The organism is Shewanella sp. ZOR0012 (assembly GCF_000798835.1).
Taxonomy (GTDB): Bacteria; Pseudomonadota; Gammaproteobacteria; order Enterobacterales; family Shewanellaceae; genus Shewanella; species Shewanella xiamenensis.
The window spans coordinates 1786632-1844302 of the sequence record NZ_JTLE01000094.1 but is presented as its reverse complement, the minus strand read 5'-3'; the positions used below and the strand labels follow the sequence as shown (position 1 = coordinate 1844302).

At 48.0% G+C, this 57671-nt stretch carries 45 protein-coding genes and 1 pseudogene (1 of these 46 only partly in view); 16 read left to right on the top strand and 30 right to left on the bottom strand.

Annotation, left to right across the window (positions count from 1 at the left end; genetic code table 11):
* Together L976_RS09685 and L976_RS23750 are read left to right on the top strand one after the other, a co-directional pair.
* On the top strand, positions 1-2328 hold the 3' portion of the coding sequence (locus L976_RS09685; RefSeq protein WP_047536369.1) for a tetrathionate reductase subunit A. The gene continues 780 nt to the left of window position 1, outside the view; only the last 2328 of its 3108 coding nucleotides appear in the window; its start codon lies off the left edge, out of view; it ends in the stop codon at positions 2326-2328.
* A gap of 235 nt (positions 2329-2563) precedes the next feature.
* On the top strand, positions 2564-3874 hold the full coding sequence (locus L976_RS23750) for a methyl-accepting chemotaxis protein (protein ID WP_037421917.1): 1311 nt from the start codon (positions 2564-2566) through the stop codon (positions 3872-3874).
* Between the two features lie 109 nt (positions 3875-3983).
* Here the strand turns inward: L976_RS23750 and L976_RS09675 are convergent, their stop codons facing one another.
* The 5 genes from L976_RS09675 to L976_RS09655 form a co-directional block, all read right to left on the bottom strand.
* Positions 3984-4685 (bottom strand): DUF3581 domain-containing protein, encoded by a 702-nt coding sequence (locus L976_RS09675; protein ID WP_047536367.1) that lies wholly within the window; start codon positions 4683-4685, stop codon positions 3984-3986.
* Positions 4686-4839: 154 nt separating this feature from the next.
* On the bottom strand, positions 4840-5070 hold the full coding sequence (locus L976_RS09670) for a hypothetical protein (protein ID WP_037421910.1): 231 nt from the start codon (positions 5068-5070) through the stop codon (positions 4840-4842).
* Positions 5071-5162: 92 nt separating this feature from the next.
* Positions 5163-5573 (bottom strand): DUF2391 family protein, encoded by a 411-nt coding sequence (locus L976_RS09665; RefSeq protein ID WP_037431171.1) that lies wholly within the window; start codon positions 5571-5573, stop codon positions 5163-5165.
* Positions 5574-5640: 67 nt separating this feature from the next.
* Positions 5641-7419 carry a tetratricopeptide repeat protein gene (locus tag L976_RS09660; protein WP_037431170.1) on the bottom strand — a complete coding sequence of 593 codons (1779 nt, stop codon included), beginning with the start codon at positions 7417-7419 and terminating at the stop codon, positions 5641-5643.
* Positions 7420-7528: 109 nt separating this feature from the next.
* Entirely contained in the window at positions 7529-8857 is a 1329-nt protein-coding gene (locus L976_RS09655) for a leucine-rich repeat-containing protein kinase family protein (protein ID WP_047536364.1), read from the bottom strand.
* Positions 8858-9204: 347 nt separating this feature from the next.
* Between L976_RS09655 and L976_RS09650 the strand changes: the two genes are divergently transcribed.
* A complete protein-coding gene (locus tag L976_RS09650; RefSeq protein WP_047536362.1) occupies positions 9205-10638 on the top strand; it encodes a LysM peptidoglycan-binding domain-containing protein in 1434 nt (477 codons plus the stop codon).
* Positions 10639-10903: 265 nt separating this feature from the next.
* On the opposite strand, the gene L976_RS09645 is transcribed toward L976_RS09650, so the two are convergent.
* On the bottom strand, positions 10904-12274 hold the full coding sequence (locus tag L976_RS09645) for a DUF4397 domain-containing protein (protein ID WP_047536360.1): 1371 nt from the start codon (positions 12272-12274) through the stop codon (positions 10904-10906).
* Between the two features lie 369 nt (positions 12275-12643).
* Between L976_RS09645 and L976_RS09640 the strand changes: the two genes are divergently transcribed.
* The gene (locus L976_RS09640) at positions 12644-15367 is read left to right on the top strand and encodes a DEAD/DEAH box helicase (protein WP_047536359.1); all 2724 of its coding nucleotides are present in this window, start codon (positions 12644-12646) and stop codon (positions 15365-15367) included.
* Between the two features lie 17 nt (positions 15368-15384).
* Here L976_RS09640 and yidZ read toward each other — a convergent pair whose 3' ends face one another.
* From yidZ to L976_RS09610, 6 genes and pseudogenes are all read right to left on the bottom strand, one after another.
* Positions 15385-16350, bottom strand: a complete 966-nt coding sequence (gene yidZ, locus L976_RS09635; RefSeq protein ID WP_047536357.1) for an HTH-type transcriptional regulator YidZ — start codon at positions 16348-16350, stop codon at positions 15385-15387.
* Entirely contained in the window at positions 16325-17515 is a 1191-nt protein-coding gene (locus L976_RS09630; RefSeq protein ID WP_047540344.1) for an MFS transporter, read from the bottom strand. The genes yidZ and L976_RS09630 overlap by 26 nt, the downstream gene beginning before the upstream one ends.
* A 200-nt stretch (positions 17516-17715) precedes the next feature.
* A pseudogene (locus L976_RS09625) lies at positions 17716-20547 on the bottom strand (M16 family metallopeptidase).
* Between the two features lie 284 nt (positions 20548-20831).
* Positions 20832-21425 carry a hypothetical protein gene (locus L976_RS09620; protein WP_047536355.1) on the bottom strand — a complete coding sequence of 198 codons (594 nt, stop codon included), beginning with the start codon at positions 21423-21425 and terminating at the stop codon, positions 20832-20834.
* Positions 21426-21645: 220 nt separating this feature from the next.
* Entirely contained in the window at positions 21646-22365 is a 720-nt protein-coding gene (gene ssb, locus L976_RS09615) for a single-stranded DNA-binding protein (protein WP_047536353.1), read from the bottom strand.
* Positions 22366-22473: 108 nt separating this feature from the next.
* Positions 22474-23841, bottom strand: coding sequence for an MFS transporter (locus L976_RS09610; protein WP_037422579.1), 1368 nt, complete (start codon positions 23839-23841; stop codon positions 22474-22476).
* 408 nt (positions 23842-24249) lie between these two features.
* On the opposite strand from L976_RS09610, the gene uvrA reads away from it, so the two are divergent.
* The 6 genes from uvrA (at position 24250) to L976_RS09585 (ending at position 31449) form a co-directional block, all read left to right on the top strand.
* Positions 24250-27102, top strand: a complete 2853-nt coding sequence (uvrA, locus tag L976_RS09605; RefSeq protein ID WP_047536350.1) for an excinuclease ABC subunit UvrA — start codon at positions 24250-24252, stop codon at positions 27100-27102.
* Positions 27103-27174: 72 nt separating this feature from the next.
* The gene (locus tag L976_RS09600; RefSeq protein ID WP_224021592.1) at positions 27175-27513 is read left to right on the top strand and encodes a hypothetical protein; all 339 of its coding nucleotides are present in this window, start codon (positions 27175-27177) and stop codon (positions 27511-27513) included.
* An 84-nt stretch (positions 27514-27597) separates the two neighbouring features.
* On the top strand, positions 27598-28623 hold the full coding sequence (locus L976_RS09595; protein WP_047536347.1) for a M28 family peptidase: 1026 nt from the start codon (positions 27598-27600) through the stop codon (positions 28621-28623).
* A gap of 191 nt (positions 28624-28814) precedes the next feature.
* Positions 28815-30686 carry a DEAD/DEAH box helicase gene (locus L976_RS09590; protein ID WP_037422567.1) on the top strand — a complete coding sequence of 624 codons (1872 nt, stop codon included), beginning with the start codon at positions 28815-28817 and terminating at the stop codon, positions 30684-30686.
* A 165-nt stretch (positions 30687-30851) separates the two neighbouring features.
* Positions 30852-31007, top strand: coding sequence for a hypothetical protein (locus L976_RS23245; protein WP_156143179.1), 156 nt, complete (start codon positions 30852-30854; stop codon positions 31005-31007).
* Positions 31008-31074: 67 nt separating this feature from the next.
* Positions 31075-31449, top strand: coding sequence for a hypothetical protein (locus L976_RS09585; RefSeq protein ID WP_047536345.1), 375 nt, complete (start codon positions 31075-31077; stop codon positions 31447-31449).
* A 43-nt stretch (positions 31450-31492) separates the two neighbouring features.
* Here the strand turns inward: L976_RS09585 and L976_RS09580 are convergent, their stop codons facing one another.
* Complete coding sequence (locus tag L976_RS09580) at positions 31493-32116, bottom strand: HAD family hydrolase (RefSeq protein WP_047536343.1); 624 nt, start codon at positions 32114-32116, stop codon at positions 31493-31495.
* An 8-nt stretch (positions 32117-32124) separates the two neighbouring features.
* Positions 32125-33114 carry a DMT family transporter gene (locus L976_RS09575; RefSeq protein WP_047536342.1) on the bottom strand — a complete coding sequence of 330 codons (990 nt, stop codon included), beginning with the start codon at positions 33112-33114 and terminating at the stop codon, positions 32125-32127.
* Positions 33115-33433: 319 nt separating this feature from the next.
* On the opposite strand from L976_RS09575, the gene L976_RS09570 reads away from it, so the two are divergent.
* A complete protein-coding gene (locus L976_RS09570; protein ID WP_052183988.1) occupies positions 33434-34249 on the top strand; it encodes a hydratase in 816 nt (271 codons plus the stop codon).
* 159 nt (positions 34250-34408) lie between these two features.
* On the top strand, positions 34409-35524 hold the full coding sequence (locus L976_RS09565) for an energy transducer TonB (RefSeq protein ID WP_047536341.1): 1116 nt from the start codon (positions 34409-34411) through the stop codon (positions 35522-35524).
* Between the two features lie 4 nt (positions 35525-35528).
* Here the strand turns inward: L976_RS09565 and L976_RS09560 are convergent, their stop codons facing one another.
* From L976_RS09560 to slyA, 8 genes are all read right to left on the bottom strand, one after another.
* Positions 35529-35885 (bottom strand): cysteine-rich CWC family protein, encoded by a 357-nt coding sequence (locus tag L976_RS09560; RefSeq protein WP_052183987.1) that lies wholly within the window; start codon positions 35883-35885, stop codon positions 35529-35531.
* Between the two features lie 282 nt (positions 35886-36167).
* Positions 36168-37028, bottom strand: a complete 861-nt coding sequence (locus L976_RS09555; RefSeq protein ID WP_047536338.1) for a hypothetical protein — start codon at positions 37026-37028, stop codon at positions 36168-36170.
* A 292-nt stretch (positions 37029-37320) separates the two neighbouring features.
* Positions 37321-37614, bottom strand: coding sequence for a hypothetical protein (locus L976_RS23515; protein ID WP_197062271.1), 294 nt, complete (start codon positions 37612-37614; stop codon positions 37321-37323).
* 34 nt (positions 37615-37648) lie between these two features.
* Entirely contained in the window at positions 37649-38704 is a 1056-nt protein-coding gene (locus L976_RS09550; RefSeq protein ID WP_047536336.1) for a c-type cytochrome, read from the bottom strand.
* A 10-nt stretch (positions 38705-38714) separates the two neighbouring features.
* Positions 38715-39341: a c-type cytochrome gene (locus tag L976_RS09545; RefSeq protein WP_047536334.1), complete on the bottom strand. Its 627-nt coding sequence runs from the start codon at positions 39339-39341 to the stop codon at positions 38715-38717.
* Positions 39342-39531: 190 nt separating this feature from the next.
* Positions 39532-40560 (bottom strand): DUF2955 domain-containing protein, encoded by a 1029-nt coding sequence (locus L976_RS09540; protein WP_047536332.1) that lies wholly within the window; start codon positions 40558-40560, stop codon positions 39532-39534.
* A gap of 16 nt (positions 40561-40576) precedes the next feature.
* Positions 40577-41650: an HlyD family secretion protein gene (locus L976_RS09535; RefSeq protein ID WP_047536330.1), complete on the bottom strand. Its 1074-nt coding sequence runs from the start codon at positions 41648-41650 to the stop codon at positions 40577-40579.
* Between the two features lie 8 nt (positions 41651-41658).
* Positions 41659-42132 carry a transcriptional regulator SlyA gene (gene slyA / locus L976_RS09530; RefSeq protein ID WP_037422531.1) on the bottom strand — a complete coding sequence of 158 codons (474 nt, stop codon included), beginning with the start codon at positions 42130-42132 and terminating at the stop codon, positions 41659-41661.
* A gap of 218 nt (positions 42133-42350) precedes the next feature.
* On the opposite strand from slyA, the gene L976_RS09525 reads away from it, so the two are divergent.
* Positions 42351-44255 (top strand): methyl-accepting chemotaxis protein, encoded by a 1905-nt coding sequence (locus tag L976_RS09525; RefSeq protein ID WP_047536328.1) that lies wholly within the window; start codon positions 42351-42353, stop codon positions 44253-44255.
* Positions 44256-44331: 76 nt separating this feature from the next.
* Here the strand turns inward: L976_RS09525 and metF are convergent, their stop codons facing one another.
* The 3 genes from metF to metB all read right to left on the bottom strand — a co-directional run bounded on the left by metF (position 44332) and on the right by metB (position 49042).
* On the bottom strand, positions 44332-45225 hold the full coding sequence (gene metF, locus L976_RS09520; protein ID WP_047536327.1) for a methylenetetrahydrofolate reductase: 894 nt from the start codon (positions 45223-45225) through the stop codon (positions 44332-44334).
* 248 nt (positions 45226-45473) lie between these two features.
* The gene (locus L976_RS09515) at positions 45474-47867 is read right to left on the bottom strand and encodes a bifunctional aspartate kinase/homoserine dehydrogenase II (protein WP_047536326.1); all 2394 of its coding nucleotides are present in this window, start codon (positions 47865-47867) and stop codon (positions 45474-45476) included.
* Between the two features lie 11 nt (positions 47868-47878).
* Positions 47879-49042: a cystathionine gamma-synthase gene (metB, locus tag L976_RS09510; protein ID WP_047540340.1), complete on the bottom strand. Its 1164-nt coding sequence runs from the start codon at positions 49040-49042 to the stop codon at positions 47879-47881.
* A 222-nt stretch (positions 49043-49264) separates the two neighbouring features.
* Between metB and metJ the strand changes: the two genes are divergently transcribed.
* Complete coding sequence (gene metJ / locus L976_RS09505; protein WP_011073770.1) at positions 49265-49579, top strand: met regulon transcriptional regulator MetJ; 315 nt, start codon at positions 49265-49267, stop codon at positions 49577-49579.
* A 107-nt stretch (positions 49580-49686) separates the two neighbouring features.
* Positions 49687-50430, top strand: coding sequence for a sulfite exporter TauE/SafE family protein (locus L976_RS09500; protein ID WP_047536325.1), 744 nt, complete (start codon positions 49687-49689; stop codon positions 50428-50430).
* Positions 50431-50604: 174 nt separating this feature from the next.
* Here the strand turns inward: L976_RS09500 and nrfD are convergent, their stop codons facing one another.
* The 5 genes from nrfD to L976_RS23510 form a co-directional block, all read right to left on the bottom strand.
* Positions 50605-51549 carry an NrfD/PsrC family molybdoenzyme membrane anchor subunit gene (nrfD, locus tag L976_RS09495; RefSeq protein ID WP_037430671.1) on the bottom strand — a complete coding sequence of 315 codons (945 nt, stop codon included), beginning with the start codon at positions 51547-51549 and terminating at the stop codon, positions 50605-50607.
* Positions 51550-51551: 2 nt separating this feature from the next.
* Positions 51552-52118, bottom strand: a complete 567-nt coding sequence (locus L976_RS09490) for a 4Fe-4S dicluster domain-containing protein (RefSeq protein ID WP_047536322.1) — start codon at positions 52116-52118, stop codon at positions 51552-51554.
* Positions 52119-52130: 12 nt separating this feature from the next.
* Positions 52131-54413 (bottom strand): thiosulfate reductase PhsA, encoded by a 2283-nt coding sequence (gene phsA / locus L976_RS09485; protein WP_047536320.1) that lies wholly within the window; start codon positions 54411-54413, stop codon positions 52131-52133.
* 499 nt (positions 54414-54912) lie between these two features.
* On the bottom strand, positions 54913-55542 hold the full coding sequence (locus L976_RS09480; RefSeq protein WP_047536318.1) for a pentapeptide repeat-containing protein: 630 nt from the start codon (positions 55540-55542) through the stop codon (positions 54913-54915).
* A 491-nt stretch (positions 55543-56033) separates the two neighbouring features.
* Complete coding sequence (locus L976_RS23510) at positions 56034-56174, bottom strand: hypothetical protein (protein ID WP_173944663.1); 141 nt, start codon at positions 56172-56174, stop codon at positions 56034-56036.
* A gap of 65 nt (positions 56175-56239) precedes the next feature.
* On the opposite strand from L976_RS23510, the gene L976_RS09475 reads away from it, so the two are divergent.
* Positions 56240-57343 (top strand): phosphoribosylaminoimidazolesuccinocarboxamide synthase, encoded by a 1104-nt coding sequence (locus L976_RS09475; protein ID WP_047536316.1) that lies wholly within the window; start codon positions 56240-56242, stop codon positions 57341-57343.
* Positions 57344-57671 lie beyond the last annotated feature (328 nt).

Below are 57671 nucleotides of genomic sequence, written 5' to 3'. Positions count from 1 at the left end.
TGCGGCTTTACCTATCGCGCAGGTGCGGGTGCCCTGCTCGACGATTTAAAGAAATACGCTCATCTTAAGCCCGATTGGGACAATAGCGAGTTTCTGCTGTTTATCGGCACCTCGCCGCAGCAATCCGGCAATCCTTTTAAACGCCAAGCACGGCAGTTGGCCAACGCTCGGGTCGACGGGCGAGAATTCAGTTATGTGGTGGTGTCGCCCATGTTGCCCAACACCTCGAACCAGCCCTGCGCGGGCAACAATACTTGGCTGCCGATCCGCCCCGCAACCGACTCTGCCCTCGCCATGGGCATGCTGCGCTGGATTATCGATAACCAGCGCTACGCCAGTGCCTTTTTGACCGCACCCAATGCAGAGGCGGCGAAAGCTGCGGGTTATCGCGGCTTTAGTAATGCCAGCTTCTTAATCATCAGCACACCAAATCACCCCAGATACGGCCAATATTTGTATGCCAGTGATCTCGGCCTGCCCTTCGAAGGTAAAGCCTACGGCGAGCAAGACTCACCACTGGTTGTCGATGCCGCTACTGGGCAGATCCTACCCGCCGGACAATGCGCCAAGGCGCAACTTGAGGTGGAGCAAAGCGTGAATACGCCAAAGGGTGAACTGAGCGTGAAATCCAGTTTTCAGCTACTCAGTGAAGCCGCGCGCAGTGTCGAGATGGCCGACTACGCCAAGGAGTGCGATATCAGCGAGGCGCAAATTGCCGCACTCGCCCACAAGTTTACTAGCCATGGCACTAAGGCAGCGGTGATCTCCCACGGCGGCACTATGAGTGCAAACGGTTTTTACAGTGCATGGGCGATCATGATGCTTAACGCCATGATTGGTAACCTAAATCTTAAGGGCGGTGCGATAGCTAAGGGCGGCACCTTCCCCGCCTTTGGTGCTGGCCCAAGGTACAATTTGCAGGACTTTGACGGCATGGTCGAACCTAAGGGCGTATTCCTTTCCCGCTCTAAGTTCCCCTACGAAAAAACCTCTGAATATCGCCGTAAAATCGAAGCGGGTGAGTCGCCCTATCCGTCGAAGGAACCTTGGTTTCCCATCTCATCGCCCCTGCTGGGCGAACATTTAACCGCGGCGGTGCACGGTTATCCCTATCGACTCAAGGCGTGGATCAACCATATGGGCAACCCCATTTATGGTCAGGCGGGTCTCGGCAAAGCCATTGGTGAACAATTAAAAGATCCCAAAGTATTACCGCTATTTATCAGTATCGACAGCTTTATCAATGAGACCTCTGCGCTGTCGGACTACATAGTGCCCGACACCTTAACCTATGAATCTTGGGGCTGGAGCGCCGCGTGGCACGGCACACTCACCAAAGAAGCCACCGGCCGCTGGCCGATTGTCGAGCCGAGGGTCGCCAAAACCGCCGACGGCGATGTGATTTGTATGGAGTCTTTCCTGAGCCAAGTGGCGATAAAACTTAATCTGCCCGGTTTTGGAGCCAATGCGGTCAAGGCCGCCGATGGCAGTCTACACCCGCTGACTCGCACGGCTGACTTCTCGCTTTACGGCGCGGCAAACGTGGCCTACCTTGGTAAACCCGTTGCCGATATCAATGCCGAAGATATGTACTTCAGTGGGATTGGGCGCATTCAAGCAGAACTGAATGCCCGACTCAAACCAGAAGAGGTCAAAAAAGTCAGTTACTTATTTGCCCGTGGCGGCCGCTTTGAGAATATCAGCGCGGGGCGCGACGAGGCGGGCAACCCCAGCAAGGTTTGGCCAAAACCTTTAATGCTGTGGAACCCAGAGGTCGGCAGTCGGCGCAATAGCTTGAGCGGCGAATATATGAGCGGCTGTCCACGGCGTTATCACCCTGCGCTCGCCAACGGCACGCCCTTGGAGCAAGCGTTCGATAAGTCACAGTGGCCGCTGCTGATCAGCAGTTATAAGTCGCATACTATGAGTTCGATGAGTATAAGTTCGGACCGTTTACGCCAAGTGCACCCCAATAATCCGGTGCGCATCAATGAGCAAACCGCCAAGCGCTTTGGTATCAAGACCGGGGATACGGTCAAGATCAGTACGCCTAATGGCAGTGTGGTGGCCTTGGTGGAATGTGTGGCGGGCGTACATCCCGACTGCATTGCCATCGAGCACGGTTATGGCCATAAGGAGTTAGGCGCGCGGGATATAGTCATCGATGATAAAAAGATTGCCGCCAATCCGCTGATCCGCGTCGGGGTCAATATGAACGACTTGAATCTGTTCGACCCAAGCCGCCATGGGCGCTATCCGCTGGTGGACTGGGCCAGCGGCGCCTCGGCGCGGCAAGGACTCCCAGCCAAAATAGAAAAAATCGCTTAACCCCTAAGCCAAGGTAACAAGGAGGTTACCTTGGCTATCAATTTATCCTGCCCAGTTTTATAAAAAATGATCTAACCCAACTCTTTGGGAGTATTCTACTTGTTAATAAATGACTCAGAAATCAAGCAACGACTAAAATCCTAGCTATATTTAACACTATCCATGTGGTTCAGATTTTTGGGCATTATGTCGCATAGCCGTTTTTGAGTTTGCCAAACTCATTAGGAGTACTTCAGTGTTTAATTCTTCATTACGTAAAAGCCTTGAAATCAGTGAAACTAAACGCAAGGAAGCTGAAGCCACTATTGACTCAATAAAGGATTGTATTGCCACTATCGAATTCTCGCCAGAAGGCGTTGTTATTGATGCTAACCATATATTTTTGAATGAAATAGGTTATAGCCTGCATGAGATCGTCGGCAAACACCATAGATTATTCTGCTCCTCAGAATTAGCCAATTCACCTAGCTACCAGCAGTTTTGGACAAGCCTAAAATCAGGCCAACCTAAAGAAGGCAATTTTCAACGGTTCCGTAAAGATGGCGAAGAGGTCTGGTTAAGGGCTACTTATTTTCCGATCAAGATGGACGGTAAAGTCATCAAAATTATGAAAATTGCCTCTGACATCACCCAAGATAAACACAAACTCGATGATCAAATGGCCATTTTTACTGCGCTTAATCGTGCCCAAGCCATTATTGAATTTAAACCCGATGGCACCATTTTGCAGGCTAATGAAAAATTCTTAAAAACCATGGGTTATCAAGCTGCGCAAATCGTAGGAAAACACCATCGAATATTATGTTTCGATGCCTTTTATCAACAGAATCCGCGCTTTTGGGATGAACTCAAACACGGTAGATATCAACAAGGACTCTTCGAGCGTAAAAATGCCTATGGGAATTCTGTATGGCTAGAGGCCGTGTATAACCCTGTGGTGGATGAAAATGGCAAAGTGGTTAAGGTCATAAAATTTGCGAGTGATATCACTAAAAGAATTGAGCAAAGTCATGCTGTACGACAAGCGGCGGATATTGCACTTGAGACATCCCAACTCACAGTAGAGCAAGCTATTGAAGGTGTTAAATTACTGGATGCGACAGTTAATACTTCAAATGCTATCGCGGAACAAACGGTAAAAACCACTAAATCTATTACCCAACTCAATGAGCAATCCCAAAGTATTCAAGCGATTGTCGCTACCATAAGCTCCATTGCTGACCAGACGAACCTACTAGCACTTAATGCAGCAATAGAAGCGGCCCGTGCTGGCGAACAGGGACGAGGCTTTGCTGTGGTGGCCGATGAGGTACGTCAGCTTGCCGCAAGAACCAGTAAATCCACCAATGAAATTGCCGCAGTGGTTGAGAAAAATAGCCAGCTCACCGCCAGTGCCACCAGCATGATGAACGAGGTGGAGCGAATCGCTGAACAAGGTAAACAGCAGTTAGTAGAAGTGACAACTGTGATGAGCCACATTCGTACTGGCGCGGAAAATGTCGCCAATACCGTATCCCAACTGTCGATTGATGAGCAACATCGTTAGCATTAAAACGCCTTGGTTTGGGATACAGTCAATCCTTATCCCAAACCACTGTTTATCCCCAATTATCTCGCCCTAGTGACCTGACCGATAAAGCGGGCCTTAGATCAAATTAAAACTCGGTTTTTCGCCCTTCGTAGGCGGCACACATCTGCTGCATTTGCGCCTCTTCGTAGGGGCGAAGGCCACTCATCACTAAGGTTTTAATTCCGGTACCGACTAAGATATCGCCGCTGTGCAGTTCAAAGTGCAGCGTCACATCGCCACGCTTGCCATCAATCTTAAGCTCTTGTTGTACAAGCGATAGGTTTACTTCAACAAAGTCGAGTGTCGTCAAGTCGAATGACATGCTTTCGTAGATCACTAAGGGACGCTCAGGATTGATCATCACTTGATGTTGTTTCATTAAGGGCATCAGAATGTCGATAAAATTGTGTCCCGAGAAGGCCACATAATTACGAATAAAAGATTCGGTTTGTGCATCACAACGGCTAGCATCACCTTGGCGAGTGACATGTAAATAGGTTTTATCGCGGTTATCGCAAATCGAAAAGCTATCGTTCACTTGTTCAGGAAATTGCAGCTCAACCCCATCACCGACCATGCCAGCAAAGGTAAACTTCATGCTTTGGCTTAGCCCATACTGGGTTAAGACTAAGGCAAATAACAAATCGCCAGGCACACAAAAACGTTTTGCGCCCACATCGTGGATAGGGTTAAAGTCTTGAGCGATTTTTTTAGCGAAGTCACTGGCTTGTTGTGCAGAAACAGAAATTGATTGATTTTGCTTTGAAAAATAAGGCGATAGAAACATATTCACTCGTTCTTTAATGGCTCAACATTGGGCTAACAACATAATGGTCACGAGTCTACCTCAGTTTTGGCATTTTACTCACCCGATGACTTAAGCAACCAGATACAAGCTAGAGTCATGGCACTCGGCTGCACCATGACCATATTTGTTAGGACTAGACTCGCTTAAATTCACGCTTTAATTGAAAACTCTCATCGGTAACTAGCTGCTCTAATACTTCAACCCGTTCGCGAAGTTTATCAAGTTCAATATGTAACAACTGGTTATCTGCCTGAAGCTTATTATTGGCAGAACTACCGCGCTCGCGGATTTTCATAATCGCGACCGCATATCCTCCCACAATGGCAAAAATCGGGATAAGTAATGCAAGGGTTGCTGGGTTCATAATGCGTCCTTTTACAATCGATCTATTGGGTTCCAGTATGAGCAACATAACCTAAATGCACCAGTGACAAAAGTCATGACATCAGCCCAAACTTATTCCTTATCAAAGCTATCTACTACAATCGCTCCCATAGAAGCGGGCATACTAATCACAATAATCCGTTTAAAGGAAGTCATGGTGTCGTCAATTAAGGGCAATTTATCGAGACACAAGAGCACTAAACTGACGACACAAGCACTTATCAAATAGGCAATAATAATCCGGAAAATAAATACCGGCAGGCGGTGACGAATATTCTGTTGGAACACACTCTGGTAAGTAAACGCTCCGAGAAACAGCAACGACAAACCAAATAACATCAGCAAATTCAGTAGTGGTAAGGTTTCTCCGAGTTGCCATGCCTCTTCAGAAAAACCGATGGGCACAGCGAGCGCAAAGGCACCTACACACACTTGAATCGCATCTTCGGTATTAAAACGATAGGTATCAAATTGAAAAGCCATAGCTTAATCTCCCTGTCTTGCCTATGACTTGAATAAGCCTGTTATCGAGTTATCCCTGTTAACTTAGCTACAGGCGCTCTTCAAGGGATTTGAGTCTTTCTTTCGCTTGAGCGGCATAATCATTTGAAAAACGTTCAGCCAATACGAGACTTTGCTGGTACAGGATTTGTGCACGCTTGGGATCGGCATCGCCGCCCTCTCCAGCATCGAGTAAACTGGCCAATTGAAAATAAGCCTTACCAAGCACATCTTGTTGAATACCTTGCTTTTCACCTTGAGAGGCAACCTTATCAAGCCAATAACGAGCTCTTTGAGGGTTGCGCTGCGCTGGTTTCAATAAGATATCGGCATATTCTGCGGCAGCATACAAATCCCGCTCGGCGGCAATCTCCCAAAACTCTTGGCTTTGTTCAAAATCCTCTAGCCAATAATAGTAATCACTGGCAGCGCTAAGGGCCAAAGCGGGGTCAGCCTGTGCACTCAAACGATAATTGGCTAATGCCGCCGTTGCATCATGGTAGGGCGACCAAGGCAATACTTGGTAGAGAGCCATCATACTCATAGCCTCTGGCACACCTTGACTAACCAACTGTTTTAACTGCTCCCAAGCCTTAACTTCTGCGCTTTTTGCCTCGGCGGTATTTGACTTGCCTTGCAGTATGGTCTCAAAGGGCTTACGAATAAGTGCCATTTTGGCATCCATATCCCCAAGCCTAGCAGCACGTTGTAACCAATATTGGCTCTGATCAACCTCCCCCGCATAGGCGGCCTGTGATCGCATCCACTGAATAGCAATTAAGTCATCACCCTCGGCCGCCTCTCGGTAGAATTTACGCGCTTTTTCTTCATCCTTCGCCAGTGCATAACCTGCCCAATAGATGTGCGCTAGCAATCGCTTATCTTCGGCCTTGGTGCTTGCGCTTAAGGTATTGAGCATAGATTCAGGCTTACCATAGGCATAGAGATGCACATCTCCACGCGGATAACGATATTCGGTACCATCGGGGTAATGCACCGAAATATCGTCAGCTTGGCGCCACACATTCACTTGATAATCAGGCAAAACCTCTGGATTAAACTGCACCCGCAGCACAGCCTCTTTATCGAAACGCACCATTTGCGTTGCACTGCTCGACCATAAACTGCTGGTCGACTGCAAATTACTCTTAAGCTTTACCTCAAAGGGGCTATCTGTTTTGGGGCTATAGATAACCACTGGGTAATACACAGGATTAAGGGTAAGCGGTAACGCGGCAACCAGATTAGTATCTTCTTCACTGCCAGCAAGTATGGGTTCGATAGTTAGCTCTTGGCTTAAATAAAATCCATCATGGGGCGAGGCTTTGGCCGGTGGCTCGCTCGATGTTAATAATGGTGACGTATGTAAATAGTTATCTTTTAATGACTTAACCCTTTGCCATATGGGATGACTTGGCATCAAGTTAAGGTCAAGGACTAAGTCCTCCAACTGCCAATCGCAATCTCCGCCCCCTTGTAAGGCTAACGTAAGGGTGAATGGTTTAGCGGCAGCGCCACTTTCAAGCGATTGACGCAATACCGAGCTTTTATTCAGTGTGGCGCGATAGGGATTGGCAATATCACCATTCGGGAAACGGATTTCTTTGCGGGTACAAATAGAGGAAGTGTAATAACCCACAAGTTCTAGTTGGGTATGAGCAGGTAAACTCCCCATAAACTCAAAACGCTGTGCATTCTTGGGTGGTGTAGTTTGGTCAACAGGCAACTCTCGCTGCCACAGGCTATCCCAAAATCCCGCCCAAACGGGCGCTGAGAGAAACGAGCTTAAGCATAAGCTTAGCCAAACCAGTTTTGAAATCGAACTCATAATGCCAGCTCTCCATTGCTGATGAGATTTAGTCGCTCTTGATTAAATGTCTCTGCGTTGGTTTTCACCCCATGATCCCTTGCATTTGCTGCATGCCACATACGTAAACTTAGCGCAGTGCAGCTAATGTCTTCACGATATCACTAAAGCGTGGGCGACAAGATAACGCCGGCTGCATACAGTGTGCTTTTAACTGCCGCAGTTGAACTCGCAGCGCGTCGTTTCCATCGTTATCGGCAAAGGGCAATAAGTCATCAAGTAAACACCCTAGGGCACGCACCTCAATAGCCTGCATGGCATCACGTTCCGATGTAGGCAATTTTGCTAAGTTTGAGGCGGCACCAAAGTCACCGAACAACAGCGCCATTTGCTGATTAACCATCATATTATGGGCATAGACATCACCATGGCTCACTTGTTTCCCGTGCATATGCGCTAGGGTGTCAGCTAATTGCAAAGCGATTTCAGTTATGCCCTTCAGGCTAAATTCGGTCCCCGCTTTAAAGGTGTCTCGGGTACAAGTCGCTAGAGATGGCGGTAAACCTAAGTTACTAAATCCTTGAGGAATCAGTTCCATCACTAAACCAAGTTGATCCTGTTGACTAATATGGGCTAAGACTTTGATGAGATTTGGATGTGCGCCCGTAGTTAAACAACAATCTAGCTCATCGGCAGGATAGCCATCACTGGTCACCTCTCCCTTAAACAACTTAACCGCAATATGTTCGCACCCAGTAGCAGCCACCATAGCAGGATTTAACCAACGACCTTGGTAAATAATGCCAGAAGCCCCCTCACCTAGTTTTTCACCGAGTTCAATGTCCGCTAATGTCACATTTGGCACACTGGCTACATCGGCGTGGGGATCAACCAAGGTATGGCTAAAGGGATTGCCCGCAAAAGCCAGCCAAGTGAGTTTAGGCAACTTAAGTAACCAACTTGGCAGTGTTTGCAGCTGATTGGCCGACAGACGCACTAATTCTAAGTTATGGCATTGGGCCATAGATGCGGGCAGCGAAGTTAAGCGATTACCTGCCAAGGCTAATTTTTGCAGACGATGCAACTGCCCCATACGCTCGGGTAAGGTGGTGATTTGGTTGTCCGTTAAAATCAACCAACGGGTTTGCGCGGGCAAGGATGCCGCAGGCACAGTGCGAATGTGATTGGCCTTAAACCCAATCATCTCCAGTTTAGGGCACTGACCTAGCACCTCTGGCAAGGTTTCAAAACGGTTATTAGACGCAAACAAAATCTTCAAACGGGTTAAGCGATGCAAATCTTCGGGCAACGAGCTTAACTGGTTATTGGATAAATCGAGGATCTCGAGCGTATCGGCTAAATCAAAGATCTCCCGAGGAAATTCGGTCAGGTTTTCAACCAATTGTAAACGGGTAATCCCTTGTAATTGTCCTGCTTTTAACTGCGCTAACGTCTGCACTCTCTAACCCACTGCAATGAAAAATCGCCGCTATGTTAGCCTATTTAGGGGTAAATCTAAATGTGACCTAGGCGGTCAAATTATCAGCAAAGCTATCCAGAAACCGCAAAACAGATTAGCATGTGCAACATTATCTCTACCCAAGTAACCTAAAAATGTAGGTTTCAGAGCACCTAGAGTGCTCTCGTTTAAGGCGCATCAATGAGAAATGTCGACTACATTTTGAATTGCTGCAACACGTAAATGTAGTACCCAAACACGCTGTTTAGGTGGATTTAACGCAGGATCCTGCATCTAGTTAGCTTGTTTGGGTAAAACGCCAAGTCATCAAAAATTACAGGACAATCATGCGGAAAACCTTTCGTCAACCCCATGCATTAGCTGCGATGGTTATTGCCATGCTGATGGCCCAGCTAAGTGGCTGCGCAACAACCTCAGCACAAACATCGCCAACGGAATTTGGTGCTGGTTTACCAGAAGCCGAAGATCATAGCGAATCAGCAGAACCTCAATCAGTTGAAGCAGAAGTTATCGACGAGCGTTATGCCGATGTGTGGGAGAAAATCCAACACGCCCGCACTATTGATGTGCATGACGATGCCGAAGTGCGCAAACAGCGTAACTTTTTCGATGATAAACAAAAATTTATGACTCAGGTGACACAGCGCGCTGAGCCATTTTTATATTATATTGTCAGCCAACTTGAGGCTCGCAATATGCCGCTTGAACTGGCACTGCTGCCAATTGTAGAGAGTGGTTACAATCCGCTCGCTCAGGCAAACGGTCCCGCAGGGCTTTGGCAAATGATCCCCGCGACTGGGCGTAACTTTGGCCTAACCATCAACTCAGCCTACGATGGTCGCAAAGATGCGCTGGCCTCAACCGATGCGGTACTCGACTATCTCCAACATTTATACAACACCCTAGGCAATGACTGGATTAACGCCGTAGCGGGTTACAACAGTGGCGAACTGGTCATCAAAGCTGCCATTGATAGAAATAAAGCCAAGGGCAAACCCACGGATTTTTGGTCGCTCAATATTCCGGCTCGCCAAGTGCAAACCGTACCTAAATGGCTGGCGTTTATCCAAATTATCCGCGCCCCAAGCCATTACAATCTCAAAGTGATGCCGATTGCAAACCGTCCCTTTTTAGAACGCTTACCCGCCCCCAATGGCGTTGAGATAAGCCAAATCGCCAATGCTGCGGGACTCACTAAAGCGGAGTTCAAAACCTATAACCCAGGATACCGCCAAAGCGTGATCCCCAGTAAAGGCAAATACCAAATTGCCCTGCCGATTGAAAACATTGGCCACTATCAAGAAAACCAGCACAAGCTATATGCTCAAAAACGTTACGACAGCCAAACCTATATAGTGAAATCCGGTGATAGCTTAGGCACTATCGCGGCTAAATTTGATTTATCAGTCAAAGAGTTAAAACAGGCGAATAATCTAACCTCTGATCGCCTTAAAATAGGCCAAGAACTTACGCTGTTAACCCCAATGGCGGCCAATGATAATGAGCCAGAACCTGTAAAGGCCAAGGCTAATACCGACAAATCATCGACCAAAGCGAATGCGAGCAGCACTAAAGCTGCCACCTCAAAATCGACCGATAAGCCAGTGGCAAAAGCCAAAACCTACAAAGTAAAATCAGGGGATTCACTGGATAAAATTGCGCGTAAAAACAAAGTGAAACTCGCCGATTTAATGAAGTGGAACCAGCTAAATGCCAAGAGCATCATCAAGCCGGGTCAAGAACTGAAAATCAGCGAATAACGCTTGCCGTTTGAACAGCCAAAAGCCCAACACAGCGCAAAATTAAAACGCTATGTTGGGCTTTAATTTATCCCCACCTTGCTTGTGAAGTATTACCGATAGCGTGATGAAGTGTGGCTAACGGCGCTCAACACCACAACGAAGTAGCGAAGTAGCAATTACCGGCTCTATTTTTCCCAATTAGCCCACTTGAACCTCACAACGACAAGCAAAAAAAAGCGCTACCTAAGTAGCGCTGTGGTATTAGAGACACTCATCTTAACCGTCAGATCTTAACCAAGTTGTAGCCAAAACTGGTTGAATCGTCCTTGTTCAGCACCATAGTGACGTTATCTTGATTATTAAAATCTATCACATCAGATGCATAAACCACTGTTTTTGAGCCATTTTCTACCGAGATAACCTTGATGGAATACTCACCTTTGGGCACCACTAACGATTGCGGCACCGTTGGATTAACCGCACTGATTTTATAGGTTGCCGTATCAATAGTGTCGTTCGCCTTTAAGAAGTACAAGGTAAGGTTACTCTTATCGGCAAAACTCACGATATCGAACTTAAAGCTGTAGGGACTTGGCGTTTGAGTTTGTTTCATCTCCATCGCCTTCACTTGGCTGCCCTGAGCTGTGGTCTGCTCGTAGATAAAGATGGTTTTAATATCATCTTGATTAAGGGTGATCAGCACATTATCAAGCAATTTTGCTTGGCTAGTATGGTCAAATACGCTCACACCAAAATCATTAAACTCAGCACCTTTATAGGCCGTTACACCAAAGGGAGCCACATTGCTAAATAGCGCTTCTTGTTTACTACTCACCACTTTCACATCAACATTATGTGTAGCCAAGCCATTGAATACCCTGAAATCAACACTGCTCTCGAGGGCGACATGGTTACGCACATTGGTGGTTGAGTCGACGCTGTCTAAACTGATTTTGGCCGCTGATGCGCCAAAGCTTTCCCTCAAAATTAATTTATAGGGCACCTTGGTTTTAAAGTTAATGCTCGCCGTGGTGTAGCTGATATTGGTCGTACCCGCCGCGGTCAAATAAATTTTATAGTCGCCGGTATCCATAATTTGCGGCGCTGAAACCTCGCCATAGGAGACGCTGCCAAGCATCACCGCATCGGCAAAGCCTTTATCCGCTTTGGCAATATACGCATCGTACGCTGGCGCCTTGGTCGCTGTATGTGCAATCAACAACTGCATTTTGCTCTTGTCTGCTTCGGCGTTTTGTTTATCGAGCTCTGTGCGCGAGTAATTGATATTGAGCAGTGCTGGTGAGGCAAAATCCCCATGCAAGACAAAGAAATGGTCGGTTGCCGTTTTTAAATCGATATTCTCTTTGTAGAGCGAAATATCTTTATTTGTCGCATCCTTACCCATCACCTCCACCGCACTCACACCGGGAGTCGACGTAAAGCGTGGCATCGCATCGGCGAAGCTCACACTTTCATAGGTTTTATCGCCAATTTTGAGCGCGGTAGCAGTGCTGCCTGCGGTGGCATTGTAGAATTGCACATAAGTATCGGTTTTAGAGGTATCCTCATCTTTATTATCAGAACCACCACAAGCGGTAACGCCTAGACAGGCGAAAGTCATCACCGCGAATCCTTTGAGTTTATTGTTAAGCATTGTATCCCTCATTTGCAGGCAAAATTTCAGTTCAGTCTACGCAGTTATACAATGACAACAACGGCAATTTCCACCTAAAACAAAAACAAATATTTTACAAACTCAAACACTTAACAAACATTACAGCAACCAAGCCAATATTGATACAAATCACATTTTTCGAGCGCTGAATTGATACAAATACCTTTTGCGATACGTTTACTTACAACTCAAATAACTTCTTTTACGCTAAAAATTATTTGGCTTTAAGCACAGACGTTCGGACTTTAACCTGCTTTGGCTCCATCCCAAGATACGCGACAACCTTGTTCGTCTTATACGATTGGGTTACTCTCGCATCGCCAATTAAGCCTTAGGGATGGATAGGGTTTGCAAGGGATTCTTAACTACTACAAACAGTGTTTTCAACACGATAGTGCTGAAATTAACCTTTGGTCTAGCCACAAACTTGCTGAACAAGAAAAGCTATTGCTCCAAGGTGAAGATGAGTTAAGCAGTGGCTTTCTCCCCCGTTTACCCGTGCCATTTGCCCCCGCCTCGGCATTAATGGCACGTAGTGCCTTGTATCTGCGTGAAAAAGTATTATTGCACTGTTGCCTGTTTTTCTGCGGCAGTGTCGAGCTTAATGGCGAAAAACGTAAAGTCGTGACGCCACTCCTTTATCGCGAATGCCAATTGCAGGCCGACGGCGATAATCTCTACCTAGAGAGCAATAACACTCTAGCGGGCCAAGGGCCATTCACTATCAATGAAGCCCTGTTAGAAAAATTAGTCGTTGAAGGACACAGCTTAAGCCAAGAGTTACGCGATAATCCAACGGATATCAGTGGCTGGATAGCTTGGCTGCGTGCGGGCCAAGCCGATGTTGATACCAGTCATTTATTGCATTTTCCCAAACTGATTGATGAAGCTGAATTTGCTCAGCTATGCCGTAAACGTGGGCAGTTTATGGTTAGTCGCAGCCAAATCATTTTGGCAGAGCGTTCGATCGCAAGCCGCGGCATTTTGCACGAACTCGACAAACTCAGCACTGCCCCCGCCTTCTCTGCGCCGCTTCAAGCACTCTTTGCGGACACGCCCCCAACTGGCATCAATAACATTAGCGCCAGTATAGAGACACAAGAGGCTTATCTTCCTGGGCTATTAAGCCGTGCGCAAATTCAGGCCTTAACGATTGCGGCCAATCATACTTTGGGGCAAATCTCAGGCCCACCGGGAACAGGCAAGAGTTACACCATCGCCACCGTGGCGGCGGAGCAGGTATTAAGGGGCAAATCGGTACTTATCGTCGCCCATACCGATGTCGCTGTTGATGTGATTGCCGACAAGTTGCAGCAGCAATTCCAGCTTGGGAGCAGTCTTATTCGCGCCGGCTCGCCGCAGTTTATAAAAGTTCTGAAAAACCAGATAGATGAAATGCTCCATGGTCAGCACCCAGCATCTGATGAAGCCGTCTCGGATAGGTTGCTACTCAATGCAAAACAGCAACTTAATACTGTTACTCGTCAGCAAACCAAAATGGAAGCCGGTTTTATACATCATTGCCGCCATGCCATACGTCGCGGCCAAAAACTGGCGACCTTACAACAAGGACAATCGCGCTGGCGCTTAGGATTTTACAACTGGGCTTACCGTGCCGGGATCAAACAGTTTGCTCAGCAATGGCATGAACTCGATAAATTAACCGCCCTCATCGCCCAAAAAGAAGACTTAAGCCTCAAATACTTACAATTGGCCACTCACTATCGATTAAACCAATTGCTCAAACATAAGCGCAGTACGCTGGTGAGTTTTGCCAGTGCACTTCGCGCTCGGCAATCCGCTAAGCAACTCGATGGTTTCTACAAGACGGATTTTGATGCCTTAAAACAAACCTTTCCCATTTGGTTATCGAGCCTTGCCAGCTTGCATAAAGTGCTGCCCATGGAGCAGCAAATGTTTGATCTAGTGATTATTGATGAAGCCACTCAAGCCAATATTGCCGCCTGTTTACCGGCCTTGCAGCGGGCAAAAGCAGCACTGGTGGTGGGCGACAGCAAACAACTGCGCCATTTCTCGTTTTTATCCCGCGCAAAGCAAATCCAAATCCAAACGCAACTCGGACTTGCTGCGGATTGCCGCGGCCTAATGAGCTACCGTGATGCCAGTATGCTCGACTTAGTATCGCAATCCCTCGCGAGCCAATCCCAAGTGGTGTTTTTAAATGAGCATTTTCGGAGTAAACCTGAGCTGATCCAATTTAGTAATCAACAGTTTTATCAAGGTATGCTGAAGATTATGCAGCACAGACCCTGCACAAGTTCAGGGCACTTACACCGAGTCCAGGTGACTGGCAGCCGTGATAGTAAAGGAATTAACGCCATAGAAGCGGAGGCATTAATTGAAAAGTTAGCTCAACTGATTGATGAACAAGAAAATGTATTAGTGCCCGCCAGCATTGGTGTACTCTCCTGCTTTCGCAATCAGACGGAGTATTTATCCCAGCAGATCCTCGCACGCTTTAGCTCGCAGCAAATAGAACGTCATCAATTACGGATTGCCACGCCCTTTGGTTTTCAAGGGGAAGAGCGCGATATTATGCTGCTGTCGTTTAGCATTACGGCCAACGACAGCCGCGCCGCCGTGTATTTAAATCGCGAAGATATGTTCAATGTCGCCATCACCCGCGCTAAACAAATGCAGTGGCTATTTTTATCGGTACAAGCGCATGAGCTCCCCAACAATAATTTACTGGCAACTTACTTAGCATCGGCGGGCCAATTTCAAGCGGCACACAATTATGTCGATGCCCTCGATAGCTTCGGCCAGTCGGTGGCACAGGCGATTGAAGCAAAAGGCATAACAGTCTGGCGCGCCTATCATATGGCGGGGCTAGAACTGGATATATTGTGCCGCTATGGCAACCAATATTTAGCAATAGATTTAATCGGTTACCCAGGGCCATGGGCGGACTTTTTCGATATTGAACTGTATAAGCTGTTACAGCGCGCGGGGATTCAACTTATCCCCGTCAGCTACGGATTATGGTGTCAGCAGCAAGAATTGTGCATCCAATATATTTGCCAGCAATTGGGTATAAACCAACCGAGTTAATGCTGCAAATAACAGCCTTAATCACACCCACGCGGCTGATAAATCGCTTTTATCTTGCTTCGTAGCCAAGTGATTTTAGGGTTGTGGCTGTTTCTCTTATGCCAAATCAAGGTAAAAGGAATGGCGAGTTTATTAAGATATTCGCCACTTATCGGGATGGGGCGAGTGACTAAGTCAGGGTGTAATTGGCGAGCATATTGCTCACAATATTGCGGCGCTATTGCCAGCATGCTGTGGTGTGGCTCTGCCGCAACAAACAGTGACTGCTCAAAACTGGCCAAGGTCAGCACAGTATTACGACTTAACCCAAGCTCAATAAGCACATCATCTAAGGCCCAGGTTTCGCTCTTTTCCCACAAGATATTGATATGCGAGTATTTTAAGAAAGTGTCTATATTCCACTCTTCCTGCAAGGCGGGATGATCGCGGTGCAAATACACCTGGGGAAGATCGGTAAATAAAACCTCAAAATCGATAAAATAAGGCAATAAATCAAGGGACTCCTTAGAGCGCGGATGGCTCTCTCGGCCAGTAAAACCTATGTCTGCCTCACCGCGAATAATGGCCTCTAGTGAATCATAATCCCAATTTCGCACCTTCACTTTTGCATCAGGGTAGTGTTGGTAAATCGCCTGCGTTAATTGATTAAGCATAATGAGCGATAAAGGTGACTCAAGCATTAGCTCAAAACTGAGCCCTTTCGCCATATCATCCCCGCGCTTGCCCATAAGCTGTTTGCCCCTTTGCAACCAATCGGCTAAGTCTTGCTCCATGCTTTGGGCTAATGGCGTTAACTGCAATCCCTGGGGCGTTTTAATGAATAGTGGGTCGTCAAACCAATCGCGCAATTTCGCCAAGGATTTACTCACGGTCGATGGCGTCACATTGAGCTTTTTAGCGGCCTTAGACACGCTCCGCTCCTGCGATAGCAGCTGAAAAGTAAACAACAGATTGAGGTCAAGCCGACTCAGGGATTTGCTCATTAACTACCATTTCCGACATTTTAGGTACCGCTAACATTAGCGTGATACTTACCAGCGCACCAACGCTGAGGATAGCTAATAATATATTAATCGCGCTCACTTCGAGCAGACCCATCACCCAAATATACAAAGCAGAAGTACACACTTGGGCAATCCCCAGTAATGAGCTGGCTACCCCAGCCCGAGCCACAAATGGACTAAGCGCCTGACTCATGGTCACCCCAAATCCAATTGAAAAACCAGAACAAACAAAAGCAAACCCTAAGAGGTTGAATGAATGACTAACCCCGCCCAATTGAGTCAAGATAAACACTAAGGCGGCCGCAACGAATAACCCTTGGGAGAACAAAATTAATGATTTTTCTTTAAACTGGTTAAGCAAAAAGGGCGTAGAAAATGAGGCTAACATACTCACCAATGCCATCATTGCCATGGTATTGGAATATTGGCCACGGTCAAACCCCATCTGCCCCATAATCAGCATGGGAGACACATTCACATAGCTTAAAATCGTGGTCACACCTAAGGTCGTTATGACCACGCGACTGATAAAAAAGCCTTGTTTAAAGGATTCCTTTTGCACACTTGGCAAAGCTTGCGTGTGAAATGCTGCTTTAGAATGGGTTTCACGCAATACCAATAGACAAAGAGCGAATACCAGTAATCCCATCGCCGCCATAGTGTAAAACAGGCTAGGCCATGGAAACTTAAGCATGATTAAGTGGCCAATCACAGGCGCGATCACAGGGATAATACAGGTCACGCCATTCACCATTGAGAGCACTTTGGCTCGGCGCTTATCGTCTAAGACATCACGCAAAATCGCGAACGCGACAACATAACAACAACCCGCACCAATGCCTTGCGCAAAGCGCGCGATTAAAAATAGATCGCTGGTTTGCGAACCCGCCGCAAAGTAGGAGGCTAGCGCGAACAGAAAGGCGCCAAAAAGTGTAATGGGTTTACGCCCAATCCTATCGGCTAAACTGCCTGCAAACAGCATAGTCGTCGCCATGCCAGCCAGATACACAGAAAAAGCAATGTGCAGCTGTGCCTCACTCGCCCCAAGTTGACTCGCAATTTGCGGCAACCCGACTAAGTACATATCTATCCCCGTCGGATACATTAGGACCAAGCCAAAACTACATAAAAGATATCGAAACATCACATCACCACTCATATCACCGCATTCCAAGAATATGGCGCTTAGCCTAATGCGGGTTTCGCTTAAGCGTGAGTGGCATTTTCGACAACGGTTATTTCCAATTACGACCGACAAATATTTCAATCACCAATAAAAACCAAACCTCCTGTGACACGAGTATCACAGGAGGTAGGTCTTCAGATAAATTGCGGTTTAATGGCTCACGGAGCCGTGACGGGTGCAGGTAAGGTTTCGATAGTTAACCGCTTATCATCCTTGAGGTATTTCTGTGCCAATTGGCTTAACTCGGCGGGCGAGATCTGCTGTACCAACGCCAAGCGTTGGTTAAAGGTCGCAAAACGCTCCGGCAGGCTTTGGGCGGTTGAGGCCAAATCTAACCAGAAGTTATTACTTTGCGGCGCCATCTGCATCCACTCCAGCACCGGCTGACGGGCGCGATTGAGCAAATCCTCACTGATCCCCGAAGGCGTTTTAACCTGCTTAACTGCGGCGGCATAATGCTTAGCCACCTCAGGCAACATGGCAGTGGTGGTCACACTAAATAGGCCGAGATAACCATATCCCGTTGGATTTAAATCATTATATGAGAATGCAGAAGGCGAATAACTTGCCCCCGCTTTCTCACGCACATTCTCGGTAAGTAAGATGCTTAGTACCTGCTCGAGCAAACCTAAACCCACCAGCTCACGGGGATTACTCATATCCGCTGTCGGCCACACCTGCGCGAGCGCCGCCATATCGACCTGACCATAATGCGTCAGGCTCATTTGTGCTGGCACGTTGGGAAACACAGGCACGATAGTCTGCCCCTTAGGGATCGGCTGACGGGAAATCGCTCCTAAGGTTTGTGCAACCTCAGCAATGGCTTTGTCCTCATCAAAATCACCCACGATGGCCAGCTCAATCGCCCCTTGCTGCACCGCAGAATGGAAGCTGGGTGCGAGTTCAGTAAACTGACGCTTGAGGATTTCATCAGGGTTGCCGTAGCCATAACGTTTGTCGCCATTATGGGCAATTCGCGCAAATTGATTCGAAAACTCCAGTTGTGGATTGCTATGAATGCTCTGCTGCTCGGCAATCACTTGCTCACGGAATAACTGCTCGGCTTGCTTATCCATCCCCGGGTCGACTAGATAAGCCGTTAGTACACCTAATTGGGTGCGAAGCTCGGCTGCATTGGTGCTGATCTCGCCACCAAAACTCTGCTCACGTAAACTCAAACTGACCGAGATATCTTGGCCTGCAAAAATCTCCTGCAAGCTATCTAAATCGTGAAGTCCCAAACCGCCCTGCACAAAGGCGCTATTAAACAGGTAAGACAAACCATCTAGCTCGGGGAATGGCACCTCACCAAAGCCAATATTGAGACTCACCAACGTCAGCCCCTGATTAAAGGATGTAGGTTTTAAATTGAGACGCACACCGTTAGCAAACTCTAGCTTTCGTATGCCAGTTGTGGCATCGCGCTGATCGGCCACAATCTGTCCAGCCTCACCAAATTGACTATAGCCAAACTCGGCAATACTCTTGGTTTCGGGCGCTTTTACGGCTTGCTTTTGGCTCGCGTTGTAGGCGGCTAAGAGTTGCTTTTCAATACTTTCAATGGGTTTGTTATTGGTTAGATACAGATAAGGCGTCCCTTCCCAAGTCTGTTTAAACAACTGATGCAGTTTTTGCGGCGTGATACTCGGCATCAACTTTTCAAACAGAGCCAATTGCCACTCTGGCTCCACAGGCACGCGCCTGCTCGCTACCGCACTCACTAAGCTGTCGGCAATGTTCACACTGTGGATAGTGTTACTGCCTGCGGCACTAAGCTGATAGCCCTTGTGAATTCGTTTAAGTTGCTGATCGATTTCTTGTTGGCTAAAGCCAAATTCCAGCGCCTGACGTAGTGTTTGTTCCAACAACGTAAGCCCTTGCTGCCAGTTGTTTTCCTGCGTTCCCAGCGTCATTTGCGTGCCGTAGGCAATATTGTATTGCGGCCCAATTTGTAGACTCACGCCATACAAACCTTGGCTATGTAGCAACTGTGACTCTAAACGACGATACAAAATGCCGTGGGCAATATCTAATAACATCTCCTGCTCACGCAGTGCAATCGTATCTGGCTTAGGGATTTGCGGTTTTAACAGCCCGAGGGAAACCGAGGTTTGCAGGCTTGGATCAAAAAATGCCGCCGCCTCAATAGCGGTTTTAGCCTGTACCACGCCTATGGATTGTGCCTTCACCCCAGCAGCCTGTGGCGCAGCTTTCCAGTCGGTAAATTGCTGCTTGATCTTTTGCTCGATACGACCGACATCGATATCACCCACCACGATTAAGGTGGTGCGAGATGGCGTATAAAAACGCTGATAAAGGGACAATAACGTTTCACGATTTGCATTTTGAATGCTCGTCGCCTCACCTACGGGAAAGCGCTGCGACAGCAAGGTTTGCGGCATTAAAAAGGCTAACTGGTGGCGATAGTTTTCTAAATCGGCACTACTGCGTTCACGCAGTTCAGACAAGACCACCGCTTTTTCGCGCTCGATTAGCGCGGGGTCAAGCAACAGATTACTGGCGATTTCGCGCATTAAAAACAAAGCGGTATCGACTTTATCTTGGCTATTGCTCGGTAAATTAAACTGATAAACCGTTTGCTGAAATTCAGTCACCGCATTGGTATCAGCCCCAAAACTTAAACCTATGCGTTGTAAGGTAGGGATCATCTCCCCCGCCGCGAGTCCCGTAGATCCATTAAACGCCATATGCTCTAAAAAATGCACCAGACCCTGCTCGGCATCCGTTTACATCACCGAGCCTACATCCACCCGCATACGGACAATCACGGCTTGCTCAGGGGTTTTGTTGTTCACTAACAGGTAGTGCATCCCATTAGCAAGCGTGCCACTGTGCACTCATTCGCTTAAAGGCAGGTTGGCCGACTCAGACCACAGAGGCGCTTCAACCGCACTTAATGGTAAAGCCATGCTGATAAGGAACAGCCATAGCCATAGACGTTTAAACTGGATTTTCTTGAAATTGCTCATAAAAATTCACTTTCTCTCCAACATTCGATTCATTAACCGGAGAAAATGCTTACCTCAATACTGATAAATTGACTTTTCACTATAACCACAAAAACGCTTTAAGTCACAAAATCAATACCTTACAGCGTACTTAAAATATCAAAAAACATGCATTAATAGAGAAAACGACATTAGAAATTGAAAGTATATGAGGGAAAACTCGTTGTTAACTTTATAAAAAGATATTCCTCTATCGCATATTGTTAATTCAGAACAGGCTTAATTAAAGCCTGTTCTATTCTAAATTAAGCTAGTCTGATTAACACAGTTAATGCATAGATAACCATAGCCCAATAAAAACCAAAAAGAACAATCCAAACCCAATTCAACCAAGTTAAACTTGAATTATCCTCGTAGTCTAAAGGTTCAAGCGCAAAGTTAATTGCTTTTTGAGCTTCATACAATGGATACAAAACGGCTAAAGGTATAACAATAGAAATTAAAATCAAAGATGTCGGTAAAGTCTCAATTTGATTGAGAACACTAGAGACTACGACAAGTAAAACGTAAACTGTCGCCAAAGCAGAATGATTCCAACGATAACTTCTATTATCTTCTTTAATATATTCATTAACATAAACAAACAAAGAGTGTGTAAAAAATACCGTAAAAATGCATCGAGCAATTGGCCATGCATCTAAATCATAATACTCTTTTAATGCCTGCCATTGCTTATAAAACCAGTATATTTGATATAGACCAAAGGTAGCAAAAAACATAATAACAAATTTAGCAAGTGAAACATGAAACAGTGGTACTCTATGAATATTGCTATCTACTGTTATTTGTTTTTCATCGCTCTTTAATGGATTATTTTCCTGACTTATTACATCTTCCATGGAAGAATTCCTTTCTTTTAGTAGTCGTCATAACGTTAATTTATTTTCAAAAGTTCAAGCCCTTTAGCGGACTCAAACAATCTACCCTAAACAGCAACAACTGTTAACAATTAAGTAAATAAAATTATTCAAAGAAAGATAAGCCACATATAAACAAAAAGCCCTGCAAAATATTGCAGGGCTTTTAAAAAACTATGTTTCCACTGTAAAAGTTGGAAAATTAAAACGGGATATCGTCGTCCCAACCATCATCCAAATCTGGAGTGAAGTTTTGTTGTGGCTGTGGCGCTGGACGCTGCGCAGGTGCCGCTGGCGCTTGATACGCAGGAGCTGCAGGCTTAGGCGCATAACCGCCCTGCTGTGGCTGAGCGTGAGGCTGAACATGGGGCTGCGCCTGTTGCTGACCATAGCTTTGCTGAGCTGGCTGCTGATTGTAGCCAGATTGAGGTTGTGGCGCTGGTGCTTGGTAAGCCGGAGCCGCTTGCGGTGCTGGCGCGTATTGATTTTGCGCAGGAGCAGCTTGTTGTGGGGCTGATTGGTAACCGCCGTTTTGTGGCATACCACCCATTGGGGCACCTTGGCCTTGACCTTGGTTACGGCCGCCTAACATTTGCATGCTACCGCTTTGGTCGATAACCACTTCAGTGCTGTAACGATCTTGACCGCTTTGGTCTTTCCACTTACGCGTTTGCAATTTACCTTCGAGGTAAACCTGTGAACCTTTACGCAGGTACTCACCCGTAATTTCAGCCAACTTGCCAAACAGAACCACACGGTGCCATTCAGTACGTTCTTGCTGTTGACCTTGTTGGTCTTTCCACGATTCGCTGGTCGCAACGGTGATGTTTGCGACTGCGTTACCGTTTGGCATATAACGCACTTCTGGATCTTGTCCCAAATTGCCAACCAAAATTACCTTGTTAACACCACGACTGGCCATTGAAATCTCCTGCGATTCTTTAAATAATCTGTTAATTCAGTATGTTGTTTATAATTGTTGCCGCAAGGGAAAATCCGCATCCCTAAGTATTCGCGGCAATAACACATATTATTGAGCAGAGCCTAACACAGCTCGGGCTTCTCTTAAATCGAAATGCTCGTCAACTTTGAGATAAGCGACTTTCTCGTCTAGCACCACAATCGCTTCAACCACACCCATCAATTGTGACAGTTGCGCCGCCATATCACGGGCTTGGGTTTTGTCTTTAACGGCAGCCTCTAAGGTGTAACTCTTAAGCAGTACAGGATTTTCCATCCCTAAGGTGAGCAATAACCAAATGCCCATTAACACCAACGCGACAATAAACACGCCCACTGCACCGACTAATTGGTACGCACCGCCACCGAGCATACCGCCACAAAAGGCCCCGAAGAATTGGCTGGTCGAATAAACACCCATCGCCGAGCCTTTTTCACCCACGGGGCAGAATTTCGCAATCAAACTCGGCAGCGACGCCTCAAGGTAGTTAAAGCCAGTAAAAAACAGCAGCACGGCCACGCTCAATACCCAGAGGTTGTTCGAAAAAATCGCCATGGCCGCAAGGGCAAACATCATGATAACTAAAGCAATTTGGAACATCGCCTTAGTATTCTTGCGCTTCACCCCGATGATGATTAACGGCACCATCAAGAAGAATGCGCCCACAAAAGCAGGGAAATACAGCATCCAATGTTTTTCTTTCACCAGGCCCGCATCGACTAAGTCGAGTGGCAAGGCGACAAACACGGCGGTTAACACTAAGTGCAGAATAAAGATCCCCGCATCGAGCCTAAACAACTGCGGATCGGTCAACATGCGCTTAAGCTTCGCGGGCGCCGCTAAGGTATCGCCCTTAGGTGCGTGGGAAATGGGATTGGGCACCAATAACTGCACAATCAACATGCCTAACACCGCAAGCCCAGCAGTTAAAAAGAATAACCCTGATAAGCCTAAATGCTGCGCCACAATCGGGCCAACCAGTAACGACAGTGCAAACGAGCCACCGATACACATACCAATAATCGCCATAACCTTGGTACGTTGCTCATCCCGTGTTAAGTCGGCCGCGAGCGCCAGCACAGCGGCCGCAATCGCGCCCATTCCTTGTACAGCACGGCCAAACACCACGCCATAGATAGTCTCAGCATTGGCGGCAATTAAACTGCCGATGGCAAACACCACTAAGCCTGCAAGAATGACAGGTTTACGGCCATATTTGTCTGATAAAATCCCCATAGGGATCTGTAAAATGGCCTGAGTTAAGCCATAAGCACCGATGGCAATGCCCACCCAGAGGGGTGAAAAACCTTCTAAATGCCGACCATAAAGTGCAAAGACGGGCATGATCATAAACAAGCCCATCATGCGTAAACCAAATACACTGGCTAAAGAAAACGCGACTCTTGTCTCGGTTCCTGAAAGTCCGTTGTTACCCATGATTTTGCCTTGGATTGAAGTCTTTTAGGGGGCGCATGTTAGCACACCACAAAGCATTTGCTCAAAAGGAAAAACCGTCCTAAGCACTCGTAGTTAACGGGTTGTCCAGCCCCATCGCGACGCCGTTTAAAAGGCACAGTTACGGCCTTAGGTCTTTATTTTAAAGGCTTATCTAAAAGTCGATTCGCTACAAATAGTTAACTTGATACTTACAGAGATAAGCTTAGGCTTGCCCTCATACTTGGATTAATCTTAGTTAATTCGCTAGGTTCATCACGATTATATCGCCCACGGCCAAGCATTGGCTTACCGCCAACCCAGAATAGAGATCACAGAATCGACTAAACTCAGCCGCCGAACTGTGCGATACTTAGGCTCATTTTTTTAAGCATAAGACTTGAGCGATAGATGGATAAGATTGAAATACGCGGCGCACGGACCCACAATCTCAAAAATATCAACCTGACTATCCCAAGGGATAAGTTAATCGTTATCACAGGGTTATCGGGATCAGGCAAATCTTCCCTAGCATTTGATACTTTATATGCCGAAGGCCAACGACGTTACGTTGAGTCTCTTTCTGCCTATGCCCGCCAATTCTTAAGCTTGATGGAAAAGCCCGATGTCGACCATATCGAAGGCTTAAGCCCAGCGATTTCCATCGAACAAAAATCAACCTCCCATAACCCACGCTCGACTGTGGGTACAATCACCGAAATTTACGACTATCTACGTCTGCTGTTTGCCCGCGTGGGCGAACCGCGCTGCCCGACTCATGGCCAACCGCTGGCGGCGCAAACCGTGAGCCAGATGGTCGATAAAGTGTTAGAAATGCCCGAGGATAGCCGCTTAATGCTGCTGGCGCCCGTGGTCAACGGCCGTAAGGGTGAGCACGTTAAATTACTCGAGGGTTTATCCGCTCAAGGTTATATCCGCGCCCGTATCGACGGTGAAGTCTGCGATTTAACCGATCCACCAACCCTCGACTTACACGTTAAGCACACCATCGAAGTGGTGGTCGATCGCTTTAAAGTCCGCAGCGATATCCAGCAGCGCCTCGCCGAATCCTTTGAAACCGCGCTCGAACTCTCGGGTGGGATTGCCGTGGTCGCCAGCATGGATGAAGGCACCACTGAAGAATTAATCTTCTCGGCCAACTTTGCTTGCCCGCACTGTGGTTACTCGATGGCCGAGCTTGAGCCACGGATTTTCTCCTTTAACAACCCAGCCGGTGCTTGCCCAACCTGCGATGGTTTAGGGGTACAACAGTTTTTCGATCCTGACAGAGTGATCACCAACCCTGAGTTATCCCTGGCTGGCGGCGCGATTCGCGGCTGGGATAGACGTAACTTCTATTACTTCCAGATGTTAAGTTCGCTGGCCGACCACTATAAGTTCGACGTCGAAGTCCCCTTCGAACAACTATCTGATAAAGTCAGAAAAATCGTCCTCTACGGTTCAGGTAAAGACAGCATCGCCTTCAAATACATTAATGACCGTGGCGATGTGGTGGTGCGTAATCACCCCTTCGAAGGCATTTTAAATAATATGGATCGGCGTTACCGTGAGACTGAAAGTAACGCGGTGCGCGATGAGTTAGCCAAGTTTATCAACACCCAAGCTTGCCAAAGCTGTGGCGGCTCGCGTTTGCGTGAAGAAGCCCGTCACGTGTTTATTGGCGATCTTAACTTGCCGAAACTGACCGTTTGGTCAATTGGTGAAGCCCTAGATTATTTTGACAAACTCGAGTTCAACGGCCAAAAAGCCCAAATTGCCGAAAAAATCCTCAAGGAAGTGCGCGACCGTTTAGGTTTCCTCGTCAATGTCGGCCTTAACTATTTAAGCCTATCACGCTCGGCCGAGACCCTCTCGGGCGGTGAAGCGCAGCGTATTCGCTTAGCCAGCCAAATTGGTGCAGGGCTTGTCGGCGTAATGTATGTGCTCGATGAGCCTTCTATCGGCTTGCACCAGCGGGATAACGAGCGTCTACTGCAAACCCTGATCCACCTGCGGGATTTAGGCAACACAGTGATTGTGGTAGAGCACGATGAAGATGCTATCCGCATGGCGGATCATATTATCGATATCGGCCCAGGCGCTGGCGTCCATGGTGGTGAAGTGATTTGCGACGGTCCGATTGAGAAAATTATCGCCTGCGACGAATCCGTCACTGGGCAGTACATTTCGGGTAAACGCAATATTCATATCAGCACTCCACGTACGCCGTTCGACCCGAAACAAGTGATTGAGCTCTACGGCGCCCGCGGCAATAACCTACGTAATGTAGATTTAACCATCCCTGTGGGATTATTCACCTGTGTGACTGGAGTATCGGGCTCAGGTAAATCGACGCTGATTAACGACACCTTCTTTAGAATTGCCCACAAACAACTCAACGGCGCCACCGTCGATGAGCCCGCGCCTTACGATCGCATTGTCGGCATGGAGCAATGCGATAAAGTGGTCGATATCGACCAAAGCCCGATTGGCCGCACTCCGCGCTCAAACCCCGCCACTTATACTGGCATCTTTACCCCAATTAGGGAGATTTTTGCCGGAACGCAGGAATCCCGAACTCGCGGTTATCAGGTCGGGCGCTTCTCCTTTAACGTCAAAGGTGGTCGCTGCGAGGCCTGCCAAGGCGATGGCTTAATTAAAGTCGAAATGCACTTCCTGCCCGATGTGTATGTGCCCTGCGATGCCTGTAAGGGCAAACGTTATAACCGCGAAACCTTAGAAGTGCGCTACAAGGGCAAGAATATCCACGAAGTGCTGCAAATGACGGTGGAAGATGCCCGCGAATTTTTCGATGCCGTGCCTGCGATTGCCCGCAAACTGCAAACCCTAATGGATGTGGGTTTGTCCTACGTACGTTTAGGCCAGAGCGCGACGACGCTATCTGGCGGTGAGGCCCAAAGGGTAAAACTGGCCAAGGAACTCTCCAAACGCGATACCGGTAAGACCTTGTATATATTGGATGAACCAACCACAGGCCTGCACTTTGCCGATATCCAATTGCTGCTGGATGTACTGCATCGACTCAAATCCCACGGCAACACGATTGTGGTGATTGAGCATAATCTGGATGTGATTAAAACCGCAGACTGGATTATCGACTTAGGCCCTGAAGGCGGCGGTGGCGGCGGTACAATCCTCGCCACAGGCACACCAGAAGAAGTAGCCTTGCATCCTACCTCACACACGGCACGCTTCTTAAAGCCGCTGCTGGAGCGGGATGCACAACTAGCAACGCAGTCATAATCAGGTAAGGCTTCAACCTCAACGACGCCTTGGGAGAACACTCCCAAGGCGCACTCCATCGAGGAGGATATTTTGTTAGAACATCGCCCCAACTTAACCAGCTTAAGTCGCGTTAATGTCATGCTCATTACCTGTTTAGGACTAATGCTATTCGCACTTGCTATCGCGGCTATCGATCCGATTATCGGTCAACCCACTCGTTTACAAGTTACTGTCTTAGATAGCACCGCAGAAAATAGCCTGCTGGCATTACCCGATGGCCGAGTCACCACGCTTGCCCAAGGTGGGCTCACCAAAAATACTCAGGTCACCCTGTGCTCGCGCACACATTTGGTCTCAGGCTTAGAGCACTTTAATTTAAGCCCGCACCAAGAGGCGGCGCTCTCCCCCGAGATCCAGGTATTAGATTAAATCCACATTAGGGCCCATGCACTCTAGCTAAATCCCTGTTAGGCTTAGGATTGATCGTTCCTATTGCCAACCTTAAGGATAATCATGGGCAATTTGGCACACGCACTCACTGCAATCATCCGCTCTTGGTCTCCATGCACGGGCTTATTGCGCTTTTTTACCCTTAGCCTATGTATGGGACTCATGGCCTGCACTAGCCAACCTGCCGAATATACTTGCTCGCCAGAGGCGATTCGATTGAATTGGGCTGCCCCCGCAGATCTTAAGCAAACAGTAGCAACACTCAGCTCAGCAGAATTAATGGGGCGTAAAACCCAAACAGAAGGTGCTGCCAAGGCGCGCGACTATTTAAACCGCCAGTTTCAACAACTAGGCCTTAAGCCTTGGGGAACAACCTTCGAGGTTCCCTTCGAATATTCCACCCTATTTAGCCAAGAGATGGGAAGCAATCTGGTCGCCTTAGCGCCAGCGCGACAACCTACGGATAAATGGCGTATTGTAGTCGCCCACTATGATCATCTCGGCATGAGTGGCGGCAAGGTTTACCACGGTGCCGATGACAATGCCTCCGGCGTTGCCGCATTACTCGCCATCGCCAACCACTGGCAACGCGCTGCACCCGACTCACTCCCCAACATTAACTTAATGTTTGTCGCGACCGATGCCGAAGAACCTGGGCTGTTTGGCAGCACTGCCTTAGTGGAGCAACTCAAGCAGCGAATGCCTGAAGCGCAATTTGAACTGATGCTCAATCTGGATATGATTGGCCGCCCAAGTCGCCCTTACGCTATTTACCTTGAGGGCAGCCGCAACTTTTATCAATTTCCTCAATTTAGGCCAATGTTGAATCAATCTAACGGCCTGTGTATCAAACTCAGTCACCCTAAGCCTGTGGGGAGAAGTATCCAGAGCACTAATTGGCTAAGAGCATCGGATCATTATCCCTTTCATCAGGCTAAAATCCCTTGGCTATATTTTGGTGTGCCCACCCATCCGCAATATCATACGCCGGAGGATACCTACGAGACCTTGGACTATGTTTTTCTCGCCGCTGTAGCGGAATCGGCTTTTGAATTAATTAAACTCGATGGCAACTTTTTGAAAAATTAGCCGAAGTGGCGCGTTTCTTGCTCAGTTTTTGTGAAAAAACCTCCTCAAACGGTGGATTTATCCTTATCCGGATTGGTAAAGCGGCTTATATGCTGCTATAATCCGTCGTTCGCGGGAAATCGACACGGGGTTGATTTTCTGTCTGTGAAACTTAAGCGCCAATCCGCGCGCATCCACAAGGCTACAACTCAATGTCATCCGATGAAAGAACTTTCCGTGAACTCGGCCTATCCGAGAATTTGTTGCGTGCTCTTGACGAGCTAGGTTATGAAAAACCAACGCCAATCCAATCAGCCAGTATTGATCCACTTATGGCTGGCAAAGATATTTTAGGTCAAGCGCAAACAGGTACAGGTAAAACTGGCGCCTTCGCGCTGCCGCTGCTGAATAAAGTCACCAGCCAAACCACACCACAAATTTTAGTATTAGCACCAACGCGTGAACTTGCAGTTCAAGTTGCTGAAGCGTTCAGTAGCTATGCCAAATTTATTAAGAATTTCCATGTACTGCCGATCTACGGTGGTCAAAGCATGCAACAACAGTTGAATGCCCTCAAACGTGGTCCACAAGTTATCGTGGGTACGCCTGGTCGTGTAATGGACCATATGCGTCGTGGCACATTAAAACTCGATTCATTAAAAGCACTTGTGCTCGATGAAGCCGACGAAATGCTAAAAATGGGCTTCATCGATGATATCGAATGGATCCTTGAGCACACGCCAAGCGAGCGCCAATTAGCACTATTCTCGGCCACAATGCCAGAGCAAATTAAACGTGTTGCTAACCAGCATTTACGTAGCCCTGTACATGTGCGTATCGAGTCTAGCCAAACGACAGTTGAATCAATCGAACAACGTTTCGTACAGGTATCACAGCACAATAAATTAGAAGCGTTAGTACGCGTGTTAGAAGTTGAAAATACTGAAGGTATCATCATCTTCGTTCGTACTCGTAACTCATGTGTTGAATTAGCTGAAAAACTTGAAGCCCGTGGCTATGCATCATCACCTTTACATGGTGATATGAACCAACAAGCCCGTGAGCGTGCAGTTGAACAACTCAAAAACGGTAAGCTAGACATTCTGATCGCGACTGACGTTGCGGCCCGTGGTCTGGACGTTGAGCGTATTGGCCACGTAGTAAACTACGATATTCCATACGATACAGAAGCTTACGTCCACCGTATCGGTCGTACTGGCCGTGCTGGTCGTAATGGTATGGCAATTCTGTTCGTCACTAGCCGTGAAATGCGTATGCTGCGCACTATCGAGCGTGCGACTAACAGCCGTATTTCGCCAATGAAAGTACCAAGCCCAGAAACCGTTGCAGAACGTCGCCTGTCACGCTTGGGTGAGCAGCTCGCTCAAACCATGAACAACGATCTCGAATTTATGCGTGAAGCCGTTGCTCAGTTATGCCAGCAACTTGAAGTAGATACCGATCTGCTCGCAGCGGCCTTACTGCACCAAGTTCAGCAGGAACGTCCACTGCAATTGCCTGCGATTCAAGAACGTGTTCGTGATGAACGCAGTGAGCGTAGCGAACGTAGTTCAGACCGTGGTGCTGACCGTGGCGAACGTCGTAGCCGTGAATCTCGTCCAATGCCAGCAAGCTTAGGCAGTGCTGAAGCGTTAAAAGACAATCCAGACCTGAAAATGTGCCGTTATGTGATCGACGTAGGTCGTGAAAATGGCGTAGGTGTAGGCAATATCGTTGGCGCTATCGCAAACGAAGCCAATATCGACAGCCGTTATATCGGTGCAATCCAACTTTATGATTCAGTGACAACTGTTGACCTGCCAGATGGCATGCCAAAAGATGTACTACAACACCTGAAGAAAGTGCGTGTGTGTGGTAAGCCATTGAATATCCGTGAAGCTGGCGACCAAGTCTTTGTTGACTCTGGCCGTGGTGCCCGTAGCGACCGTCGTCCACGTAGCGACCGCCCAGCCGGTGATCGTAAGCCACGTGCAGCGTCGGGTGACAAGCCGTTTGCAGACCGCAAACCACGTTCAGACAAGCCAGCAGGCGAACGTAGACCACGTAAACCACGCGAAGAGTAATCCGCAAACCTAAACCCTTAGGTCAAGCGCATTAAAACAACGCATTAAAAAGGAGCCTCGGCTCCTTTTTTGTTATCTAAAAATCGCTTCTGCTCAAACTTCACTGGCCAGTTGATATTTCGAGCAGGTATAGTCAATACGTGGATGCCTAACTTAAGGACAAAAATGGATTTTTTAGCACTGATAACTTACCCATTTATCTCGGCACTGCCCGAGCTCGCTAAGTCATGCCGCGAAGATAAGACTTTATTAATCATGGTGCTGGTCGGTTGTACCCTGTTTGCGGGATTTATTGGATTGTTAGTCGCAATGGCAAATTAACTTGCACTTAAGCCAGCATGTCTATTAGTGTCGGCGTAATCTTTAGCAATGCAATTAGTGTATTTCGATGAAAAAAGCTCTTAGCGCTGGTCTTTTATCCGCCTTTGTCGCCCCTGGCAGCGGCCATTTTTACCTAAAACATAAACGTACTGCACTGGTGTTTTTTAGCTTAGCGGTCGTGAGCCTTGTGCTGCTACTCATGCAAATCTATCAAGTGGCGCAAGTGATCGCCTTAGATATTCAAAACGGCACCTTACCGCTTGATATCGGGGTGATTTCTGCCGAAATCACCCAACAAACCCAGACCACAATTGCCAATGCCAATGAACTGCTCTATGGCTTTTTGCTCTGCTGGTTAGTGGCATTAGTCGACAGTATTCGGCTTGGGCTTAAACAAGATAAGCATGATTCCCTAACCGCAAACACATCGAGTAAGAATTGACATAAAGTGATATAAAACCTTATCAATCTAGCATCGTGTGCACTTAGTCTTTTGGGATTGCCACTGCCCAAGCTTCAATAAAACTCTGATAATTGCCAATGAGTAAATCCGCCGCTTGGGCATAGTCGGGCACCTCTTCTGGGCAGTAGAGGGCGCAGCGGCTACCAGCGTTTTGCGCGGTTTGCAGATCAAATAGGTAATCCCCCACATACAAGATATCCGACGGACTCAACTGCCATTGCTCGCAAATCAAGTGGATCCCCTGCGGGTGAGGCTTTGGCTCGGCATCGTAACGGGTCAGCACTAAGGGGATATCAATACCGAGTTTTTCAATGGTAATTTTGGCCGCCTCGGGCATATTGCGGGTCAAAATCGCCAGCGGCAGTTGCCGCATCTTTAAAAACGCAATTAACGCCTGCGCCCCTTCAATCCAGCTCGCCTGACGCGAGCTGGCAAGCTCGTAGTCATGGACAATTTCCAGCGCCTGCATCTTGGCCATTGCGGTCTCAAGACTATGGATATGCTCGAGAATATCGGTACCCGATCCGATACCTAATGCCGCCCTTAAGCCTTTAAAGTCAGGGTTTGAATGGGCAAGCGTACCATCGAGATCGAAGATAACCCCGCGGATCTGTTCTAATTCAATATCGGTCAGGCGTGTTATCACTCGGGTACCTATTCAGTGGTCTGTGAAGCGGGTTGCAAACGTCGTGCGCGGCGCTGGCGATACAGGGGCAGCAACTGCACCACCATCACTGACACAATAATCACACCTATGCCAAAGAGCGATAAAGCATCTAACTCATCGGCCTTAAACACGTCAGGCCACCAACCGATACTCACCACTAACGCCGTGGCACTAAAGCTAAATACTGGCGTTAACGCCAACATGGCGCTCACCTGTGCCGTCGGCCAATACTTCATCGATTGCCCAAAACAACCGTAGGCAATCAAGGTATTGGCGGCGCAAAACAGCGCCACTTGCCAGTCAAAGCTATCCATTTGCGCAAATTGGCTAAAGTCGCTAAAGGGCGCCATCGCAAAAATACCTAAGGCATAGATAACCAAGAGTACGTTGGCGGGGGACAAACAGTTCAACAGTGACTTTTGCAGCAGTGCGTAGGTGGTCCATGACAATGCAGAAAACTGCACTATCATCACCCCAAGCCAGATCTCATGATTATCAGTTGCCGAAAAATCTAAAAAGGGATGGAAAAACATTAACATCCCTAAGGCTAAAGCGGCAAAACAACTGAGCTGCACCGCGTTCAAGCGTTCTTTAAAAAATAACACGCCGCCAAAGGCGAGGAAAAATGGCGAGGTTTGAAAATTAAGCTGCGCCGCGCCCGGGGCTAAATAGTCGAGGGAATAGACGAATGACACATAGTTAAGCATTAAAAACAGTCCGGCGAGGATAAGTCTGAGCCAAACCTTGGCATCGAGTGCCGCAAACTGTTTCAAACTGCCCGCACTCCACTGCACCAAAATACTGACCAAGAGCGCCACCAAAAACCGAAACCAAGTCAACGTCACCGGGTCGATAAAACTCCCCGATAGCTTAAGTGCTATAGGTAAAATCCCCCAAAACAGCACGGCAACAGAAATAAACAATAACCCCAATTGAGCATGGTTATTTGCCAAGGATCCAGAGTGGCTTTGATTCACGGAAAAGTCCCAGTAGTACAGCAGAAAGGAACGCCATTCTGGCACCGCACCGCGCTAAGATCTAGCCTAAAAAGCGATTAACTTATCCGCCTGTTTGGATAGTTAAGCTGACACTCAATCAATCTTGCTCAGCGATAAATACTCAGCATTTGAAGATAAGTTTTATCAAGCCTTTACCGACACAAAAAGGTATATTGAGCGCAATTTCTCTTTTGGCACAGATTGGATTTATAGAGTCAATTGATACCTTATGTGCACATTTATTGCGGCATAAGCCACTCTATATAAGTCTTTAAAAATAAGTCAGTTAGGATAAAAAATGTCACCAATAGACACGAAAGCACAGCTTGAGTCCATTAACGCAGCAGCACAAGAACTCGCGCAGCGCCGCGCTAAAGGTGAAGCGGGCGACCTGTTGCAAGAAGCGTTAAGACCCAAGGATTTCCCCCACGCCTTTGCCATCCAACAAGCGATTGCCCAGCAATTTAGCGCCCAAGGCAACCCGATTGCGGGTTGGAAGTGTCTACTCCCAACGGCAGAAAAAACCGTAGTGGCGCCCATCTATCAACATGATGTGTATCTGCAAACCGCCGAGTGCCCGCTTTATCCTTCAAGCAAAGGGCTAGCCCGTGTCGAGCCTGAGCTCGCCTTTGAAATCGGCAACGATTTACCGCCACGAGCTACGCCCTATTCTGAGGCAGAAATCGACGCCGCCCTAGGTAAAACCCGCCTCGCCTTAGAACTTATCAAAAGTCGCTACCAAAACCCAAGCGAAGCCAATCACTTCGACGCCCTCGCCGATGGCTTAGTCAATCAAGGTCTATGGTTAGGGCCAGAACTACTTGCACCAGCCAAGATAGAAACAGGCCATTTCGCCCTGAGTGTTGAAATTGCTCATAACGAGCAGCAACAGAGCGAAACACTGCAAAAAGCCGCTGTTCATCCAAATGGTTTCGCTAAGGCCGGACTCTACTGGTTAGTCAACTTTTTATCCGCCCAAGGGATTGGCTTAACCCGAGGACAATATGTGATTACTGGCTCCTATGCGGGGGTATTAGATTTGCCACTCAATCAAACCTGCCAATTCCACTACGGTGAGTTAGGCCAATTTGGTTTGCAGTTTGTGACTAAATAAGTCTCTGCCTAAAGGGTGCCAAGCCCATCGGCAAAGTAAGAAGGTAGGCAAAGGCTTACCTTCTTAGCGTCCCCCCAGCGACCAACTGCCGAAAACAAACTTGTATCAAGAGTGAAACATTTGTACTATCCGAAGAAACTAAACATAAGGATATACAAGATGTTAGACGGAAAAATATTACCCTTAGCCAGTCTATTTGCTTTAGCCTTAAGTACTTCGTTACCTTTAACCGCCTCGGAAAACAGCTTTCCCCAAGCCTACAGTGACTACCAAGCCGCACTCAAACAAGGTGATAACGACCAAATAGAAGCCAGTGCCAAAAGGGCCTTCGAATTGGGCGAAGCTCAATATGCCAAGGACAGTGTCGACTTAGCTAACCTCGCCATGAACTGGGCTGGTGCGATAGAGAAGCAAGTCGCCCCTTACCCATTTGAAGAAAAGAATTTGCCAAAAACAGCTAAGGCGAATGAGTTATATCAACTCGCATTAAGCAATTATAAAAAGCATTACGGCGAGCATGCCGCTGAGCTTATCGACCCGCTACTCGGCGCAGCGGAAACCTCACCTAAGCTGACTGTGGCGAAAGGATTTTTTGAAGATGCTATTGAAATTGCTGAAAAAAATGCAAATAAAAAGCTGTTGGCGAATATAAAAATGGCAGCCTTTGCTCGCCTCAGCAACACAGAATTGTACACTGCTAAGGTAAGAGACTATGCCTTCGAGGCCTATGAAACTTACAAAGAAATCCTGCCCGAAAATGCCCTCGACAGAGTCAAAGCCACCTATGTCGTCGGTGCCGTTGAATATGCCGAAAAGCATGATGACAAGGCGATTCCGTTGCTTTTAGAAGTGGTTAAGCAGTTTGACGCCCTTAACTTTAGCCATCCCTATGCCTTAAGCGCCCACGCTTATTTAGTCGAACTGTATGAGCGCCAAGGAAAGCGTGACGAGTCCACCGCCCACTGTATCGCCATCGGCAAAATGCGCCCTTGGGCGGACATGCAGGAGCAACAACCACTGTTTCGCACGGTGCCCAAATACCCTAAGTCCTACCTCATACAACGTAAAAGTGGCTATGTGACCCTTAACTTCACTGTTGATGAGATGGGATTTGTGAAAAATCCTGAAGTGCTCGAATCCAAAGGCGGTGTGCTATTTGAAAAATCCACACTGAAAATGATCGAAGAATGGCGCTATGCCCCGAAGTTTGAACATGGCAAGCCCGTGCCAGCACAAACCACTGTGCGTATAGACTATTTCACCGATAAGTCTTAATCGGTTACTTCACCTCATATCCCAGCCCATCGCCTAATCCCGATGGGCTGTTTTTATCTTCTGAAGCAGAAGTAGTTAACACTCGCTTTATCCGGCTTAAACAAGTCTCACAAATACAAGCCGTCGCAGGTTGCGTTAATAGTTGCGCTAACTTATCAGCACTCAGCCCCGCTGTATCGCCTGTCGATAAACCTACCGCAAAATCGCCAGATAGCAATTGAGTCAACTTCGGAAACGCCTGCTTAGTGCACCAACAGTTACTGATATCTGCACCAAGAGTCATAGCACACTGATTCGCCCCTTGGCATAAAGGGCACTGCTGCGCCACATCGAACTGAAGTTCTGGTAAGTGTTTAGGCACGGTAATCCTTATGGCATCGGAGTGATAACGCAGAAATAATAATGGTTTTTTGCATTAACGTTGGAATAATAATTCCATCATCAAGGCACTCATATCGATTAAGCGTGCAAATAAACACCTAGGTTTTTATTGCCCTTTAATTGACCGTATTCATCAAGTGGTATCTAACTAAAATCATATTTGGTGTATTCATTTAGCTCAGTAAGCCGCATTCCTGCGTTATGGAAAATGTATTCACGGATTCATATATGCTAAATACTTATTTGTTCACGAACCTTAACGCTATACGTCTTGAGTATTTTTCAAGCGGTGCTTGTTTAATGCATCTCTCAAGAATTTTCGAGCACTTGTACGATCAAATTGATATCGATTGATTCCACTCACAACAATCGCAGCACCACAATTAGGCATAGGATCTCCAATTGCAAAACCAACACCGCAATTTATTGTATTGATGGAGCTAAAAAAGTTTCGATTGTTAGTATTAAACAAGTAAGTTTCGCCAACAACCAGTTCAATCCCATTACGAAGAACTCGACCTTTAGCTAATCGAATAATTCCTGGTGGTTCAAATTTGAGCTGTATGAGTATTTTCCTTTTACCTTCTCGGATAGTTAAGGTTTGAGCGACCCATTCTATATCCCATTGATTTGTTTCACATATAAGCTCATTGTCAGCAATTTGAAGAATCAGGTTGTTAGTTTCATCAAAAGCTAAAAAGTTAAGAAGTAATTTATCTTGCTCAACTCTAAAACCAACCATTACTAAGCCATCAACTACTAATGGAGCGAAGAATGAACCTTCGGTCAGTCCATGGTATTTAAAGCAACTACTACCTAAGTAAAAAGAAACGTCAGCACCGGAATAACTCATAAGAACATTTTTAGACACACCAACCCTTTTATTGTAAGGGTCGAGATTTGCCTTCTTTACATCTTCAATGGGAATCAGGCCATCTGTTTTCATCCCATGGTGCATTCTGCATAAAAGAGTAATCTCATCCTCTTTATGCCTCTGTACGATAGCCCATTCCTCCATGTGTTCGTATTCATATAGAGGAAATCCACAGATAACACACCCAAATCCACAGCGTTGTCGGACAGATCTTTTTATCTCACTAGGGATAGCTGGTCGATTGCTCATAGTGTCTCCAAATCAGTTTGATCGAGTACTACATAGAATGATCATGTAAATATTGATGGATTTAATAATTAGGATAAATACATCAGCTATGTCAGTAAGTTAGCACTATAGACTTCAGCCCCTCAAGATGCTTTTTCAATTAGAAGGAGATAATTCACAAATGCTTAGCTGATTATTTCTATAAACAGCAAAATACAGTAAGGTGTAACAATACTTTGTTTCCTTTGACCAAAAACCACCGTAAATCAGCTCCTTAGAAAACGTAGAGAGGGTTCAACTCCCTCGATACGTTTCATGTATTCGAGATTGGTTTTGAAATCAACAGACCACACTGATGTCCGAAAGGCGAGTCATGGTGATTAGCGAGACGACCGTCCGCCCCAAGGACGGGGCGGTCGAGCATCCACGGATGGACTCGCTGCGAGTCGACGAGCGAATGCCATGACTCTCCTATAGGTTGTCCCTGTAAAAACACGAAGATCCCTGCAACAAAAATCCCAAATGACTCGGTACAATTGACCAATAAAAAATCCAGCAAAGCTAAATGCTTGCTGGCTTTTCTGTCTAATCCACTGACTCGCTTCATTTCACCGCGAGAACAGTCAATCAAAGCGACTCAACTACGACTTTTTCGGAAACACCGGATAAGAGGTGGTGCCGAGCACTTTGCCATCGACGTCGACACCGTAGTAGTCATTGTCATTATGGTATTTTTCCTGCGCTTGTTTCACATCGCCCTTATTGCGTGGGTCCTGTGGCCGTTCATGGGAGTTGATATAAGCGGCAACGTCCCATGCCTGTTGGTTAGTCAACTGCATACTCTTACCGAAAGGCATGTTTTCATAAATGAAGAATGCGGCCGTATTCACCCTGTGCATGCCAGCACCCCAGTTGTAACTCATTGGGCCCCATAATGGTGGCAGAGAGTAAACACCGGCAATCGCTTGGCCTTGACCATCCGCGCCATGGCACGCTTGGCAGTGGGCGGTATATACGGCTTTGCCGCGCTCGGGTGAGAACGCAAGTTCAGGTTTTGGGATCTCAGGATAGCCACGGCCGGGTAGATTTGCGCGTTGCTCCACTGTCATGGCTTTGGCTAGGGCGTCTGGCAGTGGGAAATCCTCACGTTTGGCGCCTTTTACCAATTCGGCATCGCTAAGTTCTGGCACTGGACCATCGAGGTTCGCCGCATCCATTAAACCACTCATCCCTAACCAGTAGGCATAGGCCGATAGCGCAACCAGTTCGGGGCTGCCCGCAGCGGGGGCTTTACCATTCATGGAATAGTTAAAACAGCCTTGTATCCGCTCTTGAAAGGTATTTACTTTATCGTCTTTTTTACGATACGCGGGATAGGCAAAATAGGCGCCCCACACCGGTGATGCATTCGCCTTACGGCCCGCATCCATATGGCAGTTAACGCAGTTAAGCTCGTTACCCACATACTTATCTCTCAGCTGCTGGGTATTCACAAATAACTGATAACCCAAGCGTACTTTATCGCCGAAGGCACCTTCGGGAATCGCGCTTAAGGGTCTAGGCGTAAGATAGGTTTGATCAGGATTTTTAGGGACTGAGGGCAATGGCGCTTGTTTATCAGGTAATTCTTGCGCCGCTTGTACCTGAGCTGTCAGCACGCCCATTGCGGCCAATAGTAAGATGGCAGAAGATTTCATGGCCGGCTCCTTATTTCAAATTCGCAAAGTAGTTCGCTAAGGCATCCACCTCTGCGGCGGTCAGCTTGTTAGCCACATTGGCCATCATGCCGTCCACATCTCCCTTACGTGTGCCAGCTTGCCACGCCAACAGTTGCGTCTTGATATAGCTGGCCTGCTGACCCGCTAAACGCGGGAACAGCCCGCCACCTAAACCCGAGGGGCCATGGCATGTGACACAGGCAGGTAAGCCGCGAGACCAATCACCTTGATAGGCTAAGCGCGCGGTATCATCGCTAAAGGTGATTTGTTCGCCCCTAAGCACAGGCTTAATTTCTACCTTAGGGGATTTGGCGGAGAAATAACTCGCCACTTGCTCAATGCCATCACCTTGCAGGGTCATCGCCATCGGCATCATGGTCGCGTTTTGGCGCACACCTGCCTGAAAATGCTGTAATTGGGTGGTGAGATATTCTTTCGAGAGTCCAGCCAAACGAGGGCCAAGTGGCTCAATGCCCTCACCTTCGACGCCGTGGCAGGTCACGCAGATTTGTCCCGCTGGCGGGAGAGCGCTGGTATTCGCCATAGCGACAGAGGTCAAGACACAGCCGCTAATGAGCGCGATGCCTTTGGCTAATGTTTTAATTTTATTATTCATTTTCTATCCTTGAACAAACCTTGAGTCACACGAAAACGCTTGAAAAACTGCGTTAACGGCTAAACCAAGGTCGCTAAAAAAGAGATAATTGAGTGGTGCGTTCTACGTTTAGCCCACACTAAACGCATCAAAACACCATACTCCTTGCACGGAAGCGGAACAAGCATTAAAAAAATCTAATATTAACCTTTTAGTAACCAAATCGAGTCGCTTCAAAGCTATTCAATAACTTATGCAGCAGATAACAGAGGAATAACGTCGCCACTATCGCCACAAAAATGCTGCTCACCCGATACAGTGCACTAAAAATTAAGTCGTTACCTGGGGTTAAGTATTGGCCAAATAAAATCCCTAACGTCGTCATAGCACCAAATCCCACACCCGAGCCGCTCGCCTCCTTCACATGGGCCTGTGCAAACAACATAAGGCCAAGCCACAGCAGCGGCACAATCAGGATCAACAATCCTGACCAATCGTAGAGAAAGAGTTGCACCATCACCCCAAAAGACACCCCAAGCAAGGTACCAATGGCACGTTTACGGGCATAATCCAACGCCCCGTTCCAATGCATGGGAAATAAAAGTAGCAAGGTGGTTGCCTGCGCCGACATCGAATCACGCAGATCGAAAATCTGAAACACTAAGAAAGAGAGCGTGGCAATGCTGGCACCGAGCAACGCCTCATGGCGCATACGGTGCGGCGCCTTAGGGCCGGGTTGATAGGCGGCGCGAGGTTCAACATCCGGCCAAAGTGCAGTCATTAAATAGGCGATGATGACTGATAGCCCTGTCGCCCAAAAGTTACTAAAAATCAGATCATTCAGATCTGTGCCCGGATAGCTGGCAAAGTGCAGCATAATGCTTAAACTCAGCACGCCATTGGCACCAAACAGAAACAGGCTACCGCGGGACATCGCCGCAAAACGATACAAAAACAGCAGGAAGACAATCGGTGTCATCAAGTCTGGGTGGCTACCGAAGAAGCCTCCGAGCAGGCCGACTTCAAGCCCCGCAATGGCAGATGATGCCAATAATTGCCTTACCGCATGGCCACTTATCACAGGGACTAAACCCAGTAATAACATTGGGGTTACGGTAAAAAACACCCCATTACTCCAACCAAAGAGCTTACACAGGGTAAAACCAATGGTACCGCCAGTGGCAATGCGCAAGCACTGGCGTAAATCATTGGCGGTTAATGGGCTGTGGCGTAACAACATGCAAATTGCCTTGATATTAATAGATGTAATGGAGCAGGCTAATGACCTTAATCTGCACCTTGGCTAGCAGGCTAAATAGCGTATTGTCGGGCAGCAATTGCACTGTGGCGCGCGCCCCTGCGGGTAGGTTATTCATTGCACTGTTGTCTGACACACTGTCATCTAAGACTAAATGCAGTCTTAAGCGCTGCGCATCACGCACCCAACGGTCTGACTCCTGCGGCGCGGCTAAACGACCATTGGCATCAAACTGCCCCGCACTCACCCCTGCATCGACACTGCTCACTTGGGCGTGATACAAACGACCAGGCTCACCGTCAAAGGCAATTAATGCGGGATAAGCAGCATTCACACCTCGTAAGGTTTTTTCGCGAAAATCGGCAATAATATCCAATTTATCAGAGACTAAGGCGAGTAGTGGTTGGCCCACAGCGGCAAAACTGCCCACTTCAAGTTGCAGGTTGGTCACCACTCCATTTTGGTCGGCACGGATTTGGGTGTAAGACAGATTCAGCTCAGCTTGCTCTAACGCATTCATCGCTTGGCGAACTCTAAGGTTATCTTCGCCATAGAGACCACGGCTCACTTTGAGTTTATCGAGGCGAGCATTAGCGGCTAACACATTCGCCTCGGCGGCGTCCGCATCACTATCGGCTTGATCACGCAACTGCTGCGAAACGCCATGGGTCGCATAAAGTGCATCTAAACGTTTGGCCTCGCGGCGTTTTTGTTGTGCAGTCGTCACACTCGCATTCACTTCTGCTTTAGCGGCTAAGAGTGCAGCATCAAGTTCGGCATTATCCTGACGCACTTGTTCTAGGGCCAATTTGGCATGTGACACAGCCAACTCAAAGGGCGCAGGGTCGACTTGAAACAGTAAATCGCCTTTGGCGACCACTTGGTTATTTTTCACATTAATCGTTTGAATCTTGCCGCTGATCTGTGGAGTCACCTTAGTCACTACACGGGTTGCCATAGCCTGTGGGGTTAATGGCATCATAGTGTCGGCAAACATAAAATAGCCAAACACGGCCACAAAACCGAGCATGGCGATTTTGACAAGACGGGCAAATTGTTGATCCGGTGTCATCTTATTTCTCACTCAAGAATATCTGTGCTCTTAGCCAACTTGGCTAAGGCGTTTTCACTAATTAGGCTAATGATGCGTTCAAACTCGCCAAGCTCAGTGGCGCTAATGCCCGCTAATAATTCACCGCGCACATGGATAATCCGCGCTTCTACTTGCTTTAATACGTCTTTACCGGCGGGTGTTAGCGACACGATTCGGGCGCGCTTATCTTTAGTGCAGCAATGACGCTCGACTAAACCTTGCTCCTCAAGTTGCCCTAAGGTACGCATCAAAGAAGCCAATTCAATTTCCAGCGCATCCGCCAACACCTTTTGGCTCACGTTGTCACCTAGACGCAATAACTTCCACAACGCGGTCCAACGAGGATGGGTTAACCCAAGTGGTGCTAATTCCACATCCGCCACGGTACGCCATAAGCGGTGCAGGCGACCTAAATGTTCCGCGAGGGATAACTCCTTTAAGCGCTCGAGTTCTTTATACATGATGCTTACTCATTTACTTAGCCTGCTAAGCATTATACTTAGTTAGCAGGCTAAGTAAATATTTATGCCTATAAAAGATCTGTGCACGCTGCCACGAAATCCGCAAAAAGCCGAAAAACAACTGAAAAAGGTTCACCCGCTCGCAAATATAAAAAGCAGTATCTCTATAATATTCAAAAAGATATTTAGACAGGCATACGAATACTGGGAGGTTTACTGTGAAGAATTTAAACATTAGCACTCGGATAGTGTTAGGCATCAGCCTACTGCTATTTGCGGTGATGAGCTTTATCATGCCGCTGGTCCTATCAGAATTCAGTCGCCAAATAAGGGAGTCTGAACAACGGGAATTACATAAGTTATACGAAACCGCGGTAGCAAATATCGTCTCATCGGGACAAAGAGCACAGGCGATGGCAACCTTAATCTCACTCACACCTGAGATCCAAAGTAACTTTGCCGAGCGCGACCGTGAAGCACTACTTCAACGCACCCAACCGCTATTTACGCGCCTTAAACAAGATTTTGCCGTGCAGCAATTTCAGTTTCACACCCCACCCGCGACCTCGTTTTTACGCCTGCATCGCCCTGAAAAATTTGGTGATGACCTCACCGCAATCCGTAAAACCATTGTCGAAACCAACACCCAAAAGCAACCCCTCAGCGGTTTAGAATACGGGGTTGAAGGCTTAGGTATCCGCGGCCTCGTGCCGATGAATTACCAAGGACAACATACGGGCTCGGTGGAGTTTGGTATGTCATTTGGACAGCTCTTCTTCGACAATTTTAAAAATGCCTACCAAGCAGAGATAACTCTTTTGCTGCCTAAGGATGGCAACTTTGTCCCCTTTGGTGGCACCTTTACCACCGACACCAGCGCCTCCAGCGAACTCAACAAGGTAATGCAAGGTACTGAAGTGATTCGCACCATCGATTTAGACGGCAAGAGTTACGCCCTGTATCGTCATGGGATGAAAGACTACTCGGGCAAAACCTTTGGTGTGCTGGATATTGCACTGGACAGAAGCCACTCCGAACAAGCGATGTCCGATATTCGCTTTAAACTCATCCTGATAGGCTTTATCGCCTTCCTAATTGGCACCGCGATTGCCTGGTTTATCGCCAAGAGCATTACCCGCCAAATTGCCGAAACAACCAATGCGCTCAATGACATTGCCGAAGGTGAAGGCGATTTAACCCGCCGGATTGAAGTGAAGAGTAAAGACGAAATTGCGCAGCTTGCACTCGCCTTTAACCGCTTTGCTGAGAAAATCCACGCGACTGTTGCTCAAGTCTCTGACTCTACTAGCTTACTGGCGACATCGGCCGAAGAAATGTCTGCTATTACAAATGAAACTCAGCAAATGGCAAAACGGCAACACCTCGAGACCGAACAAGTCGCCACCGCCATGAATGAAATGGCGGCAACAGTACAAGAAGTTGCCCACAATGCGACTGATGCCGCCGACGCAGCAACCCACGCCAGCGAGTCAACTGAGCATGGCAAGTTGCTGGTTGAAAAGGTCATTTCGACCATTAGTCTGCTGGCGGATGAAATAGCCCATGCCGCCACGGCCATCAACGAACTTGAGCGTAATACCGCGCAGATTGACTCGGTATTAGTCGTTATCCGTAATATTGCCGATCAAACCAATTTGCTCGCCCTCAATGCCGCCATTGAGGCTGCCCGTGCGGGTGAACAAGGCCGTGGTTTTGCGGTGGTGGCAGATGAAGTGCGTACGCTCGCCAGCCGTACTCAAGCTTCAACCAGCGAAATTCAGCAGATGATTGAAGCCTTGCAACAGAGTGCCAAATCGACCGTCAGCACCATGAATACCAGTACCGCCACCACGCAAAACTGTGTTTCGTTGGTGCACGAGGCGGGGGAAGCGCTCGAAGCCATTACCCAAGCCGTGTCCACCATTAACCAAATGAACATTCAAATCGCCAGCGCCGCCAACGAGCAATGTGCTGTGTCGGCGGAAATCAATAAAAACGTCAATAATATTAATGATATTACGACCAATGCCACCGAGAGTGCCGTGCAAACTGCGCGGGCGGGAGACGAATTAGCACAACTGTCGATGCGCTTAACCACACTCCTCGCTCAGTTTAGGATTTAGGATTTAGGATTTAGGATTTAGGATTCAAGCAAAACAAAACGCCGCTAAATAGCGGCGTTTTTTTATGCTGTTAACGTTATAGCGCCTTTGGGCGCACCCCTAAGGTATGGCAAATCGCATAGGTCAATTCCGCACGGTTTAAGGTGTAAAAGTGGAAATCCTTCACCCCTTCGCGGGACAACACTTTCACCATATCAATCGCCACGTTTGCGCCCACCAGCTGACGGGTTCCGGCATCATTTTCAAGGCCATCGAACTGCTTATGTAACCAGCTTGGCAAGCTCACATTGGTCATGCCCGCAAAACGCTTTAACTGGGTAAAGTTAGTCACGGGTAAAATACCGGGTACGATTTCGACATCAATCCCTGCCGCAACGCAGCGGTCACGGAAACGCAGGTAAGATTCCACATCGAAGAAAAACTGGGTAATAGCACGGCTCGCACCGGCATCGATTTTACGCTTAAGGTTAATCAAATCGGCCTGAGCGTTAGCCGCATCTGGGTGCACTTCTGGATAAGCCGCGACCGAAATATCAAAGTCGGCCACTGAGCGCAGCAGGCGCACTAAATCCACCGCAAAGCGAGTCGGTTTTGGGCTGCCCGCAGGTAAGTCACCACGCAGCGCCACTATGTCGCGAATACCCGATTTCCAGTAATGCTTTGCCAGATCTAACAGCTCTTCATCACTGGCATCCACTAAGGTTAAGTGCGGCGCAGCAACTAGGTTGGTTTCTTGTTGAATACGTTCAATTACGCCGTGGGTACGGTCACGCACACCCGAGTTTGCCCCATAGGTTACTGAGACAAATTTAGGATTCAGCGGCTCTAAACGACGAATAGAGTTCCACAGGATCTGTTCCATTTCGGGGGTTGATGGCGGGAAAAACTCAAAAGAAACATTAATATCGCCATTAAGTTCAGACAAACTTTGGTTTAGCGAATGTGAATGTTGTGCGTGATGAAAAGCCATGTGTATTTCCTCAACCGCCCGAGTGCGACACTTATCGCGACTGGTACGACTATTAATGCAGTAGTTTAATCCATATGGACGTTTGGACGTCCATATGTCCATATACTAGAGAAACTGGCTGTTAAGTCAAGCCAAAAAATCCCCCTTTTTGGCATTTTCTTATCCCTCGTTGATCACCTTGATTTTAGTCCTTATCTTCGCCAATAAAAAAGGACTCAAATGAGTCCTTTAAGCTTTTGAATTTAAATCTATTCTTGCAGCAGATCGCGGCAGATCTGTGTTAGATCCGATTGTACCGCTGCTGCCGTCACTTCACGGCCCGCACCCGGCCCACGAATGATCAAAGGATTACCTTGATAGAAGGCTGAGCGGATCACAAACACATTGTCTCCGGGCGTGAGGTTGGCATAGGGGTGGCTCGCATCAATCCACTGTAATCCCACCTCGGCTTTAAGGACTGCGCCGCTATTATCCAAGGAGGCGACATATCTCAGCACTTTGTTTTGTTCCGCTGCAGCACCATATTGCTGCAATAATTCATCATCTAACTCACCGATGCGGGCAAGGAATTGCTCCAACGGAATATCCGCTAAATGGGCAGGCACTAACGAGCGCAGCTCAATATCCTCAAGCTCGATTTCCAGACCGATTTCACGGGCTAAAATCAGCAACTTGCGCTGCATATCGCGACCAGAAAGATCGTCACGAGGATCGGGCTCAGCAATCCCTAAACCACGTGCTTCAATCACTAATTCCGAGAAAGGTTTACTGGTATCGTATTTCTCAAACAACCAGCAAAGAGTGCCAGAGAAAATCCCGCCCACGGCCTCAACGCTATCGCCACTGTTACGCAGATCGTTTAAGGCGTGCTGAATAGGTAAACCCGCGCCGCAGCTGGCGTTATAGCGCCAGAATAAACGGCGATAACCGAGTTGTTCTTTAAGCTCGCGATAAAAAGGCAGTGGGCCAGAACCCGCCAGTTTGTTCGCGCTGACCATATGAATGCCGCGCTCGAAAAACTCTGGGTATTGCAGGGTTAAACTGGCGCTGGCGCTGATATCTAATGCAATCAGTTCATCGCAGTTAAGTTGTTCTAATTGTTCAAATAGATGCTCATACTGCCAAGGAGTGGCTTCGTTATCAAATTCCTGCTGCCAGTTTTCCAAATCCACACCAGTGGACTTAATCAAAGCTTTACTGGAAGTGACCAGACCGACTAACTCGACTTGCGCTTCAAGCTCTTGATTTAACGAGGGAGAGACTGACTTAAACAGCTTCACCCACGCCTCGCCAATATTGCCCACGCCCAGCAGCAATACGCCAATGCGTTTACGCGGGCCAGCACAGCGGCGATGCACTTTTTGGGTCAGCAGATTAACCTGCGACTGTGGCACTAAGGTCACAAGACTTAAATCACCACTGAACAAGGGCTTAGCATCGCGGCTCAATAAGCGGGCAAAGCTGCGGCGATAATGCTCGGCATCGGCACTCACGAGCGCCACTAAGCCAAGCTCGGTATTAATTTGCAGATCTTTAATGCCGAGGGCTTCGGCCTGCGCATCCAATAATTTTTGTACTTGTTTTTGGTTTTCAGCGGTATAGGCAAGCTCAAGCCGTTGATGCGCCGATACCCAATGTGCCAGTGGCGTTAATCCCGCCTCCACCAATTGCTCGAGCAGACTGGCCACATCACCCGCGATCTTAAAGCCAAATAACACCACGGCATTGAGGTTGGTCACCACGGGCGCACTCGCTGAGGAGCTATGGGGCGCAATCAGGGTAAAGTCGGTGTGGGAGGCATAGCTTGAACGCACGGCCAAGCTCACCTCAGTGTTAAACAGCGGCTGCAAAGTGCGTGAATGCAACACGGGTGAGCCTAAACGCGCCAAGCGGTCGGCTTCAGCGAGGGACATGCTCTTGAGTAATTTTGCATCGTTGATTTTGTTTGGATCGGCGTTAAAGACCCCTTCAACGTCGGTCCAAATGGTCACGCGCTCAATGTCGGCAAGACTAGCAATTAAGCTGGCGCTAAAGTCAGAGCCATTGCGACCAAGCAGCAAGGTATCGCCACGCTCGTTTGCGCAGATAAAACCGGTGATCACTAGGCGCTCGTTAGGGTGGGCCGCCAGTAAGGCTTGCACTTTGGCGCGGGATTCTTGCACACGAATTTGCGGCACAGCGGCCTCATCGGCTACGAGAATCGAGCAGGCATCCACATGGCTTGCGGCCACGCCCGATTCACGCAGCAGCGCTGCCATCAGGCGTGCCGACCAACGCTCACCAAAACTCACCACATGGTTAATTTGGTAATCGTTGCGTACATCTAAAGATAATAGACTGATTAACTGGGCTTTATCCGTGGTTAAACGTTCACGTAAATCCCGCGCTTGCTCGTTAGATAACAGCTGCTCAATCAAGCCTTGCTGATAGCTGATAAGGACTTGTAATTCTTCTTGCCATAATTGGTTGCTGTCGCGCAGTGACAACAACTTATATAAAAAGTTAGTGGTTTTACCCGCGGCAGACACCACCACCAGATCATCACTGTGGCCATGGGTTAACAGAATATGGGCGACTCGGCGGTAACAATCGGCATCGGCTAAGCTGGAACCACCAAATTTATGTAAGTGACAACGTGCCATCTATTATTCCTCTACTGACAAGCCGCTACGGCGGCCAATCCTGCTTGAATATCTGCAACTAAGTCATCGGCATCTTCAATACCAACCGACAAACGTAATAGGGTGTCTTTAATGCCAGCTTCAAAACGCGCCTGCGGCTCCATCGCCCTGTGGGTCATGGTCGCGGGCACGGCTACGAGACTCTCAACGCCACCTAAACTCTCAGCCACGCTGAATAAACTTAACGCATCTAAAAAGGCGACCACTTCGGCCTCGCCGCCCTTAAGCTCAAAACTCAGCATAGCGCCAAAACCTTTTTGTTGCTTGGCGGCAATGGCATGACCGGGATGATCCGCAAGACCTGGGTAATACACTTTACTCACGACTGGGCTGTTACTCAGTAACTCCACAATCCGCTCGGCATTACTTTGGTGCTCACGAATGCGCACAGCTAAAGTACGCAGGCCGCGCAGGGTTTGATAACTGTCGAAGGCAGAACCTGTTAAGCCTAAGGTGTTCGACCACCAATGTAAGGTCTCACCAATTTGGGGATCTTTGGCGATCACCGCGCCGCCCACCACATCACTATGGCCATTAATGTATTTCGTGGTGGAGTGGATAACGATATCGGCGCCGAGCAATAGCGGTTGCTGCAAAATCGGCGACAGGAAAGTGTTGTCCACTATCACTAACGCGCCCACACCATGGCTTGCCTTCGCGATAGCCTCAATATCGACGACTCGCAGCAAAGGGTTAGATGGAGTTTCAATCCACACCATTTTAGGTTGCTGGGCAATCGCTTGCGCAAGCGCTTGGCCGTCGGTTTGATCCACCACCAGCAGTTTAAATTGGCCTTTTTTCGCGAGGTTGGTGAATAAACGGTAAGAGCCACCGTAACAATCGTGAGGCACCACCAGTAAATCATCGGGGCCCAGTAAAGTGGTCACTAAGGTAATGGCTGCCATGCCAGTGCAAGTCACCACACCGGTTGCGCCCTTTTCCAGCTTTGCTAAGGCATCGCCTAAAATACTGCGAGTTGGATTGCCGGAACGGCTGTAGTCAAATTCGCGCGGATTTTTATGACCATCGAAGGCGTAATTAGTCGATAGGTAAATTGGCGGCACCACGGCGCCATATTGAGTATCGCTTTCGATACCCTGACGAACGGCCAATGTGGCTAATTGACGCTCGGTCACTAATTTGCCTGCGGTCATCGGGAACTCCTAAGTTCGCAAAGAGATGTCTGGACGTCTAAATGTACCTAAGCCCAGTGGTATCGTCAATAGGCGTTAAGACGTTTAGACGTCTAAACATAAAGAAATCTGTTTGCAATCGCTAAGAAATAGTAGCAATAATTTGACTGTAATCTGTAAGGGTTTAAAATCTGCCCCGAATTTAGCGTTATAACAGGTGAGTCAATGACTGAATGGAATGGGGAATACATCAGCCCCTATGCTGAACATGGCAAGAAGAATGAACAAGTAAAGAAAATTACTGTGTCTATTCCGCTCAAAGTGCTAAAAGTCCTCACGGATGAACGTACGCGTCGTCAGGTCAACAACCTGCGCCACGCAACGAATAGCGAACTGTTGTGCGAAGCATTTTTGCATGCCTACACCGGCCAGCCTCTGCCTGATGATGCCGATCTGTCGAAAGAGTGCCCAGACAGCATCCCCGCTGAAGCGAAGCGGTTGATGGACGAAATGGGGATCGAGTGGGAAGATATGGAATAACGCTTAAGCGTCCATAATCCTGCCGTAACTAATTATTAGGGATCGTTAATGCTCATCAGGCGTGGTGGGTTAAAGTAACGATCCCTATTTTGTTTTGATGGAATCCTATGTTCTCCTTGATCGATCCACAAACGCTCGCTATTGCGTCTGTGATTGTGTTTTTAGGTGCCCTCACCCAGAGTCTGATTGGGTTTGGCTTAGCCGTGGTCGCCAGTCCGTTGCTGTATATCGTCGATCCCCAATTAGTGCCCGCCCCCGTGATTGTGATGGGATTTTCCATCGCGCTACTCACCCTATTGCGTGAACGCGGCCATTTAGAATTCAATGGCTTGCAATACGCGCTCATCGGTCGAGTGCCCGGTGGCTTTATCGGTGCCAGCCTGTTGCTGTTTGCGCCGCAGCCGATTCTTGGTTTAGCAATTGCCGCGATTGTGACGGTTGCCGTGGTGCTGAGCCTGTATAAATTCAGCCTGCCAGTGAATAAAGCGACGCTATTTGGCGCGGGAGTCGTCTCGGGGATCTTTGGCAATATCGCCGCCATTGGTGGCCCTCCGATGGCGATTTTATTGGCGGGTAAGGATGCTTCGCAGTTTCGCGCAGCGTTATCGGCCTTCTTTATCTTTAGTTCGACCATTGCCTTGGCGATTCTTGGGGTGACGGGCCTACTCGAAATCAAGCACTTTTGGCTGTCGCTAATGCTATTGCCCTCGGTCTTTTTAGGCTATCTCGTGGCGGGCAAACTGGTGGGAAATGTGGATAAACATAAGACCAAGATGGCGACCTTAGCCCTCTGCGCTATCAGCGCCTTAGTGCTCACGGTCAAATCAGTGATTGAGTTATTACCGCAATAACCTCCTGCCAATTGCAGTCAATCGCAGCCATAAAAAAGCACCGTTTAACGGTGCTTTTTGCTTGCAGGGATGCGTGTTGTAACCCATTTGAGTATCACTTAATCGCATTAAAGTAATACTCATATTTGTTGCGCTAGTTTGAATGCCATGGGTTAGAGCATTCGCTAACATCACTTAGCTCAGGTAACTTTGGCCTGCATACACAATAAAGTGTCTCAGGGCGAGCACGCCAGTTAAGCTGGCACAGGCCACCATAATCATTGCGCCCTTAGTGTGGCGAGTCGCTGCGGGAAGCAGCATAAACAGCAATGGCACACCAAAGCCAATCCCGACCACGCCAATCCAGAATACGCTTGCCCACACGCCAGAGGTGAGTGATGCCAGCGCCGCAGCCGCCGCTCCGCCCTTAAAGTACAAGGCGCAGAACAACATAAACAGGAACATGATTTCGATGGCCATCACTGGCAGCTCTAAGCCATGCATTTTAGCTAAGGTCTTGTCGTGGCTATCGGTTTTGAACATCACCAGCGCCAGCACCGCATTGGCCGCAGCGCCCGCTGATAAACCAGAAACCAAGAACAATGCAGGCAATACCGCAGTGTTTAGCATCGGATAGGCATTCATCGCCGAGATTAAGAAGCCAGTGTAAGCGCCCACACCAATGGCGAGAACAAACAATAGCACTTCAATCAGCTTTCTAAAGGGCATCAGCAGCTTAGCGATAGGCGCGAGGAAACCTAAGCCCCACTTTGGCAAATCGTCACGCAGTACTAAAATCGCGTAGGCAAATGCCAAGGGTGAGTAAGCCAGTAGCGCTAGTACCCCAATCGCCATAACGGACTGGAAGTTGTAGTTAATTAAAATCAGCCAAAAGTGGAAAGGCTTAGTTAAATCAAACACTAAACAAGCCAAGCCTAAGCTGATTGCCACAGGGCCAATAATTGCCGCGGCCTTGAGGATATTGCTCTCAACTTGCGTTTGTTCTTGATTAAACCAACGCAAACCAATGCCAATCAGCAAACTTCCGGCGGATAAACCCGCCATAAACAGATACACGGCGATGACCCAGTGCCAAGTGACGGGATCATATTGCGCCATATCGCCCCAAGTATTGTTCATAATCAAATCCCCCCTCTTTTGGTAGGAACGCGATATACCCTAGGTTTAGTGCCTAAATGGGTCTTATCTTGGTAAGTGATCTTAGTGTTGAGCAGTGTGGCCACTTCACTTTGTGGATCGTTAGCATCGCCAAACACCAAGGCATCGGTCGGGCACACAGTCACACAGGCTGGCTCTTCACCACGGGCCAAACGCGTGTCCTTACAGAAGTTACACTTGTCAGCCACTTTGGTTTCGGGATTCATAAAACGCACTTTGTACGGACACGCCGCCACGCAGTACATACAACCCACACACTTATCGCCGTGGATGGAGACAATGCCATCTTCGCCCACATAGGCCGCACCCGTTGGACACACCTTCACACAAGGCGCATCTTCACACTGCTGGCAAGACACTCTGTGGTACTTAAAGTGCAGATGGGGCATTTCGCCATAGGGTCCTTCGACTCTCACCTGCAAACGGGTCACCCCTTCTGGAACGCCGTTTTCACTGCGGCAAGCCACGTTACAGGCTTGGCAGCCGATGCACTTGTTCTCATCGTGCACCATCACATATCTTTTCGTCATTTGAGCCTCCAATTAGCGTTTTGCCAGCGTGACGCCAGTGGTGTGTACCGTCATGCCACACACAGGTGCGGTAATGTGGGGCAATAAGTTTCCGCAGTGGATACCTTTGCCTGTCGCTCTAACCAACTCTTTGTTTTTAGAGCCAAAGCCCATATAAGCAAACACGGTATCGGGGCGAATGCCTGGGGTGACTAACGCATGGCCTTCCTCTGTACCTACACTGCTGGTTAAGCGGATAGGGTCGCCATTGCTGATGCCTAATTTGCTCGCGGTATCTGGGTGAACCCACACAGCGTTATCCGACATCAAATTCGCCAGCATGGGCACATTGTGGGTCGCGCCATTGGTATGCACCGCCACCTTACCTTGGATAAAGTAGAGTTCATTTGGCTTTTTAAGCTGCACTTCGCGGAACTTAATGACGCCGCGTCCTGGCGCCATGGCTTCAACCTTGGCGGAGGTCAATTCAATCTTGCCACTTGGGGTTTTAAAGCTGAGTAAACTGCCGTAGGTGCCGTCTTCATCCGCAGGTTTGGCATTGGCATAGGCTTTGGTAAATTCGGCCACCATTTTAGGTTCACGCAACATAATCGGCTTACCGAAGCTGACAAAACCTTCGTCTTTGATCCGGCGCAGCAGCTCTGTGTCGCGGTTTACCTGCAACAGCTGCAGGGTCTCCATGTTTTCCCATGGATAGAATTCACTCAGCCCCAGTTTGTGGCCAATATCCTTAAAGATTTGCCATGACGGACGAGTGTCGCCTAGGGTTTCAACCACCCGTTGGCGCACATAGTAGGCAGGGTTTTTACCGGACTTGTCAGCGATTTCCTCATCACGCTCAAGGTAGGTAGACTCAGGTAATATCACGTCGGCATAGGCCGCGGTTTCACTGATATACACATCGCACACGGCAACAAAGTCGAGTTTTTTCAAGGCTTCGACCACACGCGCTCTGTCGGTCATGGTTTGCATTGGGTTAGTACGGGACATCACCCAGCCATGTAACTGATAAGGCACCGCGCTTAAAGTCGCATCGAGGACGGTTTGATAAATCCCGCCCGCTGACCACATCATGGCGTACTGTTCTTCCACTTGGTCGATACGTTTTGCCGCAGGCTTTGGCATATCTTTTACGCCGGGCTTACCCAGCACGGGGGCCACATTTTCACCGGCGAGCTTGTTATAATCACTAGGCTTTTGCCCTAGGTAGATCCCGCCTTTACGTTCGATGTTACCAATCAAGATGTTGGCAGCGTAAAGCGCGCGGCGCATTTCAAACTCTTCGGTGGTAAAGGTGGCTCTGTGACCAAAATCCACCACCGCATGGGGCGCTTTAGCCGCATATTCACGGGCAATACGGCGAATATCTTTGGCGGGCACATCGGAGATCGTTTCGGCCCACTCAGGGGTATAGGCTTTTACTTCAGCGGCAAAGGTGTCAAAGCCTTCGACATAACGCTCAACAAAGGCTTTGTCGTAGAGGTTTTCTTCAATCAATACATGGCATAAGGCTAAAGCGACGGCCACGTCGGTGCCAGGACGAATCGCGTACCATTCATCGGCTTTATCGGCAACCACTGAGAATCTTGGCTCGAACACCACCAGCTTGGCGCCTTTATCCATTTGCGCCGCCATCATGCCGCGGGTTTCGGACATGTTGATGCCTTCGTACAGGTTATGGCCGAAGTTAATAATGTATTTTGAGTTACTTAAATCGCGTTTCACCTTAGTGCCAAACATGGCCATAGCAGCAATTTCATAACCGCCGGGGCAAGTAGATGCATGGGTAAAGGTATTTGGGCTACCAAACGCCGTGGCGAGGTGGAATAAGTGTTTTTCTTGCGAGCCAGATTTTGAGGAAAACGCTACCGCCTCTGGGCCGTGAGCTTCCTTGATTTTAGTGAGATTATCGGCAATCAGTTGATAGGCTTCATCCCAACTGATTTCAGCCCATTTACCCTCGCCACGCTCGCCAACCCGTTTTAGGGGTTTAACAATCCGCTGTGGATCGTACAGCAAACTATGACCAGCACCGCCGCGGGCACAGACTTTACCGCCAAAGGATTTAGCCGCCTTATTACCGCTGATAAAGACGTTTTTACCTTCAATCACCCGCGCTGAAATCGGGCAGCGGGTCGAGCACATCTCACAGATACTGGCAATTTCTTTGCCCATGCCCTTAAGCTGCTTGCTCTCTAATGCCGCTAAGCTGCCCGGCAATAAGCTAGCTAATGCACATGTTGCACCGCTGGCCCCTGCGCCCTTTAAAAAGGTTCGCCTATTAAGCTCAATCATGGTTACCTCCATCACACTCATCCCCCCTTATGCGCCAATTGGCACACGCAAACTTAGGCTTTGGGTCACCACTGCGGTGAAACACTAAATTTGCTCACAGGTTTTTAGTTATTAATGCCAATGCCTTAAGAAACGCTGGCATTTTGCTGTTCCGGAGTGATTGTTATCCCTTAAGGAGTAGGCGGATATTGTGGTAAACCACATAGGCAAGTTGAGTGTGATCTGTGGCAACTAAAAGTTAAAATTGTTCTAAAAATTCGTGAATAAGATCAATAGTGTTGATTGGCCGTATCGATGCGTACGCTTGAGGTATTTTTACAATACGCACCACAATAAAAAGTTATCAAAAAACCTAAAAGCAATTTTACAAACAATAAGTTAAAAAGTGATACCGCGATATCGCTGTCACAATAAACCCGTTAATTTAAAAGGATAAAATACCAGCACCGATTAGCGCGAACAGGTGCTGATATGAGGTCAGCATGAGGTTGGTATAAGGTCAATCCACCAAGGTAATATCTAAGCCATTTAACAGCCGAATCGCTTCATCGCGACTAAACTTGGCGCCTTTAATTTTGTTATTAAAAATATCAATGTCGTAATCGGTTGCCTCGGAGAAATCCGCCTCCATTAACTCGGTGCGGCCGAATAAGCTATGGCGAAAATCGCTGTAACTAAAGTTGGCGCGATTAAACTTGCCCTCACGAAAATCCACATCCTGCGCCTTACAGCCCTCAATTACCATTTCATCGAGCTTAAGGCCCATAAAAGAGCAGTCGTTTAAGATGCAGGTTCTAAAACTAAAAGGCGCCGCAAAGGATAATCTAGGCCAAGCGGCACGGGTCCAATCTATGCCGACCAGCTTACATTCTTCAAAACTCACACCGTTAAATTGGCTTAAGGGCACCTTGAGCAGGCTTAAATTACAGCCGACAAAACGGCAATCGATAAACTTGCAGTTACGGAATGTGCTGTCGCTAAATTGGCAATCGTGGAACTCGCACTCTTCAAACTCAAGGTCTTGCCACTGGCTTTGGCTCTCGGCTAAGGCGATAAATTGCTGCGAGAAAAAATACCGCCCCTGTGAGGCTACGCGCGCCATCATTGGCATTTTTGCATCTGTCGTCATACTCGCTCCATATTCTCCATCACGGCTTAGGCACGTCCTGATAGGCAAATTGTCTTTTTGAATCCACAACAAATAGCTGTTAAAGCGAGAAGCGGCGCCTCAAGCTGATGCACTATAGCCGCAGATAATACCCCGATTAACGCTACTCACTACATGGCTAAATTGGCATAAATCGAATATGGGCTTAGCACTTATGCTCTACAACCTAGCCCAACAATCTAGCTTCAAACGCTTGCGAGCGACGCTCCCGCTTTAGGCATTTTCAGCTTTTACCTTTACCAGCCTTCACTTTGTGCCGACACGCCGCACAGATGCGCACAAATAGCCGTGGAAAATTTTGCGAATAAAGGTAAAATGGCGCCACTTTTCGCGGCTGTCTAACAAGGTTCTCTGGGATTAATGGTTAGCCTTTTCGAGCAAAATGGCACGGGGGTTCCCCACTTGAGCAGACCAGTATTACTCTGGCGCCAACCTTGCTCTGCGTTTCATTTTCACCCCATATCTAGACAATCGTTATTCTCCCCATCGCCCGAAAATCCACTATTCGCTTTACGCTTAACCTTCACCAAGGCTTTACGCAAACTGAGCAATAAGCTATTGGCCAATAATAAAAAGGTGGCTAAGCATCCCATGCTTAAGCACACCGCAACGAATAAAAAACTCGTCCCTACACTCTCTATCCAAAGGAATACTCGTCATGAGTCTTGCTGATTCCGTATTAGCCGTAAACAACGATTTGCCCATCCGCACCGATAGCCCAGTTCATAGCGGCAAGGTACGTAGCGTTTACTGGCTAACCGACGCCGACAGCCGCCGTTTAATCAAAACCAAGGGCTACAATGTGCCCGAAGATACGCCGCTTGCCATTATGGTGATTAGCGATCGCATCTCCGCCTTCGACTGCATCTTCCACGGTGAAGGCGGATTAAAAGGCATCCCAGGTAAAGGCGCGGCATTAAATGCCATTTCTAATCATTGGTTTAAGTTATTTGCCGAAAACGGTTTAGCCGACAGCCACATTTTAGATATTCCGCATCCCTTCGTTTGGATAGTCCAAAAAGCCCGCCCGATTAAAGTCGAAGCCATTTGTCGCCAATACATTACTGGCTCAATGTGGCGCGCCTACTCTAAGGGTGAGCGCGTATTCTGCGGTATCACACTGCCAGAAGGCTTAGAGAAAGATCAAAAGCTGCCAGATTTGCTGATCACTCCTTCGACCAAAGGTATTTTAACTGGGATCCCCGGTGTGCCCGCGCAGGATGATGTGAACATCAGCCGCAGCGATATCGAAGCCAACTACCAAGCCTTTGGTTTTGAAAAGGTAGAAGATATCGACCTGTACGAGAAGCTGTTAAAAGATGGCTTTAAGGTGATCGCTAAAGCACTGGCCGACCTTGACCAAGTGTTTGTGGATACCAAGTTCGAGTTTGGTTATGTGACCGATAAAAACGGCAACTCAAAACTGATCTATATGGATGAAGTCGGCACCCCAGATTCATCTCGCATTTGGGACGGCGCCGCCTACCGCGATGGTAAAATCCTTGAAAACTCTAAGGAAGGCTTCCGTCAGTTCCTGCTGAACCACTTCCCCGATCCGGACATTCTGCTCAACAAGGACAGAATGCCAGAGCGCGAAGCCCTTGCCCGCGATAACGCCCTGCCATTAGAGGCGATGATGAATGTGTCACGCACTTACACCGGCATCGCCGAGAAGGTGACTGGCGCGGCAATCCCGCTGCCAGCCAATCCAAAGGCAGATATTATTAAGATCCTACGTGAAGAGTATGATCTGATTGTTTAATCAGATTTCGATGAGGTAGGGTGTTTTTCCTTAACCTCTAAATGTAGAAAAGGCGCTTAGGCGCCTTTTTTGTTTGCTTCGAAAACTGTGTTTGAATTGAGTAGTTATTTTCTTAAGAATAAGTCTTAGGAGACAAGACTAACAATTATCCAAACTTCGTTTGGATCAAAGTCGTGGGGCTTCACCCCACACCCGACCAAGGAGGACTGCTCGTCCTATCCTCCTTGGATTCTCCAAGACGCCCCAACGGAGTTGAAAGCCCCTTGTGCTCATTGACAAATTTGCTATCGCTTCCGAAGGATGCGTCCCTGCACCTGCGAAAGCTAGT

Bases quoted from the DNA above. Each gene is read 5' to 3' on its own strand.
- L976_RS09675 (WP_047536367.1), bottom strand. From the start codon at position 4,685: ATGTTTCTATCGCCTTATTTTTCAAAGCAAAATCAATCAATTTCTGTT.
- L976_RS09670 (WP_037421910.1), bottom strand. From the start codon at position 5,070: ATGAACCCAGCAACCCTTGCATTACTTATCCCGATTTTTGCCATTGTG.
- L976_RS09665 (WP_037431171.1), bottom strand. From the start codon at position 5,573: ATGGCTTTTCAATTTGATACCTATCGTTTTAATACCGAAGATGCGATT.
- L976_RS09660 (WP_037431170.1), bottom strand. From the start codon at position 7,419: ATGAGTTCGATTTCAAAACTGGTTTGGCTAAGCTTATGCTTAAGCTCG.
- L976_RS09650 (WP_047536362.1), top strand. From the start codon at position 9,205: ATGCGGAAAACCTTTCGTCAACCCCATGCATTAGCTGCGATGGTTATT.
- L976_RS09645 (WP_047536360.1), bottom strand. From the start codon at position 12,274: ATGCTTAACAATAAACTCAAAGGATTCGCGGTGATGACTTTCGCCTGT.
- yidZ (WP_047536357.1), bottom strand. From the start codon at position 16,350: ATGAGCAAATCCCTGAGTCGGCTTGACCTCAATCTGTTGTTTACTTTT.
- L976_RS09630 (WP_047540344.1), bottom strand. From the start codon at position 17,515: ATGTTTCGATATCTTTTATGTAGTTTTGGCTTGGTCCTAATGTATCCG.
- L976_RS09620 (WP_047536355.1), bottom strand. From the start codon at position 21,425: ATGGAAGATGTAATAAGTCAGGAAAATAATCCATTAAAGAGCGATGAA.
- ssb (WP_047536353.1), bottom strand. From the start codon at position 22,365: ATGGCCAGTCGTGGTGTTAACAAGGTAATTTTGGTTGGCAATTTGGGA.
- L976_RS09610 (WP_037422579.1), bottom strand. From the start codon at position 23,841: ATGGGTAACAACGGACTTTCAGGAACCGAGACAAGAGTCGCGTTTTCT.
- uvrA (WP_047536350.1), top strand. From the start codon at position 24,250: ATGGATAAGATTGAAATACGCGGCGCACGGACCCACAATCTCAAAAAT.
- L976_RS09595 (WP_047536347.1), top strand. From the start codon at position 27,598: ATGGGCAATTTGGCACACGCACTCACTGCAATCATCCGCTCTTGGTCT.
- L976_RS09590 (WP_037422567.1), top strand. From the start codon at position 28,815: ATGTCATCCGATGAAAGAACTTTCCGTGAACTCGGCCTATCCGAGAAT.
- L976_RS23245 (WP_156143179.1), top strand. From the start codon at position 30,852: ATGGATTTTTTAGCACTGATAACTTACCCATTTATCTCGGCACTGCCC.
- L976_RS09585 (WP_047536345.1), top strand. From the start codon at position 31,075: ATGAAAAAAGCTCTTAGCGCTGGTCTTTTATCCGCCTTTGTCGCCCCT.
- L976_RS09570 (WP_052183988.1), top strand. From the start codon at position 33,434: ATGTCACCAATAGACACGAAAGCACAGCTTGAGTCCATTAACGCAGCA.
- L976_RS09565 (WP_047536341.1), top strand. From the start codon at position 34,409: ATGTTAGACGGAAAAATATTACCCTTAGCCAGTCTATTTGCTTTAGCC.
- L976_RS09555 (WP_047536338.1), bottom strand. From the start codon at position 37,028: ATGAGCAATCGACCAGCTATCCCTAGTGAGATAAAAAGATCTGTCCGA.
- L976_RS23515 (WP_197062271.1), bottom strand. From the start codon at position 37,614: ATGAAGCGAGTCAGTGGATTAGACAGAAAAGCCAGCAAGCATTTAGCT.
- L976_RS09550 (WP_047536336.1), bottom strand. From the start codon at position 38,704: ATGAAATCTTCTGCCATCTTACTATTGGCCGCAATGGGCGTGCTGACA.
- L976_RS09545 (WP_047536334.1), bottom strand. From the start codon at position 39,341: ATGAATAATAAAATTAAAACATTAGCCAAAGGCATCGCGCTCATTAGC.
- L976_RS09540 (WP_047536332.1), bottom strand. From the start codon at position 40,560: ATGTTGTTACGCCACAGCCCATTAACCGCCAATGATTTACGCCAGTGC.
- L976_RS09535 (WP_047536330.1), bottom strand. From the start codon at position 41,650: ATGACACCGGATCAACAATTTGCCCGTCTTGTCAAAATCGCCATGCTC.
- slyA (WP_037422531.1), bottom strand. From the start codon at position 42,132: ATGTATAAAGAACTCGAGCGCTTAAAGGAGTTATCCCTCGCGGAACAT.
- metF (WP_047536327.1), bottom strand. From the start codon at position 45,225: ATGGCTTTTCATCACGCACAACATTCACATTCGCTAAACCAAAGTTTG.
- L976_RS09515 (WP_047536326.1), bottom strand. From the start codon at position 47,867: ATGGCACGTTGTCACTTACATAAATTTGGTGGTTCCAGCTTAGCCGAT.
- metJ (WP_011073770.1), top strand. From the start codon at position 49,265: ATGACTGAATGGAATGGGGAATACATCAGCCCCTATGCTGAACATGGC.
- L976_RS09500 (WP_047536325.1), top strand. From the start codon at position 49,687: ATGTTCTCCTTGATCGATCCACAAACGCTCGCTATTGCGTCTGTGATT.
- nrfD (WP_037430671.1), bottom strand. From the start codon at position 51,549: ATGAACAATACTTGGGGCGATATGGCGCAATATGATCCCGTCACTTGG.
- L976_RS09490 (WP_047536322.1), bottom strand. From the start codon at position 52,118: ATGACGAAAAGATATGTGATGGTGCACGATGAGAACAAGTGCATCGGC.
- phsA (WP_047536320.1), bottom strand. From the start codon at position 54,413: ATGATTGAGCTTAATAGGCGAACCTTTTTAAAGGGCGCAGGGGCCAGC.
- L976_RS09480 (WP_047536318.1), bottom strand. From the start codon at position 55,542: ATGACGACAGATGCAAAAATGCCAATGATGGCGCGCGTAGCCTCACAG.
- L976_RS23510 (WP_173944663.1), bottom strand. From the start codon at position 56,174: ATGGGATGCTTAGCCACCTTTTTATTATTGGCCAATAGCTTATTGCTC.
- L976_RS09475 (WP_047536316.1), top strand. From the start codon at position 56,240: ATGAGTCTTGCTGATTCCGTATTAGCCGTAAACAACGATTTGCCCATC.